We start from the raw sequence: 50,631 nt of genomic DNA on the forward strand, positions 1-50,631 counted from the left end.
CCCCGCCAAGAGGACGACGGACAGAGGACGGCCCACACCATCCCCTCCCGGCACCTCGCCGTCGACGCCCCCTCCACCCACACCCCCCCGCTCTTCCCCCTCCCCCCCCCCCCCCACCCCTTCGACACCTACCGGGCGTACGGGGTGCCGGTCGTCCTGGCCACCGACGACCCCGGAGTCTCCCGCACCGACATCAGCCACGAGTACCAGTACGCCGCCGAGACCTACGGCCTCACGTACCCGGAGCTCAAGGACCTGGCCCGCGCCTCCCTGCAGTACGCCTTCCTTCCCGGCGACAGCCTGTGGCAGGGCAACCCCACCCGGAACGGCTACCGTCCGGTCGCGGCCTGCGCCGGGCAGCTCCCCGGCAGCGGGCGGGCGCCGGGCGCGGAGTGCCGAGCGCTGCTCGGCGCGAGCGCGAAGGCGGCGGTGCAGTGGCGTGAGGAGGCCGCGTCGGTGTCGTTCGAGCGGACGTTCGGCCGGGCCGCGACCTTGAAAGCGGGGGCGCCATAGGCCGAGTGTCGACTGCGGCGCCGTGGGGGCTGGTCGCGCAGTTCCCCGCGCCCCTGACAGGGCGCTGCCGGGCCACGAGCTTGAAAGCAGGGGCGCCATAGGCCGAGTGTCGACTGCGGCGCCGTGGGGGCTGGTCGCGCAGTTCCCCGCGCCCGTGACGGGGCGCTGCCGGGCCGCGAGCTTGAAAGCCGGGGCGCCATAGGCCGAGTGTCGACTGCGGCGCCGTGGGGGCTGGTTGCGCAGTTCCCCGCGCCCGTGACGGGGCGCTGCCGGGCCGCGAGCTTGAAAGCAGGGGCGCCATAGGCCGAGTGTCGACTGCGGCGCCGTGGGGGCTGGTTGCGCAGTTCCCCGCGCCCCTGACGGGGCGCTGCCGGGTCCCCTTAGTCTGCACGGGTGACCGACACCCCCGAGCTCACCCTGCTGTCCCGAGTCGCCTGTCGTGGGCGGGAGATCACCGCGCCGCGGCTGCGCGGGCTGCTGGCGCTGCTGGCGGCGGATCTGCGGACCGGCTGCAGTACCGGGCGGCTGGTGGAGGGGCTGTGGCCGGACGAGCTGCCGGAGCGGCCGGGCAAGGCGGTACAGATCCTGGTGTCGCGGCTGCGGTCGCAGCTGGGTGCCGAGCTGGTCGTGAGCACGCCGACGGGGTACCGGCTGGGACTGGACGAGACGCAGGTCGACAGCTCCACGCTGCTCGTGCACGAGGCGGCGAGCGCCGAGCGGGCACGGGCGGGCGACCAGGAGGGCTCCCTGGCGAAGGCCGCGGCCGGGCTGGCCCTGTGGGACGGCAGCGTGGGCGCCGGGACGGGCGAGGAGCTGCACGACCCGGTCGCGGCGCTGCGGGCGGACCGGCTGCGGGCGTACCGGTCGCTGGTGCGCTCGCACGCCCTCGCGCTCGCCCGGCTGGGCCGCCGGGCCGAGGCGACCGCGCCGCTGACCGAGCTGAACCGGGAGCTGCCGCGGGACGAGGAGGTGCTCGCGGAGCTGCTGCGCTGTGAGGCCGCAGGCGCCGGGAGGGCCGCGGCGCTGGCCCGGTACGACGGCTACCGGCGCCGGCTCCGGGACGAGCTGGGCAGTGATCCGGGGGCCCGGCTCCGGGCCGTGCACCAGGAGTTGCTGAGCGCGGACGCGGCGCCGGTCCGGCACGGGGTGCCGCACGAGCCGAACCCGCTGCTGGGGCGGGACGCCGACGTCGCCGCCGTGGCCGGGCTGCTGCGCGCCGCCCGGGTGGTCACCGTGGTCGGCCCCGGCGGGCTCGGCAAGACCCGGCTCTCGCACGCGGTGAGCCGGGCGGCCGAACAGCCCGTCGTGCACTTCGTCACGCTGGCCGGTGTCACCGGCGACGACGTGGCCGACGAGGTCGCCTCGGCCGTGGGCGGCGGGGAGGGCCGCCAGCTGCCGGGCGGCGGCAAGGACGCGGTGAGCGGGATCGTCGCCGCGCTGGGTCCGGGCCCCGCGCTGCTGGTCCTGGACAACTGCGAGCACGTGCTCGCCGGCGCCTCCGCGCTCGTACGGGAACTGGTGTCGCGGTCGAGGGAGCTGCGCGTCCTGGCTACCAGCCGGGCCCCGCTCGGGCTGACCTCGGAGTCCGTGTACGCCCTGCCGGAGCTGTCCCTGGCGACCTCCGTCGAGCTCTTCGGGCAGCGGGCGCGGGCCGCCCGCCCCGGGGTGGAGCTGCCCGCGGACCGGGTCGCCGAGATCTGCCGGCACCTGGACGGGCTGCCGCTGGCGGTGGAGCTGGCGGCGGCCCGGGTGCGGGTGCTCTCGGTGGCCGACATCGCGCACCGGCTGCGGGACCGTTTCGCGCTGCTGCGCGGCGGCGCCCGGGACGCCCCCGAACGGCACCGCACGCTGCGGGCCGTGGTCGAGTGGAGCTGGAACCTGCTGGAGCCGGAGGGGCGGGCGGCCCTGCGCGCGCTGTCGGTGTTCCCGGGGGGCTTCGCCGCGGACGCGGCGGAGTACGTGCTCGGCGAGACCGAGCCAGGGGCCGGGACAGGGGCCGAGGGCGACGGCCGGGACGCGACGGAGCTGCTGGAGCAGCTGGCCGGCCAGTCCCTGGTCAAGGTGGGCGAGAGCGCCGCCGGGGTGCGGTTCCACATGCTGGAGACGCTGCGGGAGTTCGGTGCCGCCCGACGGGCGGAGGCGGGCGAGGACGAGGCCGTGACGGGCCGGTTCCTCGCCTGGGCCCGGGACTTCGGCCGGGCCCACCACGCCGGGATGTACGGCACCGACGCACCGGCCGCCTTCGACCGCGTCCGGGCCGAGCAGGACAACCTGGTCCTCGCGCTGCGGCACGCCCTGGCCCGCGCCGACGGGCCGGCCACCGCCGCCGTCACCGCCGTACTGGCCTCCCTGTGGTCGGTCGGCAACAGCTACACCCGGTTCGTCACCCTCGCCGCCGAGACCGGCGGGCCGCTGTCCCACTTCCGCCCGGGCCCCGGGCACCCCGAGGACGTGGAGACGGCCCGGAGCGCGGCCGCGGTGTGCGCGGCCGGCCTCTTCATGGGCTACGGCCCGCACGCCGTACGCCAGCTCGTGACCCTGCGCCGTCTGCCGCCCGCCCCGGCGGACACCGTGCCGCGGGCGCTGGCCGCCGTGCTGTGCGCGGTCCCCGACATGCGCCCACCCGGGTACGCGCGGCTTGAGGAGCTGTGCGACGCGGACGAGCCGCTGCTGGCGGGCCTCGCGGCGGGCGTCGCCAGCTACCTGTGGGAATCGGCCTACGAGACGGAACGGGCGCTGCGGTACGCGCGCCGGATGCTCGCCGCGGTGGGGGCGCTCGGCAATCCGGTCATGACGCTGCTCAGCCACGGCCGGATCGGCGAACTGTGCCTCAAGACGGAGCGCGGCACGGAGGCGTACGACCATCTCCGGGCCGCCGACGCGCTCAGCGGGGCCGGTACCTGGTCGGACGCGATCGGCGTCCGCTACGGGCTGGTGTCGGCCTGTCTGCAGCGCGGGGACATCGAGGAGGCGGAGTACTGGCTGGGCCGCGCCGCCCCGGACCGGCAGCCGGACGTCGCGCAGGCCTTCAGTCCCGAACTGCTGCAGGCGCGGGCGGAGATAGCGCTGGCCCGGGGGCTGACCGAGGTCGGCCTCGGCCTGTGGCGGCAGGCGGCGGCCGGGATCCGGGAGGCGAGTGCGCTCGCCGCCGACGACCCCTTCCTGGACTCGTGGTCGCTGCAGGTGCAGGCCGCCGCGCTCGCCGCGCACGCGCAGCACGGCCGCGTCGAGCCGGTGGCCGAGCTCGCCGCGCACCTGCGGCAACGGCTGCTCGGCATGCTGTCCGGCGGCGCTTCCGGCGCCGGGGACCTGCTGGAACTGCCGGTCTACGGCTCGGTGCTGCTCGCGCTCGGCCACGCCGGGGTGGCCGGGGGCGACCCGGCGGCGGTGCGGCTGCTGGCGCTGGCGGAGGTACTGCCGGTGATGCGGGACCTGCCCACGCTCTCCTCGGCCCGGTCCCGTCGGGTGGCCGAGAACGCGGACGGGGCCGCGTACGCCGACGCGAGGTCGGAGTACGCGGCCCTGGGGCGGGATCAGCTGCGGGTGGCGGCCCGGCAGGCGCTGCACGAGGTCACTGCCGGGGCTCGCGGCTGAACCGCGCCCTGGACCACAGGTAGCCGAGCACGCTCAGCCCCACGCCCCAGCCGAGGGCCAGCAGCGCGTTCTTCGTGCCGATCTCGCTGCCCAGCAGCAGGCCGCGCAGGGTCTCGATGAAGGGCGAGAACGGCTGGTACTCGGCGAACCAGCGGAACCAGCCCGGCATGGCGTCCACCGGCACGAAGGCGCTGGACAGGAAGGGCAGCATCACCAGCGGGGTGCCGATGTTGCTGGCGCCCTCGGGGTTGGGGCTGATCAGGCCGATGCCGACCGCGAGCCAGGTGAGCGCCAGGCTGACCAGGGCCAGCAGCCCGGCCGCCGCGATCCACTCCACAGGCGACGCGTCGGCCCGGAACCCGATGGCGAACCCGATGCCCAGGACCACGACCAGAGCCGTCATCGTCTGGATCACGCTGCCGACCACGTGGCCGATCAGCACCGAGGCGCGGGAGATCGCCATGGTGCGGAACCGGGCCATGATGCCCTCGGTCATGTCGGTGCACACGGCCACCGCGGTGCCGAGCGAGGTCATGGCCACGGTCAGGAAGAGGATGCCGGGGACGAGGTAGGCGACGTACTCGGACCGGTCGGCGTGGCCGCCGGTGATGCCGGCGCTCATCACGTTGCCGAAGACGTAGACGAACAGGAGCAGCAGGATGACCGGGGTGAGCAGCAGGTTCAGCGTGAGGGAGGGGTAGCGGCGGGCGTGCAGGAGGTTGCGCCGCAGCATGGTCAGGTTGTCGCGGAGGGCGTAGGAGGCGGTGCTCATCGGACGGTCTCCTTGTCGGTCGAAGTGCCGGCCGGGGTGCCGGTCGAGTTGCCGGTCGAAGTGCCGGTCGAGGCAACGGGGTTGCCGGTCAGGGCGAAGAACACGTCGTCCAGGTCGGGGGTGTGCACGGAGAGTTCGTCGGCCTCGATGCCCGCCGCGTCGAGCCAGTCGAGGATGGCGCGCAGCTCGCGCTGGGTACCGCCGCTGGGGATCTGCAGGGCGAGGGCCTCGTCGTCCCGGGTGGTCTCGCGCAGTTCGGTCGCGGCCCGCTCGTAGGCCGCCGGGTCGGAGAACCGCAGCCGTACGTGGCCGCCGGGCACCAGCCGCTTCAGCTCCTCGGCGCTGCCCTCGGCGACGAGCCGGCCGCCGTTGAGCACCGCGATGCGGTCGGCGAGCTGGTCGGCCTCGTCCAGGTACTGGGTGGTGAGGAAGACGGTGGTGCCGCCGGAGACCAGCTCCCGGATGATCTGCCACATGGTGTGGCGGGAGCGCGGGTCCAGTCCGGTGGTCGGCTCGTCGAGGAAGATGATCCGCGGGCGGCCGACCAGGGTCATGGCGATGTCGAGGCGGCGCTTCATGCCGCCGGAGTAGGTGGACGCGGGCTTCTTCGCGGCCTCGGTGAGGTCGAACCGCTCCAGGAGGTCGGCGGTGACCTGCCGTCCCTCCCGCTTGGACAGGTGGTGCAGGTCGGCCATGAGGAGCATGTTCTCCTCGCCGGTGATCAGTCCGTCCACGGCGGAGAACTGGCCGGTGACCCCGATGGCGGCCCGTACCTTCTGGGCCTCGGCGGTCAGGTCGTGCCCGGCGATCCGGGCGGTGCCGCCGTCGGCGGAGATCAGGGTGGACAGGATGTTGACCGCGGTGGTCTTGCCGGCGCCGTTCGGCCCGAGGAGCGAGAAGATGGTCCCGGCGGGCACCCGGATGTCGATGCCGTCGAGGACGGTCTTGTCGCCGTAGGCCTTGCGCAGCCCGGTCGCCGCGATCGCGAGTTCGCGTCCGTCTCGGCGTTCGTGTCCGTCTCGGCGTTCGTGTTCGTCTCGGCGTTCGTGTTCGTCTCGGCGTTCGTGTTCGTCTCGGCGTTCGTGTTCGTTCGTCGTCATGCCGCAGAGCGTGCCGCCGCGGCGGTTCAGCACGGCTTCAGCCGGGTTTCAGCGGTGCCCGACGCGGTTCCATACCTGTCCCATAGGAATGGTGGTTAAGGTCCGCCCCATGGATGCCACCCTTCCGATCGTCGTCGCGGGCGCCCTGGTCGGCTTCGCCGTGGGGCTCACCGGCATGGGCGGCGGGGCGCTCATGACGCCGATCATGGTGATGGTGTTCGGGGTGAATCCCACCGCGGCCATCGGCAGCGACCTGGCCGCGTCCGTGTTCATGAAGCCGTTCGGCGCGCTGGTCCACCAGCGGGCCGGGACCGTGCGCTGGGACCTCGTGCGCTGGCTGCTGCCGACCGCCGTACCGGCCGCCTTCGGCGGGGTGTTCCTGCTCCGGGCGCTCGGCGACGGCGACGGCCTGGAGCAGCGCGTCAAGTACGTCGTCGGTACGGCGCTGATGCTCGCCGTCGCCGGCATGCTCGCCCGCATGTGGCTCGACCGCCGCCGCACCGCCGCGTCCGGGGGCGCCGGGGAGGCCGGGGAGGACGCCGAGGTCCCCGTGCGGCCCGTGGCCACCCTGCTCATCGGGCTGGTGGGCGGGGTGATCGTCGGGATGACCTCGGTCGGCTCGGGCTCCCTGATCATCGTGATGCTGATGCTGGCGCACCCGCGGCTCAGGGCCAACCATCTCGTCGGCACGGACCTGGTGCAGGCCATCCCCATGGTGGCCGCGGCCGCCCTCGGCCACCTGCTCGTCGGCGACGCCGACCTGGGGCTCGCGGCGACGCTCCTGATCGGTGCCGTCCCCGGGGTCGTCGCCGGCTCCCTGGTCTCCAGCCGGGTCTCGGGCTCCGCGGTGCGCTGGGCGCTGGTCGTGCTGCTCACCGGCTCCGGCCTTTCGATGCTGAAGGCGTCGTCCACCGTCATCCTGCTCGGCTGCCTGGCCATGACCCTGCTCGGCACGCTCACCGCCGTACGCGACCGGCGCCCGGTACGCTCCGCGGCCGCGGAGACGGCGGACACGGTGGAACTGGCGGGCGCCCCGGGCCCCAGGTGACCGGGGGCTCCCGACTCGCGGGCCTCACCGCTCCCGCGCGACCATGGGCAGGAGCCGAGTCGCCCCCCAAGGAGCGGGCATGAGACGGAACCGACTGTTCACCCCGGCCGCGGTACTGGGCGCGGCCGTCGCCCTGGGCCCGGCACTGCCGCACACCGCGGCGGCCACCCCCGGCCAGACCTGCTCGTACGTGACATCGGGCTACCAGCCCACGCTCGGGTACGGCGCCACCGGAGCCGCGGTCCGTCAGGTGCAGTGCCTGAGCAACGCGTGGGGCGGGCAGCCGCCCCGGCTCGCGACCGACGGGGTCTACGGCACGGCCACGCAGCGGAAGATCGAGTGGATCCAGACCTGCCACGGCCTGCCGGCCAGCGGAGTCGTCGAGGGCCGCACCTGGCACGTGCTGTACCACCCGGCCCTGGACTGCTACGTCCCCTACCCGTCCTGAGCCGCCCCCGCCCGTCTCTCCGGCTCCCCCGTTAGGGTGTTGTTAAAGAAAGCGCAAAAACCCAGCGGGACGAGACGACGAGACCGGGGAGACAGCCTTGGGGGCTCCACGCCTGAGCAGGACGCCGTTGCCGGGAATCGGGGTGCGGTACGACCTCGCCACACGCGAGCAGGACCGGGTGTCCGTGGTCGCGCACCGGGACGGTTCGCGGATCCTGAGCGCCTACCGCCGGGACGATCCCGACGCCTGCGCCCTGTCGCTCAGGCTGTCCTCGGGGGAGACGGCGGCGCTCATCGACGCGCTGATGCCGACGCACCACAGCCCGAACCTGCTCTCCACCACCGACCTGGGGCTGGTGGCCGAGCGGATCGAGCTGTCCGCCACCTCGTACTGGAACGGCCGGCTCCTCGGCGAGACGCGGATGCGGACCGAGACCGGGGTGTCCATCGTCGCGGTGCTGCGCCGCGCCGAGGCGGTGCCCTCCCCCACGCCCGGCTTCCGCCTCGCGGGCGGCGACACGCTCATCGTCATCGGCACCCGCGAGGGCGTCGACGCGGCCGCCTCCATACTCGGGCGGGAGTGAGTCGCCGTGCACGACTCCTCCGTGTTCCTGATCGAGTTCGGTGCGATCATCCTCGGCCTCGGCCTGCTGGGCCGGCTCGCCGGGCGCCTCCGCTTCTCGCCCATCCCCCTCTACCTGCTGGCCGGGCTCGCCTTCGGCGAGGGCGGGCTCTACCCGCTCGGCACCAGCGAGGAGTTCGTCGCGATCGGCGCCGAGATCGGCGTCGTCCTCCTGCTCCTCATGCTCGGCCTGGAGTACACCGCCAGCGATCTCGTCTCCAACCTCAAGACCCAGTACCCGGCGGGTCTGGTGGATGCCGCGCTGAACGCGCTGCCCGGCGCCGCGATGGCGCTGCTGCTCGGCTGGGGCCCGGTGGCGGCCGTGGTGCTGGCCGGTGTCACCTGGATCTCCTCGTCCGGGGTGATCGCGAAGGTGCTCGGGGACCTGGGCCGGCTCGGCAACCGGGAGACGCCGGTGATACTGAGCATCCTGGTCCTGGAGGACCTCTCCATGGCCGTCTACCTGCCGATCATCACCGCGCTGCTGGCCGGCGTGGGCCTCGCGGCGGGCAGCCTCACGCTGGCGGTCGCGCTCGGGGTCGCCGGACTGGTCCTGCTGATCGCCGTCCGCTACGGCAGGCACCTCTCCCGTTTCGTCTCCAGCGACGACTCGGAGAAGCTGCTCCTGGTGGTCCTCGGCCTGACCCTGCTGGTCGCGGGCATCGCGCAGAAGCTGCAGGTCTCCGCCGCGGTGGGCGCCTTCCTGGTGGGCATCGCCCTCTCCGGCGAGGTGGCCGAGGGCGCCCACCACCTCCTGGCTCCCCTCCGCGACCTGTTCGCCGCCGTCTTCTTCGTCTTCTTCGGCCTGCACACCGACCCGTCGAGCATCCCGCCGGTGCTGCTGCCCGCGCTCGCCCTGGCGTTCGTCACCACGCTGACGAAGATCGCCACCGGTTACTGGGCCGCGAAGCGCGCCGGGATCTCGGCCAGGGGCCGCTGGCGGGCCGGCGGCACCCTGGTCGCCCGCGGCGAGTTCTCCATCGTCATCGCGGGCCTCGCCGTCACCGCCGGCATCGAACCCTCCCTGGGCCCCCTGGCCACGGCCTACGTCCTGATCCTCGTCATCGTCGGCCCCCTCACCGCCCGCTACACCGAACCCCTCGCCCGACGCGTCACCCGCCGCTCCCGTCCCGAACAGCCCCTCGCCCTGCCGGCCCGGGCCACCCCGGTCGACGACCAGGACACGGTCGGCCGGACGTGAACTCCAGCGGAGCGCCTACATCGACGCGCCGGTCACTATCCCCAGCAGGGTGAGCGTGAAGAAGGTCGTGCCCCAGGCCAGCGCCAGGCGTATGCAGCGGTACTTGGTCCAGGTGATCCGGGACAGGGCGGCCAGTTGGGTCAGGTCCCGGGCGAGGGGGTCGGTGCGGCGGACGGTGTGTTCCAGCTGGGCCGCCGACCTCGCCAGCCGCACGTCGCCGAAGTAGTGCGTGCGGGTGCGGCGGGGGCTTCCCAGCCGTGGCGCCACGGCCAGGCCCAGCAGCACGAGGGCCGGTACGCAGGCGGCGGAGCCCACCCAGATGAGCAGTTGGGGGACGACCGGGTAGAGGCGGGGGGCGATGATCCCGCTGCCGATCGCCCCCAGCAGGGCGGTCAGGGCGGCGCCCAGGGACGCCAGCAGCAGGCCCGCCTTGTTGTCGGCGCGGACGAGTTCCTCCCGTGCCTCGGACAGCAGGACCCTGGCGAGTGCCGCGCCGCGGTCGGTGGGCGCGGTGCCGGTGCCCGGGTCCGGGCCGGTACCGCCTGCGGATGTGGTCATGGTCCCCCTGGTCCCCTTCCGTTCCGTCGGTTCTGGCCGTCGGTTCTGTGCCGTCGGTTCCGTTGTGCCGGCTCTGTCCCGCCGCCTCTGTCCCGCCGGTTCTGGTGTGTCGGTTCTGGTGTGTCGGTGCCGGACGGCCGCCCCGGGGTCCGGGGCGGCCGTGGTGACGTGTGGCTGACGCGATTGCGTCAGACCGTCGACGAGCGGCGGATCTCGTCCTCCAGCGCGTTCACCGCCTGGCGGACCCGGATGTTCATCGCCGCCGTGTGTTCCCGGAAGGACGCCTCCGACTCGGCGCGGTGGCGCCGGACCTCCTGCTCGATGGTGTCCTGTGCGATCTCCAGGTCCGCGAGTGCCCGGCGCTCGGCGAGCCGCACCTGTTCACCGTGAATTTTGACCGCGCTGTTGCTCTCGCCGGTGAGCATCCGGTCGTACGCGGTCTCGCCGGTCAGGTACTTCACCAGCACCGGAAGCACGTCGATGAGGACGAACAGCAGGCGGACCAGCCAGATGCCCACGAACAGCACCGGGTTCCCGCTCGCGAGCTCGTCGAGCGCCCGGATGCGTTCGAGGACGCCGATCTCCTTCTGCTTGGCGCGTTCCTCGGCCAGCCGCTGCGCGATGCCGTGGTCCCGTGCCTTGAGGAACGCGCCCCGGGACGAGGTCAGTTCGCCCTCGATCTTCGAGATGCGGGTGTTCATTCCGGCGAGCCGCCGCTCGTTCTGGGCGGTGCGGTGGGTGCTCCGGTAGTCCCGCGCCTTGTCGCGCAGCCGCAGGCATTCGGACGTCCGCTGGTACAGGCCGGTCGCGGCGATCCGGACCAGCCGCCGGCACTCGTCCCGCACCTCGGAGTCGATGGCCTCCAGCCTGGTGGTGTCCTGGTCCACCCGCTTCTGCAGGGTGTCCGCGTCCGAGCGCAGGGCGGTCAGTTCGTCGACCCGGTCGCCGGGTGTGGCGCTGAAGGAGAGGACGTACCTCGTGTCACAGCCCGCGGGGGCGACGGTGCGCGTCGTGGCCGGCACGGGGTTGCAGCGCACCAGGTTCGTGCGCAACGCGTCGACGGTGTCGGTGCGTTCGTCCTGGACGCGTTCCTCGATGGCCGTCTGGAAGATGCGCAGCACCAGTGGTTCGGCGATCACCGCGCCGAGCATCAGGGCGACGAGCAGCCGGGTGAGGAGGGGGCCGAGCCGGCGCCGTGCGTTCGGCTGCGGTGTGACCAGCCAGCGGTCCAGGTTGAGCACGAACAGCATCCAGATGACCGTCGGCAGCAGGGCCACCACGGAGATCCGGCCGAGCGCCTCGGTCGCGAAGTTCCACATGGAGAACGCCGCGATGACGGAGGTGCCGAGCACCACCCCGCCCAGCGCCGTGTACTTGCTCCGCTCGTACCGGACCCTGGACAGCAGCTCCTCGTCGACGCCGGTCAGGGTGCGCAGCCCGCGTGCGGCGTCGAGGCCGATGCGGTGTCCCGGGAAGTCAGTCAACGAGATCGTCCTCGTCCTTGACGAAACCCCCCTGCGGGTCGTGCTCCCGGCCCGCCGCCGGGCGGCCGGGGCGGGCCTGGCCCGACTCGACCATGCGGGCGGTGTCCGCGTCGGCCCCGAGGCCGGGTGCGGACTGGCCGCCCAGCTCCCGCAGGACCTGGTCCAGCATCTGGTGGTAGTCGACGTACTCGCTGCCGGCCGCCTGCCGCAGCAGGGTCAGCAGCATCTCGCGGCGGAGCTGCGCGTCCGTCGTCTCCAGCAACCGGGCGTGGGCACGCTCCTCCGTCTCGGCCTGGTGGCGGCGGGCCGACTCCTCCGCGGTGGCCCGGTGGATGCGGGCGGCCGCCGCCGTGACGTCGATCTCCTGGCGGGCGATGCCGAAGGCGTCCACGTGGTCGGATCCCTGCGCGAGCAGCTCCGCGATCCGGCGGGCGTCCTGCGTCTCGAAGTCCCGCTGTCCCTTGCGCAGTTCCCAGGAGCGCCGCTCGTCGCGGAGCTTCTGCTCCCAGTTCCGCAGGTCGTCCGAGGCGTACACCTCGGCGTTGACGAACTCGACGCTCATGCCGGCGACCCGCGGCGGCACGATCGCGCTGTAGGCGGTCATCCGGTGGCCGGCCTCGGTGCGCACCGCGTTGATCTCCTCCACGCGGTGTCCTGCGCTGACTCTCGGCAGGTCGCTGTCGCCCATCAGGTAGGCGCGCAGCGGGACGGTGACGTCGATGATGCCCTGCCGGGCGATGACGGTCGGGTCGGTCACCTGGCAGGTGAAGGACGCCCGCATCGTGAAGTTGTCCGCCTCGCTGACCGAGGGCAGCGGGCGCTCCACGTCGACCAGGCGGGCCCGGGTGTCGACGATGCTGACGGAGGAGGCGTCGAGCACGTCCGGGTGGGACGGGTCGAAGACCATGCCCTCGGGGAAGGTGCGGTAGTTCCCGCCGACCCTGAAGACGTGAACCGCGCCCGGCGGCAGCGGCGGCACGTCGTCACGGCGGCGGCGCCGAGACCACCAGGTGCCCTGGACCGTGGCCAGGATGTGCTCGGCTATGACCGGGTAGTTCACTTGCTTCGGCCTCCTTGAGCGGAAGTGAAGGGACGGGTGGAGGTGAGGGGCGCGGTAGCGCGCCGGGGGTCGCCCGGTGCCCGGCCGCGCAGTGAGCCGATGAGGACCTGCGCCAGCTGGTGGGCACCGGGGATCGCGTAGTCGGGGTGGCGCAGCGCGATGGACAGGTGGCGGCCCAGTGCCGCCCACTGCCGCGCGGTCATGGCGTTCCGCATGACCTCGCCGAGTTCGCGTACGGCGCCGGTGACGGACGGGTCGTCCCGCAGCTGCACCAGGGTCCGGCACAGCGCGGTGACGGCCCGGCTCCGGTTGCTGCTGTGCAGGACGTCCGCCCACAGCGATCCGAGGTGCCGGACGCTGTCCGGGACGGTGCGCAGCAGTGCCGCGGTGACGGGCTCGTCGGCCTCCAGCCGGCTCGCCTCCAGGAGCTGGACGGCGGCCCTGAGGGCGATCGACCGTTCCCGGGAGCCCGGACCCGACTTCGCGATGACGGTGCGTACGAACCGGAGGATCAGCAGGGCCCGCTCGGGGTCGGCTTCGGCGGTCTGCAGCAGCAGGACCAGGGAGCGGCGGGCCGAGAACGCGACCCGTTCGCCGCGGTTGGCCAGGAACCACAGCGTCTTGAGCGCCTCCAGGCGGTAGAGCGAGCCGAGCCTGCCGGTGAGCGCCATGGCCGCGGTCACCGCACGGCCGGCGCCCCGGTTGTCCACCCAGCTGATGACGGTGCTCAGGGCCTGCGGGGCGAGGTGCTCGACGTCGCACATGAACTGGAGGGTCAGCGCCGCTGTCACCCGCTGGCTGGTGATGCCGTCGGACCACACCGTCAGCAGGTTCTCGTCGACCTCGACCAGGGCGTACCGGGCGAGCAGGGCCACGCCCCGGGCCACCTCGGTCCGGGTGTCCAGGTCGCCGTGCAGGGCCAGGTCGCCCAGCCACTGGCGCAGCGGGTACCAGAGTTCGTAGCCGTAGAGGTCGTACAGCTCCGCGATGACGAGTTCGCGGATCCGCGGCGAGGCGAAGACCAGACATCGCTCGCCGCGACCGGCGCCCCGGCCCGGCCTGACCCGGTACTCGGTGGTCACGAGCTCCACCGCGCGTTCCCGCCAGCGGGCGCGGGACTGCCGGGCCACCGTACCGGTGAGCGGCGCGGCGGCCGGGCCGGCCGGTTCGGCGGCCGGTGTCTCGCCGCTCTGCTCCCAGTTGCGCACATGGGCGGCGAGCGCGGCGCACTCCTTCTCCAGCGTCCGTTCCGGAATGCCCTCCAGGAACGCCAGGGCCGCGAGCGCGAGCAGGTCGTCGGCGTCCGGCCGCCTGCCGAACCACTCCCGGACCTGCTCCCGGTGTCGGTCACGCAGGATGTCCAGCGCCACCTCGGCGCCGTCCCGGGACAGGGCCACGGCCGCCGCGACGACGTCGGCCGGGCGGCGCTGTTCGCCGACCCGCTCCAGCAGCTCCCGCTCGGTGTCCGGCGCGAGGCCGGCGTGCGGCAGCCGTGCCCTGCAGTGCTCGAACAGCTCCCCGGGGTCGGGAGCCTGCCACGGCACGCAGTGGTCCCGCAGCGCCAGCCGCCGGCTTGCCGCGTCACCGGCCGTGATCACCAGGTACGAGCCCTTGCGGCCGAGTTCCTCGCTCAGCCGCCCGACCTCGTACGACTGCACGGCCTCGGGGCGCAGCTCGCCCACGTAGTCGAGGATGACGTACCCCTGCCCCGGCCTGAGCTCGCGTGAAGCGGCCAGTTCGGCGAGGGCGTTGGCGGGCGACAGGCTGCGCAGCGCGGCCTCCTCGCCGAGGACCGTCCGGAGCAGGGCGAGGGCGCCCGCGCCGCGGCCGCAGTTGTCCTGGCCGGTCAGCACGACGAGGGCGTTCTCGCGCAGGGTGCGCAGCGCGTCGTCGAAACAGGGCCGCGGCGGGACGTAGAACCGCAGGGCCCGGTCGGCCTCGGCGGGCTCGATGGTGCCGGGCGAGAGGCCCGGCGACGAGGCGGCGCCGAAGCCGAACGCGGCCCCCGTGGCCTCGACGACGCCGTAGAAGTTGTTGTTGACGAGCTGCTGGACGCGGCGCAGATCGTCGTAGCCACGGCCGTCCTCGTCCCGCTCGTCCCGCTCGTCCCGCTCCTTGCGCCGCTCGGCGGCGTCCCCGCCGGAGTCGGGGCCGAGCACCGGCTCCGCCGCCTCGGCCGCCTCCGGCCCCGGGCCGCCCGCGCCGTCCTCGTCGGCGGGTGGCGGTACGGCGGGCCCGTCGTCCGGGCCCGACAGGTCAGCCATCGGTGCTCCCGAAGCCGAAGACGGCGCCCCGGGCGTCCACCGAGCCGGTCACGTTGGTGACGTTGACCTGGTGGGCCCGGTACTCGTGGCTGACGCCGGCGCCCGCCGTGCCCGCGGCGGCCGGACGGGGCCGGTCCGCCGCGGGCTCCCCCGGCACCGGAGCCGCGGGCTTCCCCTTACCCGCGGTTCCGGGTTCCTGTGCGGCGGTGGTGGCCGGGGTGCCCGGCGTGGGCACCCGCAGCCATGCCGCGGCCTCGTACTCCTTCACCCGTACGGTGACCCGGGTGAAGTCCGCCGTGGTCAGGGAGGTGTGACCGCCCATCACCAGGGACCGGTGGACGTCGTCGGAGAGCAGCACCGCCAGGTCCGCCTCCGGGTGCGCGGCCAGGGCGTCGTAGAGCGGGCGCGCGGTCAGCAGGCGGGCCGTGGCCACCACGGCCGAACCCGCGAAGCCGTTTTCGGCCAGCTCCACCAGCCCCTGGTGGATCACCGCGCGCAGCCGCAGCCGGGCCTCGGGCACCCGCTGCGCGTTGTGGTGGCGCAGCTCGGCGACGAGATGGCGGACGTAGTCGTCGACCAGGCGCGGCTCACTGCCGTCCTGGGGGCACACCGCGAGCTGCTCGTCGCCGGTGCGCTGGATCTGCCACCCGGAGCGGTCCAGGCCCGCGCGGGTCGCGGCGCGGTCCAGGAGCCGGGGCAGGTCGTGCTGGAGTTCGGACTGGTTGCGATCGTTCCTGCTGCCGTAGGCCTGTGCGTCGACGGCTATACAGGTGCAGGGACGGAACCCGGGCCACTCAGCCACCCGATCATTTCCTCTCTGGGCAGGACATGGGCGGACACTGCCCACGAAGTGCTGTCCGAGAGGCTAGGAGAGAGCGCGCGAGGTGATCCCGTATCACTACGGGTTGTCGGCAACGACTTTGGCGAATTCAAGCAGTTTCGGAACGTCACAGATGGTTATGTTGCGGTAACTGCGCTCCACCAGTCCCATGGCCGTCAGAGTTGCCAGATTCTTTTCGGCCGTGGTGAGCCGCAGGCCCGCCAGTGACGCGAGTTCCGTCTGGGTGAGCGTCACCCCGAGGTCGCACCGTTTTCCGTCGCCGTCCGGCGTGGGCTGTGCGTAGGCCCGGCTCAGCTCGGCCAGTACCCGGGCCAGCCGGGTCAGGGAGTCGTAGGCCTGGAAGTCGATGCGGCGCCCGTTGGCCCAGCGCAGCCGGGCGCAGAGCATGTGCAGGATCGCCCGCATGGCGTCCGGGTGCCGGGTGAGGAAGGTCTCCAGCGTCCCCACCTGGACGATGTGCGCGCTCACGTCGCTGCAGGCGATCACGGTGCCGGACCGGGGGCGCTCCTCGAAGGCCGCCATCTCGCCGACCAGGTCACCCGCTATGCGGACGGCGAGCAGCATGTCGTACCCGCTCTCCGCGCTGGCGACGACCTTCACGACACCGCTCGTGATCAGCAGCACGTGCCGGCTCTCGTCGCCCTGCTGCAGCAGGGTGCGGTGGGCCGGGTAGGTGATGGGGGTGCCCTGCGCGAGCAGTTCCGCGCGTGTCGTGTTCCGTAACCGGCCGAGAAATGTGGACGGCGCCCACGCGTGATTCACCAACAACCCCCGACGATCCCGACCCGTGCCGCGGCGCCCCGTTCAAGCGCCCGACCATGCTGCCGTCGAGGGATGGTGCGGCCGACGGGCATGACGGCATGTGGCCTGTTTTTCTCGCTTCACAGCCGGAATTGACCGAATGGGTACCACTTAAAGACGAGCTGTGGTCGACCACTGCAGCAGAAAGCGCAGGGCCTCCTGGGACGGAGAGCCGGGGGCTGGGGTGTAGGCGATGAGTTGCTGGTCGGGGTGGGTGTCCACGGAGAACTGGTGGACGTCGAGGGTGAGGGGGCCCGCAAGCGGGTGCAGGTAGGTCTTGGTCAGTTACCGGGGGCCGCGAACCTGGTGGGTGGACCACCAGGTGCGGAAGTCCTCGTCGTGGATGGTCAGTTCGGCGACGAGGGCGGTCAGGGCGGGGTCGCGGGGTGAGCGGCCCGCCTCCATGCGCAGGACCGCCACGCATTCACGGGCCGCGCGCGGCCAGTCCGCGTAGAGCGCGCGGACGTCCTGGTCCGGGAACGTGAGGCGGATGAGGTTGCGGGCGGCCGGCGGCAGCGCCGCGAGGTCGAGGAGTTCACCTGGGACAGCGTCGGCCGCATCGTCGGCTTCGACGCCTTCCACGCCCTCGAATTGCTTGCCCCACGCCCGCTGTTGATGATCGCCGGACGGGAGGCGGTGACCTCCTGGATGAGCCTGGCCGCGTTCCACCGGGTGACCGGCCCCAGGGAACTGTTCTGGATCGACGGCGCGACACACGTCGGCCTCTACGACCGGGACGAGTACGTCACCCCGGCCGTCGCGAAGCTGGCCGCGTTCTTCGGGGAGCGGTAGGCGGGAGGGCGGTCCTGCGGGCGTCAGTTGTTCCAGGTCTCGTCGTACGGGTCCGCCGGGGTCGGGATCGGCTTGGCCTCGGTGACCCGGAGGTACGGGATCGGGCCGTTGTTCACCGGGTCACGTGTCTCGCGGGTGGTGTACGTGCCCGTCACCTGGAGCCAGCCGTCCGGCCGGAGCACCGGCGGGATCTTCCCGGTCAGGGTCACCTTCACCGGCTGGGCGTCCGCCGCGCAGCAGTTCAGCGCCATCCGGACGAGATACGGGGTGCCGGCCGAGTCGACGGCCACGAAGCCGGCGATCCGGACCCGGTGGCCCGCCAGCGAACGCCCGTGGTCGTAGACGGCGCGTCCCGCGTAGTCGACCAGGTTCAGCGGTATCGGGTCGGACGTGGGCAACGTGTTGTAGCCGTAGGGCTGTTGCAGGGCCGTACCGGTGCGCATCGCGCTGTACGAGCCGAGCGCGGGCGGCGCGATGAGGATCAGGGCGAGGAGCGGGAGGACCAGCAGCCAGGAGATGCGGGGTTCGCGGTGGACGTGCCCCTCGGGCCCGGTCTCCGCTACGGCTTCCCCTACGGCGTCGGGTACGGCTTCCGGTACGCCCTCCTGCGCGGCTTCCTTGTGCCTGCGGGCGCGCCGCCACTCGTACCACGCCGTCGCCAGCGCCGAGACGATCAGGACCGCGCCCGCCGCCAGCAGCAACGGCTGCAGCCCCGCCTTGACGTACCGGAGATAGAGGCCGGTCGTGCCCGCGTGCAGCAGGGCCGCGCCGACCAGGAACATCACCGCCGCCTGCGCCTGCCGGTTCACAGCAGCACCGCCCCGGTCAGGACCGCCCCCGCGATCGCCGCCGCGAAGGTGGCCGGGGCGAAGCGCAGGGCGAAGCCGCGGCCGAAGGTGCCGGCCTGCATCGCGAAGAGCTTGAGGTCGATCATCGGGCCCACGATCAGGAAGGCCAGCTTCGCGGTGAGCGAGAACTGGGTGAGGGAGGCCGCCACGAACGCGTCCGCCTCGGAGCAGATGGACAGGAGGACGGCCAGGACCGACAGGGCGAGGATCGCGACCACCGGGTTGGCGGCCGCCGTGCGCAGCCACTCCGCCGGGGCCACCGCCTTCAGCGTCGCCGCCGCCATCGCGCCGAGGACGAGGAAGCCACCCGCCTGCATGGTGTCGTGCCGGACCGAGGACCAGAACGCCTCGCCCTTGGTCTCGCCATCGTGGTGCGCGTGGGCCGGCAGGCGCAGCCAGTCGGTGCGGCCGAGCCGCTGCCACAGCCAGCCCATCGCGCACGCCACCAGCAGGCTGCCGGCGAACCGGCCCACCACCATCTCGGGGTTGCGCGGGAACGCGACCGCCGTCGCCGTCAGCACGATGGGGTTGATCGCGGGCGCGGAGAGCAGGAAAGCGATGGCCGCGGCCGGGGTGACGCCCCGGCGGACCAGGGCGCCGGCCACCGGCACCGAGGCGCACTCGCAGCCCGGGAGCACGACACCGGCCAGCCCGGCGACCGGTACCGCGAGGGCCGGGTGGCCGGGCAGGGCGCGGGCGAAGAAGGAGGGCGGGACGAAGACAGCGATCGCCGCGGAGAGCAGCACGCCGAGGACCAGGAACGGGAGCGCCTGGACGACCACCGCCACGAACACCGTCATCCAGCTCTGCATCACCGGCTTCGACAGCGCGCCGCGCACCGGGCCCTGGAACATGACGACCAGGAGGAGGAGCAGGGTCAGGGCCAGCGGGGAGTTGAGGTGCCAGCCCTTCCGGCCGGCCGGCCTGCCGCCGGCGTCGGCGCCGGGCTTCCCGCCCTCGGGCGCGGCGCCGGGCGGGGCGGCTTTCTCGGTGATGGCCACGGGTCGGATACCTCCGGCACTTCGGTCAGATCCAGGATTGTGCTCCCTCCCCTTCCCTACGGGCGGTCAGGGGTGGCTGTTCACTTCGTTGCTGGAACCATGCGTTGCGTTGAGGCAGTCTTTCCCCTCGTGGCGAGCGTTCCGTATCAGGGTGGTGGGGTCCAGGCGCCCATGGTGGTGTGCGGGGACGACGGGCTCGCGCACCGGCTGGCCGCCGAGTTGCGCACGGTCTACGGCGAACAGGTCACCCTCGTCGTACCACCCGACGTGCGCATCGCCCGGCCGCCGGTCGTCGGACGCGCCCGGGCCGCCTCAGCGGCGCTGTTCGACCGGGTGGTCAGCGCGACCGTGGGACGGACCGGCGGGAACGGCGGCGGTGGCAGTGGCGGTGGTGCCGCCGGCGGTGCCGGCTCGGTCTCCGGTGCGGGTGAGGGGCCGCGCGGGGAGCGGGTGCTGGAGGCCGCCGAGGCCGGTGAGGCGGTGCTCGCGGAGGCGGGGGTGGAACGGGCCGCCGCGCTCGCCCTCGTGTACGACGACGACGAGACCAACATCCGGGCCGCCCTCACCGCCCGCCGGCTGAATCCGCGGCTGCGGCTCGTCCTGCGGCTCTACAACCGGCGGTTGGGGCAGCACATCGAGGAACTCCTCGACCAGGCGGCCGCGCTGGCGGTCGGGGACCCGGACGGCACCGGCGGCACGGTGGGGGACGCCTCCACGATCGTGCTGTCCGACGCCGACACCGCCGCGCCCGCGCTCGCCGCCACCGCGCTCGCCGGGCGCGGCAAGGTCATCCACACGGACGGTCTGGTGCTGCGGGCGGTGGACCTGCCGCCGGGCGCGGGCGCGGGTCAGGACGCGGTCGAACAGGGGCTGTTCCCGCTGGCGCTGCTCTCCCCGAACGGCACCGGCCCCGAACCGGCCGAGGGCGGCCGGGAGCGGGGGCCGCGGCTGCTGCCGGACGACGCGCAGGTACGGGCCGCGGGCGAGCGCGGCGTGATGGTGCTGGAGCAGGTGTCGTCGTCGGCGGGCACGGTCGAGCCGGCCGGGCGCGGGGTCGGGGTGGTACCGCCGCTCGCCTCGCTGTTCTCGCGGCGGCTCAGGTGGTCGCTGTTCGGGATCGTGGGGTGCGTGGTCGCGCTCGCGGTCGCGTTGTCGGTGGTGACGCACATCCATCCGGTACGGGCCTTCTACTACACGCTCCTCGACCTGTTCGCCATCGACAATCCCGCGATCGGGGCACCGGTGGGCCGGCAGATCCTGCAACTCCTGTCGGGGCTGGTCGGGTTGCTGCTGCTGCCGGTGCTGCTGGCGGCGGTCCTGGAGGCGCTCGGGACCTTCCGCACCGCATCCGCGCTGCGCAAGCCGCCTCGGGGGCTGGGTGGTCATGTGGTGCTCCTCGGGCTGGGGAAGATCGGTACGCGCGTGCTGACGCGGCTGCGGGAGCTGCACGTGCCGGTGGTGTGCGTCGAGGCCGATCCCGAGGCGCGCGGGCTGGCGGTGGCGCGGCGGCTGCGGGTGCCGGTGGTGCTCGGGGACGTCACCCAGGAGGGGGTCCTGGAGGCAGCCAAGATCCATCGGGCGCAGGCGCTGCTCGCGGTGACCAGCGCGGACACCACGAATCTGGAGGCCGTGCTGTACGCGCGGTCCGTGCGGCCCGATCTGACGGCGGTGCTGCGGCTGTACGACGACGACTTCGCGACGGCCGTGTACCGGACGCTGCGGGCGGCGCATCCGCACGCGGTCACCCGGAGCCGGAGTGTGTCGTACCTGGCCGCGCCGTCCTTCGCGGGGGCGATGCTGGGACGGCAGATCCTCGGGGCGATCCCGGTGGAGCGGAAGGTGCTGCTGGTGGCGGCGGTGGGGGTCGGCGGGCATCCGCAGTTGGAGGGGCGGACGGTGGCGGGGGCGTTTCGGGCGGGGGCGTGGCGGGTGCTGGCGCTCGAGGGCCGGCAGGGGGTCGCGGACGGGGAGTACGTGTTGCGGGGCGGGGACCGGGTGGTGGTGGTCGCCACCCGCCGGGGTCTGGCGGAACTGTCCGGCCACCGTGCCTCGCCCACCCACCCACCCGACTCGCTCGGCTGAGGGGCGGGGGTGGGTGGGTTGCGGTGACGGGGGCACGCGCGGCCGCACGGGGGCTGAGCGCGCAGTTCCCCGCGCCCCTTTCGGGGCGCTCGAGTGCCGCGTTCTCGACAGGGCCCCGCGCCCTGACCGGGCCCACCGCGCCGCGGTCCGGTGCCGCACCGTCGTGGTTGCCCCCCGCGCAGTTCCCCGCGCCCCTGACGGGGCGCTTCAGTGCCGCCTGCTCGGCAGTGCCCCTTAGCGGGGGCGCGCGGGTGAGGGCCTCGCTTCTCGAGAATCCGAGTCGGGTGGGTGGGTGGGAAAGCGGGGTCAGTCCGTCGGCGCTGTCGCCGTAGGCGTGAGGTGGCGTTCGGCGAATTCCATTTCCAGGCGGAGTTGCTTGATGCGTTCGTCGACCACGAGGGAGCCGTGGCCGGCGTCGTAGCGGTAGACCTCGTGGGGGGCCGAGCGGGCGGCGAGGCGGTTGACGTAGTTGTCGATCTGGCGGATGGGGCAGCGGGGGTCGTTGAGGCCGGCCGAGATGTAGACGGGTGCCTTGACGTCGTCGACGTAGGTGAGCGGGGAGGAGGCGGCGAAGCGGTCGGGGACCTCTTCCGGCGTGCCGCCCAGCAGCGTGCGGTCCATCGCCTTCAGGGCCTCCATCTCGTCGTGGTACGCCGTGACGTAGTCGGCGACCGGGACGACCGCGATGCCCACCGCCCAGGACTCCGGCTGGGTGCCCAGGCCGAGGAGCGTGAGGTAGCCGCCCCAGGACCCGCCGGTCAGGACCAGCCGCTCGGGGTCGGCGAGGCCGGACTCGACCGCCCAGTCCCGCACCGCCGCCACGTCCTCCAGCTCGATCAGGCCCACCCGGTGCTTCAGCGCGTCCGTCCAGGCCCGTCCGTACCCCGTGGAGCCGCGGTAGTTGATGCGGACCACCGCGTACCCGTGGTCGACCCAGGCCGCCGGCCCCGCCGCGAAGCTGTCGCTGTCGTGCCAGGTCGGGCCGCCGTGCAGGTCGAAGACGGTGGGGAGGGGGCCGACGGCGCCGGCCGGCTTCTGGATCAGGGCGTGGATGACGCCGCCGGGGCCCTCCACCCACGCGTCCGAGACCGGGACGGAAGGGGGGCACTTCATGCCCGGAGGGTCCAGGACCACCTCGCCGGTCGTGGAGCGGACCACCGGCGGCTCGGCGGCCGACGACCAGAGGTACTCGACGGTGCCGTCGGGGCGGGCCGTGGCCCCGGAGACGCAGCCCGGCGGAGTCGGGATGCGGGTCAGCTCGCGCGTGGCCAGGTCGTAGCGGAACAGGTCGCTGCGTGCCTTGTGGCTGTGCGCGATGAGCAGCGCACTGCCGTCCGGGTACCACTCCGCGCTCACGTCGCCCGGCAGGTCGAGGGTCAGGTCCGTCTGCGTGCCGGAGACGACGTCCCAGACCAGGGGCTCCCAGCGGCCCCGCCGCTGGTGGCCGATGAGCAGCCGCGGGTCGCCGTCGACGGGGGCGAAGCCCAGCACCTCCAGGCCCAGTTCCTCGGTGCCGCCCCGGGTGTCGTCCAGCTCGGCGACCGTCGAACCGTCCGGGCGTACCACCCGCAGCGCCGAGTGCATGGCGTCGCCGTGCTCGGTGTGCTCGATCGCGATCAGCGAGCCGTCGTGGGAGAAGTCGCCGACGCCCGCGGACTCGGCGTGCCGGTAGATCTCCAGCGGCTCCTCACCCGTTCTGACCAGGTAGATCGTCGTGCCCTCGTCATCCGTGGAGCGGCCCACGACCGCCGTGCGGCCGTCCCGGCCCAGCGCCAGGCCCGAGGGGTACGAGGGCGCCAGGCCCGGCGTCGCCTCCTCGTCCGCGCCGCCGCCGAAGGGCTGGCGGCGCCAGACGCCGAACTCGTCGCCGTCCTTGTCGTCGAACCACCAGATCCACGCGCCGTCCGGGGAGAGCAGCCCGTCCGTCGTGCCGTTCGGCCGGTTCGTCGCCTGGCGCTGCTCTCCGCTCGCGCGGTCCCAGGCGTACAGCTCGTACGTCCCCGTCGCGTTCGACACGAACAGGGAACGGTCGGGGGCGTCCTCCGCCCAGTCCGGCAGGGAGACCCGAGGGGCGCGGAAGCGCTTCTCCCAGTCCGGCATGTCGCTCTCACTCATGGCCGCAGTCATGGCCCCATACTGCCCGTCCCCGCCCACATTGCGTCGCCGGGAGTCCACGGCCTGTGGATAACTTTGCGAACCTCCAGGTGGGCGTCGGGGCCCGCACACCCGACGGCACGCTCCCACCCCGCCCGTAAACCGTCATGAACCGCCCCGTACCGTGGACGGCGTGTACCGCTTTCTGCTGACACCCCGCTGGTGGGGCATCAACGTCTTCGTGCTGCTCGCCATCCCGTTCTGCATCTTCATGGGGTCGTGGCAGCTGAGCCGCTTCGAGGCGCGGGTCCAGGCGCATCGCAGCGCCGACGAGCAGGTCGAGACGGCGAAAACGGAGGCGGCCCGGCCCCTTGCCGACCTGCTGCCCGTCGACCAGTCGACCTCCGGCAAGCGGGCCACGGTCACCGGCCGGTACGACAAGCAGCTGCTGGTGCCCGACCGCCAGGTCGACGGCAAGAACGGCTTCTACGTCCTGACCCTGCTGCGCACCGGCTCCGGCAAGGCCCTGCCCGTCGTACGCGGCTGGCTGCCCGGCAAGGCGGACGCCGCCAAGGTGCCGGCCCCGCCCGCAGGCCAGGTCACCGTCACCGGCGCGCTGCAGGCGTCCGAGACGCCGGGGGACGACGGCGTCAGCAACCAGGGCGGGCTGCCGGCCGGGCAGACGGCGGCGATCAGCGCGGCCTCGCTGGTGAACCTGGTGCCGTACCCGGTGTACGACGCGTGGATCACCCTGGAGAAGGCCGACTCGGGGATGACGGCCGTACCGGCGACCGCGCCGGACAACTCGGGGCTCGACCTGAAGGCGTTCCAGAACCTCGGCTACACCGGTGAGTGGTTCGTGTTCGCGGGGTTCGTTGTGTTCATGTGGTTCCGGCTGCTGCGCCGCGAGGTGGAGTTCGCCCGGGACGCGGCGCTCGGCCTGGTCCCGGACCCGGAAGAGGAAGCCCAGCAGCCGACCGCCGTGTGACGGCGGCCGCCGCCGGTCCCGCCGGTCACTGGGCCGCCAGCACCCCGGTCCAGTAGACCGTTCCCGCGCAGGCGTTGGTCACCGTCGCCGAGCCGGTCGGGGACCCGGCCTGCGGGGTGTACGAGACCGCGACGCTCCCGTCGGCCGTGCCGCCGTCCTCGGTGAGCAGCTGGGTGGTGGTGCCGTCCGACCCGGAGGTGGTCGTACCCGCGCTGCTGCTGGCGCCTTCGGTGGGGCTCGGGGAGGCGGTGGAGCCGCCGGTGCCGCCGGTGTCGGTGGAGCCGCCGGTGCTGGAGCCGCTGGTCGGGCAGGTCTCCAAGGGGACGAAGCCGAACTTCTCCTCGTAGGCGGCGCCGGGCGCCAGGACCAGGCCGGTGAGCTCGCTGGTCGGGTCGGGCAGCCCCGCCGCCGCGTCGCCGGCGACGTGCCGGGCGGCGGAGATCTTGGTGGCGTCGGCCGCTCCCTGCGCGAGGACGCCCACGCTGCCGGGGCCGCCGACGGTACAGCTCGTCGTCGAGACGTTGACGACGCGGAAGGTGCCGTAGACGACGCCCGTCGAGTCCGGGGCGCCGACGGTGGAGGACGGGGTGCCGAGCTGGGCCGAGGTGCAGACGGGGGCGCTGCTGGCGGCGCCGGCGGTGGGGACGACCTTGGTGCCGGAGACGGCTCCGGTGCTCTCGCTCTTGCCGCCGTCCTTGGTGCCGCCGGGGCTCTGGCCGGTGGCCTGGCCGCCGGTGCCGCCCGAGGTACTGGCGCCGCCGTCGGGGTTCTTGCCGCCGGTGGCGCCGCCCTGTGCCTGGGAGGCCTGGCCGGCGATGGAGGTGTTGGGGTCGAGGGCGCCGGAGTTGGAGACGTGCACGAGGGCGGGGACCGCGGTGCCGATGAACAGGGCCGCGGCGGCCATGCCGACAGCGGCCTGCCGCTTGCGGGCCCGGCGGGCGGGCACCGCGCGGCGCAGATGGTCGAGGCTGCCGTCGCGCGGGGCGAGGTCGTCGACCGCGGAGTGCAGGAGCCGGCGCAGGGCCAGCTCGTCCGTGTCGAGCCCGTCCAGGGCTTCAGGGCCGTCGGCATCGGCCCCGAAGCCGGGGCCGAGCCCGCTCCGGAGCCCTTCGGGGCCCTGCTCCAGGCCCTCGGGGCCCTTGTCGTCGGGGCCGTCGTTCACAGTTCCGTTCCCAGCGTGCGATTGCGTGTGCTCTTGCTCGTGGTGCCGTTCCGGTGTCGGCTCGTGCCAGGCGTAGGGCTCGTGGCGATCATGCGAGTCGCCTCCCTGGGGGCTCTCCGTCATGCCGCCGACTCCATCGCCACCCGTAGCGCCGCGATGCCGCGCGAGCCGTACGCCTTCACCGAGCCCAGCGAGATGCCGAGCGTCTCGGCGACCTGGGCCTCGGTCATGTCGGCGAAGTAGCGCAGGACGAGGACCTCGCGCTGGCGGCGCTGCAGGCCCTTCATCGCCTTGATCAGGTCGCGCCGCTCCAGCTGGTCGTAGGCGCCCTCCTCGGCACTGGCCGCGTCCGGCATCGGCTTGGAGAGGAGCTTGAGGCCGAGGATGCGGCGGCGCAGCGCGGAGCGGGAGAGGTTGACGACCGTCTGGCGCAGGTAGGCCAGGGTCTTCTCCGGGTCGCGGACGCGTTTGCGGGCGGAGTGGACGCGGATGAACGCCTCCTGGACGACGTCCTCGCAGGAGGCGGTGTCGTCGAGGAGGAGCGCGGCGAGACCGAGGAGCGAACGGTAGTGCGCCCGGTAGGTCTCGGTGAGGTGGTCGACGGTGGTACCGGCCGCCGCCGTCGCCTCCTCGGCGCCGTCGCGCTGGCTGGGTATGCGGGTGGGCCGCGCTGCGGGCATGGGCGCGATCACCGGCATGCCGCCGGGCGCGCCGGGCGTGCGGGGGCGCAGACCGGCGCGGGGCGGCCGCAGGGCCGTCGCGCCGCGGGGCGCACTGAGTTCGAGTACCTCTGCCACGCAAGTTGGACACGGCTACCCCCGGCGGGGTTGTACGTGCCGGGCATCACTTTTGCGTCGGACGTTCCGGACGGGCGCATGCCGGGGCCGCCGGGTGGGCCGGCCGGCGCGTTCGGTACCGTCCCGCGCGCGTCCGGCAGCACACTCGACGGTGTATCAAATGCCGCCATGCGTCCCGCTCTTCCCTTGTGTCCCATGATGAACGGGCGTCCCCACGCCCCGATCACGGCGTCCCCACGCCAGGATCATGCGTCCCCGCGCCCCCAAGGCCCGGTTGCGTAAGCGCCCGGTAAGTGGGCGACCGCAAAGACGCTCCCCGCCGCCCGCATGGTTGCGGAGGACGGGGAGGAAAATCTTCGAACGCGGACGGGCCCCGGTTCAAGTGGTTTGGACCATGCTTCGTGACACATTTCTTACGCGGATCCTACCCATGGGCCCGCTCCCACCCAGGGCGCCTCCCAGGCCGTTTGCCGTGGTCAGCGGGTGTTTACGCGGAATCCGCCCCACCTGAACGGCCGGTCAGTTCCGCCGCCACCAGCTCGGCGATCTGCGCGGTGTTCAGCGCGGCCCCTTTGCGCAGGTTGTCCCCGCACACGAAGAGTTCCAGCGCGGTCGGGTCGTCGAGTGCCCGCCGCACCCGGCCGACCCAGGTCGGGTCGGTGCCCACCACGTCGGCGGGCGTCGGGAACTCCCCGGCGGCCGGGTTGTCGAAGAGGACGACGCCCGGGGCCGTGTCGAGGATCTCCCGGGCCTTGTCGACGGTGACCTCGCCCTGGAAGCGGGCGTGCACCGTCAGGGAGTGCGTGGTGACCACCGGCACCCGCACGCACGTCACCGCGACCGGCAGCTTCGGCAGCCCGAGGATCTTGCGGGACTCGTCCCGCACCTTCATCTCCTCCGACGACCAGCCGTCCTCCCGCAGCGACCCGGCCCACGGTACGACGTTGAGCGCGACCGGCTCCGGGAACGGCCCCGTCAGGTCCCCGACCGCGCGCCGTACGTCACCGGGCTTGGTGCCCAGCTCGGTACCGGCGACCATGGACAGCTGGGCCCGCAGCGTCTCCACACCGGCCCGCCCGGCCCCGCTCACCGCCTGGTACGACGACACCACCAGCTCGCGCAGCCCGAACTCGGCGTGCAGCGCGCCCAGGGCGACGATCATCGACAGGGTGGTGCAGTTGGGGTTGGCGATGATCCCGCGCGGCCGGTTGCGGGCGCAGTGCGGATTGACCTCGGGGACGACCAGCGGCACCTCCGGGTCCATCCGGAAGGCGCCGGAGTTGTCCACCACGACGACACCCTTGGCGGCGGCGACGGGCGCCCAGCGCGCGGACACCTCGTCGGGCACGTCGAACATCGCGACGTCGATCCCGTCGAAGGCCTCCTCCGAGAGCGCGACGACCTCGACCTCGACCCCGCGCACGGTCAGCTTGCGGCCGGCCGAGCGCGGGGTGGCGACCAGGCGGATCTCGCCCCAGACGTCGGCCCGCTGGGACAGGATCTGGAGCATCACCGTGCCGACGGCCCCGGTCGCACCCACGACCGCGAGCGCCGGCTTGCCGGTCATCGGCCGGTGCCTCCGTAGACCACGGCCTCGTCGGTGTCGGAGTCGAGACCGAAGGCGGTGTGCACGGCGCGCACGGCCTCCGGCACGTCGTCGGCCCGGGTGACGACCGAGATGCGGATCTCCGAGGTCGAGATCAGCTCGATGTTGACCCCGGCGTCGCTGAGCGCCTCGAAGAACGACGCGGTGACCCCCGGGTTGGTCTTCATACCCGCGCCGACCAGCGAGATCTTGCCGATCTGGTCGTCGTAGCGCAGCGAGTCGAAGCCGATGCCCGCCCGGTTGCGCTCCAGCGCGTCGATGGCCTTGCGGCCCTCGGTCTTGGGGAGCGTGAAGGAGATGTCCGTCAGGCCGGTGGCGGCGGCGGACACGTTCTGCACGACCATGTCGATGTTGATCTCGGCATCGGCGATGGTCCGGAAGATGGCGGCGGCCTCGCCCGGCTTGTCGGGCACCCCGACGACCGTGACCTTGGCCTCGGAGGTGTCGTGCGCGACACCGGAGATGATGGCCTGTTCCACCTTCTTGTCCCCAATCGGCTTGCTGCTGACCCACGTGCCCTGCAGTCCGCTGAAGCTGGACCGGACGTGGATCGGGATGTTGTAACGGCGCGCGTACTCCACACAGCGGTGGAGGAGCACCTTGGAACCGGAGGCGGCGAGCTCCAGCATGTCCTCGAAGGAGATCCAGTCGATCTTCCGCGCCTTCTTCACCACGCGCGGGTCGGCGGTGAACACACCGTCGACGTCGGTGTAGATCTCGCAGACCTCGGCGTCCAGCGCGGCGGCGAGGGCCACGGCGGTCGTGTCGGACCCGCCGCGCCCCAGCGTGGTGATGTCCTTCTTGTCCGCGCTGACGCCCTGGAACCCGGCCACGATCGCGATGTTGCCCTCGTCCAGCGCCGTCCTGATCCGCCCCGGCGTGACGTCGATGATCCGGGCTTTGTTGTGGACCGAGTCGGTGATGACGCCTGCCTGGCTGCCGGTGAACGACTGGGCCTCGTGACCCAGGTTTTTGATCGCCATGGCCAGCAGTGCCATGGAGATACGCTCTCCGGCGGTCAGCAGCATGTCGAACTCACGCCCGGCAGGCATCGGGGATACCTGCTCGGCGAGATCGATCAGCTCGTCCGTCGTGTCGCCCATCGCGGAAACGACGACAACCACCTGGTTGCCGTTCTTCTTCGCTTCCACGATTCGCTTGGCGACGCGCTTGATGCCCTCGGCATCGGCAACGGAGGAGCCTCCGTACTTCTGCACGACAAGGCCCACGTGCGCTCCTCGCTCGGTTTGTTGTGTCGGCTCAGTTTAACGAGCGTCCGAATTCCACCGGCCTGCTCCCGCATGGTGAGACCGCGGGACCTCGCCGCTCGCGACCGGAACCTGCCCAGCGGACAGCAGACCACGCGAAAAGTGCCCTGCCTCACATTGACCCTTCTTGTCCCTTCGAACGGGGTGCCAGGAGCCGGACCCGGGTCGTCCACGCGTTCCGGCACCGGGCGGGACGGCCGCCCGGACCGTTGGTGTAGGCAGGTGCACCATGACGGCTCTCATCCTGCTCTCCGGCACCGTGCTGCTGGGCGCGAGCGTGCAGTGGCTGACGGGCATGGGGTTCGCGCTGGTCGCCGTACCGGCCCTGATCCTCCTCCTCGGGCCCGCCGAGGGCGTCGCGCTCGCCAACTGCGCGGCCGGCGCGATCAGTGTGGTGGGCCTGGCGGGCGGCTGGCGCCGGGTCCGCCCGGCCGCGATGGTGCCGCTGTGCGCGGCGGCCGCCTGCACGGTCCCGGCGGGCACCTGGCTGACCCGCCAACTCCCCCCGCCGGCCCTCCTCCTGGCCATGGGCGCCCTGGTCACCGCGGCCGTGCTCCTGGTGATGCGCGGCGCCCGCCTCCCCGCCCTCGGCGGCCGGGGCGGCGCGCTGACGGCCGGCGCGGTGGGCGGCTTCATGAACTCGGCGGCGGGCGTCGGCGGCCCGCCGGTCTCCCTCTACGCCCTCAACGCGGGCTGGACGGTACGGGAGTTCGTCCCGAACGCCCAGTTCTACGGCGTGGTCGTCAACGCCTTCTCGGTGACGGCGAACGGGGTGCCGGGGCTGAGCGGCGCGCAGTGGGCCGCGGTGGCCGCGGCGATGGCGGCCGGCGGGGCCCTGGGCACGGCGGTGGCCGGCCGCATGCCGGAGCACCACGCCCGCCGCCTGGTCCTCGCCCTGGCCCTGACGGGCGGGGTGACGGCAGTCGTGAAGGGGGTGTGGACGCTGTCCTGACGGCGGCGCTGCCCGGCCCCGGGGACCTAGGCGGAGGAGGACCGCGCGCCCAGCGGGCCGCCGATCTCCTGCTGCATGACCTGGCCCGCCTCGAACTCCAGGGTCTCGTCGCCCATGGTGGCCTGGTCGGTGTCGAGGCCGTCCAGTTCCTCCAGGGGCTGGTTGAGGCGGACGTGGATCAGGACGGACTGCAGCGCGCGCAGGACGGCGGAGGCGGTGGGGCCCCAGTTGGAGAAGTAGGAGAACTGCCACCACCACAGGGCCTCCGTGGTGCGGCCCGCGCGGTAGTGGGCCATGCCGTGGCGGAGGTCGGTGATGATGTCGGCCAGGTCGTCCGAGATCCGGGCCGGGACGGGCGCCTTGCGGGGCTCGTACGGGTCGAAGACCTCGGAGTAGACGTCCACGGGGTCGAGGAGGCGTCCGAAGTTCTCGCGGAGCAGGTCGACGTCCGGCTCCGGGCCCAGGTCCGGCTCGTAGCGCTCGTCGGGAACGATGTCCTCGTGCGCGCCGAGACGGCCGCCGGCCAGCAGCAGCTGGGAGACCTCCAGGAGGAGGAAGGGCACCGTCGAGCCAGGCTCGTCGCCCTTGGACACCTCCGTCACGGCCACCAGGAAGCTCTCCACCTGGTCGGCGATCTGGACCGCGAAGTCGTCGGGGTTCTGCGCGGTCGCGTGCAGCGTGGCGTCAGACATCTAGGAGTCGTCTCCCCTCGAAGGCGCGGCCGAGCGTGACCTCGTCCGCGTATTCCAGGTCGCCGCCCACCGGGAGGCCGCTGGCCAGGCGGGTGACCTTCAGGCCCATGGGTTTGATCATGCGGGCGAGGTAGGTGGCGGTCGCCTCGCCCTCCAGGTTCGGGTCCGTGGCGAGGATCAGCTCGGTCACCGTGCCGTCGGCCAGGCGGGCCAGCAGCTCCCTTATCCGCAGGTCGTCGGGGCCGACGCCCTCGATCGGGCTGATCGCGCCGCCGAGCACGTGGTACCGGCCGCGGAACTCACGCGTGCGCTCGATCGCGACGACGTCCTTCGGCTCCTCCACCACACAGATCACCGTCGGGTCGCGGCGGGTGTCGCGGCAGATGTTGCACAGTTCCTCCTGTGCCACGTTGCCGCAGGTCGCGCAGAAGCGGACCTTCGCCTTCACCTCCAGGAGAGCCTGCGCGAGACGCCGTACGTCCGTCGGCTCCGCCTGCAGGATGTGGAAGGCGATCCGCTGCGCGCTCTTCGGACCGACGCCGGGCAACCGCCCCAGCTCGTCGATGAGGTCCTGGACCACGCCTTCGTACAACGGACTGCCCTTCCTGGAGTCTTTCGGTACGTACGGTAGTTGGCTGCCGCCTGTCCTAGGAAGGCGGTACGGGTGACGCGCGGGCGACGAACATCAGAACGGCAGGCCGGGGATGCCGCTGCCGCCGCCCAGGCCCTGCGCCAGCGGGCCGAGCTTCTGCTGCTGGAGCGTCTGGGCGTTCTCGTTGGCCGCCTGGACGGCCGCGACGATCAGGTCGGCGAGGGTGTCGGTGTCCTCCGGGTCCACCGCCTTCGGGTCGATCTTCAGCGCGCGCAGCTCGCCGGAACCGGTCACGGTGGCCCGTACCAGGCCGCCGCCGGCCTGTCCTTCGACCTCCGTGCCCGCCAGCTCCTCCTGGGCCCGTGCCAGGTCCTGCTGCATCTTCTGGGCCTGCTGGAGCAACTGCTGCATGTTGGGCTGGCCACCACCGGGGATCACGATCAGCTCCTGGGTCGGGTCCGGATTTTTCTCTGTTGTGCATGAGCCTACGTGGTTGACGCAGCCATCGCCCCGCCACTCTTTCGAGTGAGATTCCTGGCGGCCCTATACCTGATCAAGGCCCACTTCCGGGCGGAAAAGAGGCGAAAGACAGCCTTCGCCACCCATTGGGCGGTAGGAAGGGTTCCCGTCGTCAGCATCCATTGTCAGGTCCAGCGCCAGGTCGAATGTGGGGACCGGTGGCAGTTCTGGTGTCACGGAACGTGACCGGTCGGGATCGGTTCGGGATCAGTTAGGGAGTGCCGGGTGGGTCAGCCGGAGATGCAGCCCGAGGGACTGCCTCAGGACGGGCGGGGCGGCGAGGGTGCGGCCGGACTGCGGCCGGGCGATCTGGCCGGGCGGGCGTTGCCGCTCGGGGACTGGGGCGAGCCGGCCGAGCGGCTGGACGAGCTGTACCGGTGGGTGGAGCGCGGGGCGCTGGAGACGTCCCGCTGGTATCTGGCGGACCGGATCTGGAAGCGGCGCGGGGCACGGGCATTGCGGTGCGGGGCGGCGGTGGGGGCGACGCTCGGGGCGGCGCTGCCGCTCCTCGACCTCACCGGGGTGGTGGGCGGCGTCGCGCCGTGGGGGTATCTCGCGCTGCTGCTGGCGGTGTCCTGCGTCGGCATCGACCGGTTCTTCGGGGTGACGTCCGGGTGGATAAGGGACATGGCGACCGCGCAGGCCGTGCAGCGTCGGCTGCAGGTGCTGCAGTTCGACTGGGCGTCGGAGAGCGTGCGGGAGGTGCTGGGGCCGGCGGAGGGTACGGCGAGCGAGGCGGCCGAGCGGTGCCTGGCGGTGCTGCGGAGGTTCTCGGAGGACGTGACCGAGCTGGTCCGTACGGAGACGGCCGACTGGATGGTGGAGTTCCGGACAGGGCCGGCGCCGCTGGGCATGCAGGCGACGGTGGCGGCGGGGCCGCGGGCGGACGCCGGTCACCTGAACGGCCGCTTTCCGCTGCCGGGCCCTAACGGGGCACGACCGAACATGCCTCGGCAGCGGCCACCGGAGCCGCGGTGAGCTGGTGCGCGCGGCCGTTCCGGTGCGGCGGCGCGGGGGTGTTCGCGCAGTTCCCCGCGCCCCTGGGCGGGTGGGGGCTTCGCGCCGTGGTTCAGCGCCGCACCGTCTTGGTTGCTCGCGCAGTTCCCCGCGCCCCTGGGCGGGTGGGGGCTCAGCGCCGTGGTTCAGTGTCGGACCGTCGTGGTTGCTCGCGCAGTTCCTCGCGCCCCTAGGGGGGTGGGGGCTTCGCGCCACGGTTCAGTGTCGGACCGTCGTGGTTTCCCGCGCAGTTCCCCGCGCCCCTAGGGGGGTGGGGGGTTCGCGCCGTGGTTCAGTGTCGGACCGTCGTGGTTGCTCGCGTAGTTCCTCGCGCCCCTGGGGGTGGGCCTGTGGCGCCCCGTCAGGGGCGCGGGGAACTGCGCGACAAGCCACGGCGGCGGTGCACCCTGGATTGTCCGGACGCCCGAATGTCTTGACATCTCTGGAAGCGGCGCCGCATCGTGAGCACGCAGGCTATGGACGGTCCAAGGAGGGGCAGCCCCATGGTGCGTACGCTCGGCGTCGCCGTCGTCGGATTCGGCTGGATGGGGCGGGTGCACTCGCAGGCCTATCAGCGGGTGGGACACCACTTCCCGCAGCTGGGCGTGCGGCCCGAGCTGGTGGTCGTGGCCGAGGAGGTGCCGGGGCGGGCCGAGGAGGCCGCGGCGCAGTTCGGGTTCGCGTCGACGACCCGTGACTGGCGCGAGGTCGCCGCCGACCCCCGGGTGGCGGCCGTGAGCATCACCGCGCCGAACTTCCTGCACCGTGAGATCGGCGTCGCCATGGCGGAGGCCGGCAAGCACATATGGATCGAGAAGCCGGTCGGACTGACCGCCGAGGACGCCCGCGCGGTGGCGGAGGCGGTGGCGAAGACCGGCGTGCGGGGAACGGTCGGCTTCAACTACCGCAACGCCCCCGCCGTCGCGTACGCCCGCGAGCTGATCGCCTCCGGTGAGCTGGGGACCGTCACGCACGCCCGGGTGCGGCTGTTCAGCGACTACGCCGCGCACCCCGATGGCGCCCTGACCTGGCGGTACGAGCGGGCGCGCGGCGGCGGGGGCGTCCTCGGCGACCTCGCATCGCACGGCGTCGACCTGGCCCGCTTCCTGCTCGGCGACATCGAGTCGCTGGCCGCCGACACCGCCGTGTTCATCCCGGAGCGCGCCCGTCCCACCGGCGCCACCGCCGGCCACACCCTCGCCACCGGCGGCGAGCTGGGCCCCGTCGAGAACGAGGACTACGTCAACTGCCTGCTCCGCTTCGCCTCGGGCGCCCGCGGTGTCCTGGAGGCCAGCCGGGTCTCGGTCGGCGAGCAGAACAACTACGGCTTCGAGGTGCACGGCACCAAGGGCGCCGTCTTCTGGGACTACCGGCGGATGGGCGAGCTGGGCGTCGGCCACGGCACCTCCTACCAGGACCAGCCCGTCTCCAGGGTCTTCGTCGGCCCCGGCCACGGCGAGTACGGCGCCTTCCAGCCCGGCGCCGCCAACGCCATGGGCTACGACGACCTCAAGGTGATCGAGGCCCGCAACTTCCTGCGGTCCGTCACCGAGGGCACCTCCTACGGCCCGACCCTGGAGGACGCCGTGCACAGCGCCACCGCCCTCGACGCGATGAGCCGCTCGGCCGCGCAGCGGACGTGGGTGAGCCTCGGCTGACCGGCGAAGTGCGGGCGGCGGTTCACTCCTTGCTGTAGGTCAGGCTCTCGTCACCGTTCTTCGTCTCGCGCTTCAGCTTGCCGCCCGGCAGCAGGGTCACCTCGGTGGCCTGTCCGGCGGTGCACGACGACCGGGGCTTGCCCGCCGTGACCGTGGAGGGGCCGATCTCCAGCGGGCCGTCCGAGCCCGGCTTCCCCGCGAGCTTCGCCGCGAACTCACAGTGGTAGCCGGGGCCGTCCGCGACCAGGGTGAGGACCGTGTCGCCCACGGCACCCTGGCGGATGGACAGTTCGCGGGTGTTGTGGCCGGTGTCGTTGTCTATCGAGGTGGCCCAGGAACCGAGGAAGCCGCTCGGGACCGTGCCCTCGGGGGCGGCCGAGGAGGAGGGCGACTCGCTGGGCGTCGGCTCCGCGGCGGTGGTCGGGGCTGTGGCCGCGGGGGCGGAGGTGGTCCCGCCGCCCGCCTTGGCGTCCGTGCCGTCGTCGCCGCCGCTGTTCATGAGCGCATAGACGGAGCCGCCCGCGGCCAGCAGCACGATCAGGGCGACGGTGACGAGGAGCGCGGTGGAGCGGGTGGTGCGGCGGGGCTCGTCGGCGGGGAGGGGGTCGTACAGCGGGGGCGGGGGGACGGGCGGATAGATCTGGGTGGAGTCGGGGGCGGGTTCGGGGGCGGCCTCGCTGTAGGGGTTGTACGGGTTGTACGGCACCGACTGGGGGTGCTGGTGGGGTTGGTTCGGGTAGCCGTAGGCCGGGTGGGCGGGGGCGTGTTCCGGGGACGGCGGGTCGAGCGTCGGCCGCGGGTGGTTCGTGGCCGGTCGCGCAGTTCCCCGCGCCCCCGGGTCTGCCGGCCCTTGCGTCCCGTGACGTGTCACCCCGTGCAGCGCCCCGTGGACCGTCGGGTCCTCCACCTCCAGCAACTCGACGGCGTGGCGGCCGAGTTGGGCCACCAGGGCGCCCGGCAGCCAGGGGTCCCTCGAGCGGCCCTCCCAGACGGTGTCGCCCGCTCCCGTCCGGGCCAGGATCGCGTCGAGGGACGGACGGGCCGCCGGGTCCTTGCGCAGGCAGTCGCGGACCACGTCGGCGATGTCCTCGGGGAGGCCGGAGAGGTCGGGGTCCTCCTGGGCGATCCGGAACATCAGGGCGTGCGCGCCGCCCTCCGTGGCCCCGAAGGGAAGCCGGCCGGTGGCCGCGTAGGCGAGCACCGAGCCGAGGCAGAAGATGTCGCAGGCCGGGGTGATCCGGTCGCCGCGCACCTGCTCGGGGGCCATGAATCCGGGCGAGCCGAGGAGCGAGCCGGTCTGGGTGAGCCGCTCGCCGGGCAGCGTCTCCAGCGCCCGCGCGATGCCGAAGTCGATGACCCGCGGTCCCTCTATCGTGAGCATCACGTTGGACGGCTTGAGGTCCCGGTGCACGATCCCGGCCGCGTGGATGTTGCCCAGCGCGTGCGCGAGCCCGGCGGCGAGGATGCGCACCGACCGCTCGGGCAGCGGCCCGTGGTCGTGCTCGACGACCCGCTGCAGGCTCGGCCCGGCGACATAGCCGGTGGCCACCCAGGGCACGGCGGCCTCGGTGTCGGCGTCGAGTACCGGCGCGGTCCAGAACCCGCCGACCCGCTGCGCGTTGCGGACCTCCTGCCGGAAGCGCGCCCGGAACTCCTCGTGCTCGGCGAGTTCGGACCGCACCAGCTTCACGGCGACGGTACGGCCGCGCTCCGACCGGGCGAGGTACACGTGCCCCATCCCGCCCGCGCCCAGCCGGGCCAGCAGCCGGTAGCTCCCGATGTGCTGCGGATCCCCCGGCCCCAGCTTCTCCATGGCAGATCCGCCCCTCGCTCACACTTGTGATCGAGCCGAGAATAATGCGGCCCTTCCGGGGATCGCGCGACGCCATGTCTACGGTTACGTAACAGGGACCGGCCGCAGGACATGTCCCCAGGCTGTGGACAGTCTGTCGCGGAATCCCCCTGACCACGGAACAGGTCGCCGATACCGCTCCCGTACCGGCCGCTCCTACGCTCCCCCGCATGACCCCTCAGCCCAATCCCCAGGCCGGCGCCGCCGTGAAGGCGGCCGATCGTGCGCATGTCTTCCACTCCTGGTCCGCGCAGGACCTCATCGACCCGCTTGCCGTGGCCGGCGCCGAGGGGTCGTACTTCTGGGACTACGACGGCCGGCGCTACCTGGACTTCACCAGCGGGCTCGTCTTCACCAACGTCGGGTACCAGCACCCGAAGATCGTCGCGGCCATCCAGGAGCAGGCCGCGAAGATGACGACCTTCGCGCCCGCCTTCGCCGTCGAGGCGCGGTCGGAGGCGGCCCGGCTGATCGCCGAGCACACGCCGGGCGATCTCGACAAGATCTTCTTCACCAACGGCGGCGCGGACGCCGTCGAGCACGCGGTGCGCATGGCCCGGCTGCACACGGGCCGTCCGAAGGTGCTGTCCGCCTACCGCTCGTACCACGGCGGCACCCAGCAGGCGATCAACCTCACCGGCGACCCGCGCCGCTGGGCCTCCGACGGTGCCGCCGCCGGGGTCGTGCACTTCTGGGCGCCCTTCCTCTACCGCTCCCGCTTCTACGCGCAGACCGAGGAGCAGGAGACCGCGCGGGCCCTTGAGCACCTGGAGACGACCATCGCCTTCGAGGGGCCGGCGACCGTCGCGGCCATCGTGCTGGAGACCATCCCCGGGACCGCCGGGATCATGGTGCCGCCGGCCGGGTACCTCGCCGGTGTCCGGGAGATCTGCGACAAGTACGGGATCGTCTTCGTCCTGGACGAGGTGATGGCCGGGTTCGGGCGGACCGGCGAGTGGTTCGCCGCCGACCTGTTCGGCGTCGTCCCCGACCTGATGACCTTCGCCAAGGGCGTGAACAGCGGATACGTGCCGCTCGGCGGGGTGGCCATCGGCCAGAAGATCGCCGAGACCTTCGGCAAGCGGCCCTACCCGGGCGGGCTGACCTACTCCGGGCATCCGCTGGCCTGCGCCGCCGCCGTCGCCACCCTCACCGTGATGGCGGAGGAAGGGGTCGTCGAGAACGCGAAGCGGCTGGGGGCCGAGGTCGTCGGACCCGCGCTGGCCGCGCTCGCCGAGCGGCACCCGAGCGTCGGCGAGGTCCGCGGGGTCGGCATGTTCTGGGCGCTCGACCTGGTGCGGAACCGGGAGACCCGGGAGCCGCTGGTGCCGTACAACGCGGCCGGGGAGGCGAACGCGGCGATGGCCGCGTTCGGGGCGGCGGCGAAGGAGCACGGGCTGTGGCCGTTCGTGAACATGAACCGGACGCATGTCGTGCCGCCGTGCAATGTGAGTGAGGCGGAGCTGAAGGAAGGGTTCGCCGCGCTGGACGCTGCGCTGAGCGTGGCCGACGAGTTCACGGTGGCGTGAGGCCGGGTCTCGGGTGCGGGTGGGTGGGGGCTGGGCGCGCAGTTCCTCCCCCCAGCCTTCGGCTGGGGGTACCCCCAGCGCCCCTGACGGGGCGCTGAAGCACAGGCAGCCCACAGGAGCCGTAGAAAAGACCCACGGGTAGCTTCGCGGACACGGAAGGAGTACTCGCGGAACCCGAACGCGTAAGGTGGCGTGCTCGTACATGTACGTGTAAGCGAGCACGTCACCCGAACGCGTGAGGAGAGGCACCCCACGATGCCCGGCAACGGCGCTGTGACCCGCAGTACCCTGCGCCAGCAGATCGCGGACGCGCTCCGTGACGAGGTGCTCGCCGGGCGGCTCCAGCCGGGCCGGGAGTTCACGGTCAAGGAGATCGCCGAGCAGTACGGGGTCTCCGCCACGCCGGTCCGCGAGGCGCTGGTCGACCTGTCCGCACAGGGCATCCTCGACGCCGACCAGCACCGCGGCTTCCGGGTGCCGGAGTACACGCTCGCCGACTACCGGGGCATGATCGAGGCCCGCAGTCTGGTCACCGACGGCATGTTCCATGCCCTCGCCGACGGCCTGCACCCCGCCTTCAAGGATCCCGAGGAGCCCCGGGTCGCCGCCGCCCTGGCCGCGGTCCGGCGGCGCGGCGAGGAGGCGCAGCGCGCCGCGGCCGCCGGTGACCTGACCGTCCTCATCGGCTACGACCTCCGCTTCTGGCGGGAGCTGTCCGCCCTCTTCGGCAACCCCTACCTCGCCGACTTCCTGCACCGCCTGCGCGTGCAGTCCTGGGTGTGCGCCGTGCGGCATCTGCGTCGGCTGCCCGATCTACGCGGGTATCTGTGGTCCCGGCACACCGAGTTGGTCGACGCGCTGTCCCGCCGCGACACCGAGGCGGCGCGGGGGGTCGTCGCCGCGTACAACACGCACTCCCTCGCCCTGATCGAGCGACTGGCGGAGAAGAACGGATGACCGCGCCCACGGAGAGCTGTGCGGACGAGGACAGGGAGACCGTCGACCTCTCCGTCGTCATCCCGGCGTACAACGAGGAGGAGCGGCTCGGCCCGACCCTCGACGCCGTCACCCGCTACCTCGCCGACAACGAGAGCCGCTTCGGTTCCTGGGAAGTGATCGTCTCCGACGACGGCTCGACGGACGGGACCCGCGAGGTCGCGGCCTTACGGCATCCGCGCGTCCGGCTGGTCGCCGCCGGCCGCAACCGGGGCAAGGGCAGCGCCCTGCGCCTGGGCGTGGCCGCGTCCGCCGGCAGCCGCGTGCTGGTCACCGACGCCGACCTCGCGGCGCCGATCGAGGAGCTGGAACGGCTGGACAAGGCGCTCAGCGAGGGCGGCGCGGCGGCGATCGGTTCGCGGGCGGTGCCGGGCGCGGAGATAGCCGCCCACCAGCACCGGCTGCGCGAGCTGCTGGGCCGCGCCGGGAACCTCCTGATACGCGCCACCGCCGTGCCGGGTCTCAGGGACACCCAGTGCGGGTTCAAGCTCTTCGACGGCGATCTCGCCCGCGAGGCCTTCGCCGGTTCCCGGCTCGACGGCTGGGGCATCGACGTGGAGGTGCTCCAGCACCTGCACCGCGCCGGCCACCCGGTCAGCGAGGTCCCGGTCCGCTGGAGCCACCAGCCCGGCTCGAAGGTGGGCCCGCTGGACTACCCCAAGGTCCTCGCCGACCTCGCCCGGCTGCGGCTGCGCCGCCTCCGCCCGGCCGACCTCCTGGTCACGTTCCTCTTCCTTGTCCTCTCCGTCGCCCTGTACTCGGGCCGCTTCTTCGACCCGGACCACCGCTACCTCACCGACTCCATCCAGGACCAGAACCAGTGGGAGTGGTTCTTCGCGGTGACCGCGGACAACCTCGCGCATCTGCGCAACCCGCTCTTCTCCGACTTCCAGAACTTCCCCGACGGCGTCAACCTCATGGCCAACACGGTCATGCTGGGCCTGTCGGTCCCGTTCGCCCCGCTGACCCTCATGGCCGGACCGGCCGTCTCGCTCTCCGTCTGCATGGCACTGGGGCTCGCCGCGACCGCGGTCGCCTGGTACTGGCTGATCGTGAAGCGGGCGGTGCGGCACCGGGGTGCCGCCTTCGTCGGAGCGGCCCTCGCGGCCTTCGCGCCGCCGATGGTCAGCCACGCCAACGCGCACCCCAACTTCGTGATCCTGTTCATGATCCCGCTGATCATCGACCGCGCCCTGCGCCTCGTGACCGGCGCCCGGGTGCGGCGGGACGGGATCGTGCTCGGCCTGATGGCGGCGTACCAGGTCTTCCTGGGCGAGGAGCCGTTCCTGCTGGCGGCCCTGGGCATGACGCTGTTCGCCCTCGCCTACGCCGTCGCACGTCCGCGGGTGGCGAGGCAGGCCTGGCGCCCGCTGGGCAAGGGCCTGCTCATCGCCGGGACGGTCTGCCTCCCCCTGGTCGCGTTCCCGCTGTACTGGCAGTTCACGGGCCCGCAGAGCTACCACAGCGTCCTGCACGGCGACAACGCCGGAAACAGCCCCCTCTCCCTGCTCGCCTTCGCCGAACGCTCGCTGCTCTACGGCGACGCGGCCCGCGCCAACGAGCTGTCCCTCAACCCCACCGAGCAGAACGCCTTCTACGGCTGGCCGCTGGTCCTGGTCGCGTTCGGGATCGTCGTACGGCTGTGGGAGCGGCCGCTGGTCAAGGCGCTGGCGTTCACCTCCGTCGCCGCGGCCGTGCTGTCCATGGGCCCGCAGATCCGCATCCCGCTGACGGAGACGGTGTATCCGGGCCCCTGGGCGCTGGTCCGCAAGTTCCCGCTCTTCGAGTCCGTCATCGAGGGCCGGGTGGCGATGATCTGCGCCCCCGCGCTGGGCATCCTGCTCGCGCTCGCCCTGGAGAAGATCCTCGCCACCCACCGCGTCGGCGCCCAGTACTTCGGCCTGCTCGCCGTCGCCGTGGCCCTGCTCCCGATCGTCCCGGCCCCGCTCAAGTCCGAGCAGCGGGAGGCGGTCCCGGAGTTCATCAGCAGCGGCATGTGGAAGTCGTACGTCGGCAAGGGCGAGTCCCTCGTCCCCCTCCCGCTCCCGGATCCCGGCTACGCGGAGGCCCTGCACTGGCAGACCAGCGCCCACCTCGGCTTCAAGCTCCCCGGCGGCTACTTCAACGGCCCGTACGGCGCCGACCGCGCCGGCATCTACGGCGCCGTCCCGCGCTACACGTCCAGCATGCTGCGGGACGTTCGCTACGGCGGGAAGGTCCCGGTGATCGGCAAGAACTGGCGGGCACAGGCCAGGAAGGACTTCGCCTACTGGAAGGCGGGGGTCCTGGTGGTCGCCCCGCAACCCAATGACGAGAAACTACGACAGGCGGTGGAGGCCCTGACCGGAAAACCCGGTAAGTGGACCGGTGGGGTCTGGGTATGGGACCTGCACGGGGGGAGCTGACCGGCGCCGCACGGACTACTCTTCCCTGACCACCTAGCTGAGCACTTGCTGTGAACGCCCTGATATGAGGAGCCCTCTTTGGCCTGTGACCTCTGGCTGGTACCGCTCGTCGACGTGTTGTGCCACACCCCCGACAATCCGTTCGCCGAGGAACTCGCGCAATACAACAAGGTGCTCGCCGAGGCCGGGCTGCCCCCGGTGCCGGTGTACCAGTACATGCCGGGCCTGTCCGGCGAGGTCGCACCCGTGGCCGGCTTCGACTACGACGCCCTGCATTTCCTCCGCCGCGCCTACCTCCTCCAGGTCTGCGGTCTGCCCGTCTCCCCCGTCGACGACCTCGGCGGCGACTACGAGCAGCTCCTGGAGATGTTCGAGTCGACGGCCCAGCAGTCGCACCTGGTCTGGCACTACGACCACGCGGGCGCCTACGTCCCGGTCGACTTCCCGAACCCGCTCTCCAGCGATGAACTCCTCGCCAGCGGCGGCCCGCTGGGCTCCTCCCACGCCCTGCTGCGCGAGCTGGAGTACGTCGCCCCGTCGATCGGCATCGACCCGGCGAACCCCCCGGCCCCGCCGCAACCCCCGGCCGCCCCCACCGACTTGGAGGAACCGGCGGTCCCCGCCCCCTACGACCCGAGCCCGTTCGCGCGGGAACGGCACGTGTGGCTTGGCCTGCACGCGGCGGCGACCCGCAGCCTGGCCCAGGGGTCGATGATCGTCTTCAGCTGACGGCGGGGCATCCTGACGACCGGTCACCCTGACGCCGAGTCACACTGACGGAAAGTCACCCGGATGCCGTGTCCCCGTATGGCTCCTCCGAAGAGCGCGGTGCGAGATGTCGATCTAGGCTCCGAAATGAGCGCTTATCAGATCGTATGACCGACGCGCTCCCATTCAGCTCAAGGAGGAGAACATGCGCAAGCTCCACAAGGCAGCCGCCGTGATCGCCATCATCGGTGGCGTCGGCTTCATGGGTACCGTTCCGGCCACCGCCCTGCCGGCGCAGCAGCACGCGTACGGCGGTCACGGTGGCTGCCGGTCCCACGACCTGGACCTCGACGTCCTCGGCGAGGTGGGCATCCTCAACGGGCTCGCCGCCAACCTCATCAACGGTGAGGGCAGCCCGGGTGCGCAGTTCACCGACATCGGTTCCGACTGCGGTTGGGGCGGCGGCCGGTAGCCCGGCACGCACCACTTAGGCGGCCGTGAGCCGCGTATTCATCTCTGTGTGAGTGAAAAAGGCTCCGGACCTTCCTGGGTCCGGAGCCTTGGGGTGTGCCTTCGGGCCGGCGGTCAGCCCTGCTCGACGATCCGGATGGTACGGATGCTCGTGCCCCGATACCGCATCGGCGTCCTGGTCAGCACCGGACGGCCGCGCGGCACCTGATCGCGATCGCCCGGCAACACGGCTGTGCAGCGATTGCGGTGGAGAATCTCGGCTTTGACGATGCACGCGCCATCGGCCGGGAGACCATGGGCCGCGGGCGCCGAGGCAAAGCTTTCCGCCGCACAGTGTCCGGGATTCCTACAGCACGCTTCCGAGAACGGCTGCGTGGCATGGCCTACCACCAAGGTTTACTCGTCATTGCCGTGGACCCCGCCACCGGGCACGGCGTCGGCCAGGTGTGACCACCCACCACCAGCGGATGGTGCTGCGGAGAGCTACCGGCCAGGCCGTACCCGCCCCGAGGACGCGCGGAACCGCGAGCCCGCCCAGGACAGCGAGCACGCCCCATGCGGGTGGCAAGACTCGACTGCACCCAGGCGACCAGCTCGCGCTGTTCCCCGACCCTCAAGACCATTCGGAGGGCAACCGGATCGCCGATCCGGTTCGCGGAGGTCCGGCCACACGGCCCGACGTCGCCAGGAATGGTGTTGGCGCATTGCGGGGGCTGACGTCGCAGTCGCACAAAGCGACCTACGCACGCTGAAATTCACTTCCTCGGCCGCTTAGTCACATAATTCATTCCGGCGAGTGAAGCGCGGAGCGCAGCAGTCGCGTGTGTACGAAACGGTCGGGGCAGGTCGGCCGGTAACGCCACGACAACGGCCACGTCATGTCGTCCAGCGCGGGAATCGGGATGTACGACACCCGGGCCGGAACGGCGGTCAGTCGCGTCACCTCCGCAGGCCAGGGCAGGTGGTCCGTACTCCCGGCCGGCACCAGGAAGTACACACACCGCCGCCCACTGGCGACCTCGATGACGGGCCCGGGGTCACCCCCGGTCATCTCCGCGAGCCGATCGGCGAGCCGCCGCCCCCACTCCCCGTCGTCCACCCGCACGGCGTCGAACTGGACCCCGGCTTTGCGGAGTTGAACGCCAGATGCGGGGAGCCAGCCGAAGTTTAAGGGGTCACTTTGAGTGTTCATGGGACCAGTTTCGGCAGGTGGGGCTACCGTCGCCATAACTCCGAGTCAACCACCGAATACGGTCGGAATTCGGGGCGGGTTGGTTGTGACCGGTTGAGTTCGGTTGAGTTCGGGGGTGACCGCTAATGGCGCGGGCTGAGAACAAAGAGGAAGCGGGCGGTACGGCACAGATGGTGGCCGCCCTGGCGAAAGCCCTACGAGAACAACAGGAGCTCACCCAGGAGGAGTTGGGTCGGCGTACCGGCTACACGGCGTCCGCGATCAGCGCCATGGAGACGTGTGCACAACCCGCCAGCGACAAGATGCTGGTGGCACTGGAGGAGGCCATCGGCAACGGGATGGGGCTCTTCGAGAAGGCCCGCAAGTGGATGCTGCTGGAGAAGTACCCGGCGCGGTTCCGGGGCTTCTCGGAGCTGGAGGCCGGGGCGGTCACGATCTCGTCGTACGGAACGCTCGTGATCGACGGCCTGTTCCAGACCGAGGACTACGCACGGGCGCTGATCGGAGGCGGCTTTCCGCCGGTCTCCGAGCAGAAGCGGGAGGAGCTGGTCGAGGCGCGGCTGGCCCGCCGGGCGCTGTTCAAGCGGGAGCCCGCGCCGATGATCGAGCTGATCCTCGAAGAGAGCGTGCTGCGGCGGCCGTTCGGCTCCTGGGAAGTGCTCCGGGGACAACTGCTCTCGCTCGTCGAGGACGCGCAGCGCGACAATGTGTGCCTGCAAGTGCTGCCGATGGAGCGGGGGCTGCGGGGGACGTACGCCGGTGATCGTGGCCCCATGAAGATGGTGGTGACCGCGGAGCACGAACACGTCGTCTACATGGAGATCGAGGACCAGGGCATCCTGGTCAGCGAACCGGAGGAAGTGTCCCAACTCGCCCACCGCTATGCGAAGATCCGCGCACAGGCCCTGAGTACCGACGACTCGGTGAGCCTCATCGAACGGTTGGCAGGAGAGAAGCGATGACCCGCACCGGAACCCTGCGATGGTTCAAGTCCAGCTACAGCGACAGCGGGGGCGGCGACTGCGTCGAGGCCGCCTACACCTGGCGCAAGTCCTCCTACAGCGACAGCGGCGGCGGGAACTGCCTCGAAATATCCCCCTGCCCCCACACCATCCACATCCGCGACTCCAAGATCGCCCCCGACGGCCCCCGCCTCGCCCTCTCCCCCGCCGCCTGGGCCGGTTTCCTCACGCACCTCGCGAAGTGACCGTCGGGCCGCTCGCTTCTCGGCCAGTGTCGTGCTTCCGCGAGGTGCGTCAAGGGCGCTTCGCGTCGGCTCCGCCGATGGCCCTCCGGGCCACCCTTGACACACCTCGCTCCAGCACGGGGAAGAAGCGAGCGAGCGGCCGGAAGGAAGCGGGGGGCCCTGACCGGGGTTCGCGTCAACCGTCGGCCGAGCCCGCATCGCCCGACGACGGGCGCGAACGGTCTTCGGGGGCACGCCGGGCCGCCCAAGCGGCGAACGACCAACGGTGGTGCGCCTACAACCACACCACCCACGGCGGGAGAGTGATTGGCGTATGTGTGCCACGGCTGAGGCCCGTCCTCCTTGACCGCGCAGGCTCGACGTCCCTCGGCCGAGGCACACATCCACCACTCGCACGCTGTCGACCTCACCGGTCCCCTACCGCCCTCTCTCGGCTCCACCGGGCGCAAGCCGCCGAGCGCACGGGCGCGGGCGCGGGCGCGGCGGGAGCGCGCCCGTTGGCGGGGGGTGCGGGTTCGGCCGACGGTTGGCGCCAACCCCGGCCGGGACCCCGCCTTTCCGGGCCGTTCGCTCGCTTCTTGCCCGTGCTGGAGCGGGTCGTGTCAAGGGTGACCCGAAGGGGCATCGGCGGAGCCGACGCGAAGCGCCCTTGACTCGGGCCGCGGAAGCACGACACTGCCGAGAAGCGGGCGGCCCCGACGGTCACCTCGCGAGGTACGTGAGGAAACCGGCCCAGGCGGCGGAACCGTCAGGCGAAGACGGTGAACAGGGCGAGCGCGGGGCCGGCGGCGTAGACGAGTAGGCCCAGAGCCAGGGCGGTCCACGGTCGCCGGGCCCGGACCGTTCCGAGCACGACCGTGACCGCGGCGGCGGCCAGCGCGACCGTCGGCCCGAACATCGCCACGAGCATCCAGACGCCGGAGTCGTCGCAGAACCGCGCTGTTCCGGCCGAGGTGCCGCAGCTGTCACCGGCGAAGGCCATGCCGAGGAACAGCAGCCCGTTGACGGCGACGGCGACCGCGAGCAGCAGTACGGCCACGACGGTGAAGACCGCCTTGAGGGGCCCGCCCTGCGAAGGGCGCGACGGTGGAGGGCTCATGCTCCTAATCTCGTCCCCGCCCGGGTGTCCCCGCCTGAGTAGGGCTACTCAACCGGGATGAGTTCGTGTCCCGAGGTGAGTCACCAGGGCACCTCGCCGTCGTCGTCGAAGAAGCGGCCGGTCGGGCCGTCGTCGGGCAGGGTGGCGAGGCGGATCGCGGTCGCCGCGCCCTGTTGCGGGGTGCGGTGACCCTGGAAGCCGTTGAGGTCGGTGGCGCAGTAGCCGGGGCAGGCGAGGTTGATCAGGATGTTCGTGCCCTGGAGTTCCCTGGCGTACTGGACGGTGACGCCGTTGAGGAACGTCTTGGACGGTGAGTAGGCGACGGCGATCGGGCCCATCTCGGCGCCCGGCGCCGTCTGCCGGGTGAGGGAGCCGACGCTGCTGGAGACGTTGACGATCCGCGGGGACGGCGAGCGGCGCAGCAGCGGCAGCATCGCGTTGGTGACACGGATGACGCCGATGACGTTGGTCTCGACGGCCTGCCGCACCGTCTCGATGTCTGCGGTGGTCGGCGTCTGGGCCATTCCGCCGGTGATGCCGGCGTTGTTGACGAGTGCGTCGAGGTGTCCGGCGCGGTCCTCGACCAACGCGGCGGCGGCCTGCACGCTCGCGTCGTCGGTGACGTCGAGCGGCACGCCGAACGCGTCGACGCCCGCCGCCCGCAGCTTCGCCACGGCGGTCTCCCGGCGCTCCGCGTCGCGCGCGCCGACGCCGACGCGCCAGCCGAGGGCGCCGAGGCCGGCCGCGATCTCGTGTCCGATGCCCTTGTTCGCGCCGGTGACCAGCGCGGTCTTCTGCTGTTCGGTCATGCTTCGATCCTGTCCGGGACCGGGGTGGGGCGGCCAACACCGATCGGGTAGGCATCGATACCGCACGGGTATCGATACCGGCCGGGTCAGTAAAATGGGGGCGTGGAGACGCGGGAGTTGCGGTACTTCGTGGCCGTCGCCGAGGAGCTGCACTTCGGGCGGGCGGCCCAGCGACTCGGGATGGCGCAGCCCCCGCTGTCGCGGGCGATCAGCCAGCTGGAACGGCGGCTCGGGGCGACCCTGCTGGAACGCACAAGCCGTGCGGTCACCCTGACCGAGGCCGGGTCGGTGCTGCTGCAGGAGGCCCGGGCGGCGCTGGACGCGGTGGCGGCCGCCGAGCAGCGCACCCGGCGCGCGGCGCTCGCCGCGTCCGGCCGGCCGGGCGTGGTGCTGGCCACGAAGGCGGGTGCGTCCGGCGAACTGCTGGCGAAGCTGCTCGACGCCTATGCCGCCGAACCGGACGCGGTCGCGGTCGATCTGCTGCTGTGCGGGGTCGGTGAGCAGGAGCGGATGCTGCGTGACGGACGGGCGGACGTGGCGCTGCTGCACCTGCCGTTCGACTCAACGGCGGGCTTCGACAGTGAGGAACTGTCGACGGAGGGCCAGGTGCTGGTGGTGCCGGCCGGGCACCACCTCGCCGTCCGCGAACAGGTGTGGACGGCCGAGGTCGCCGAGCAGGCCGGGCTGCCCCGGGCGCGGTGGCGGGGCCGCGACGGCAGGTACCCGGAGGGGCCCGGTCCGGAGGTCCGGGACCAGGCCCAGCTCTACCAGTTGGTCGCGCTGGGCCGCGCCTGCTGTGTCGTGCCGGAGTCCGTCCGGTCCCAGCTGCGCGAGGACCTGGCCGCCGTACCGGTGGTGGACGCGCCGCCGGTCACCACCGTGATCGCGTGGCCGCCGCACAGCCGCTCCCGGGCCGTCGCCGGACTGGTCCGCACCGCCACGCAGCTCTGAGCCCGGGGAAGGGCCGGGCCCCCGCAGGCTCACGACCGGTCCGGGGCCGCACGCCATCGGGCAGGCCGTCGGGGCGGCCTGAGCCCGTCCGGCGGGGCGCTGCGCATGCGGGTGGCGAGGGTCCACCCCGTGCTGGTGAGCGCGGCCAGTGTCAGGACGATCAGCAGCAGCGTGGTGTGGGAGCCGGCGCTGTCGGCCGCGCGGGCGACGGGGTTGGGCAGGCCGAGGCGGTCGGCCAGCCAGCCGAGGGCCGCGATGCCGGTGAGCACCGCACCGGTCAGCCGGAGCACGGGCTGGAGGCGGAGGCGGGCCAGGAGCAGGAGCAGGAGCGAGGGCAGGGTGAGGCAGACCAGCAGCAGTTGGACCAGTTCGATGCCGAGGTTGAAGCCGAGGAGGCTGGTGACCAGCTGGCCGGTGGACAGGTGCATTTCGGCGAGGACGAACGAGAACGCCATGCCGTGGCCGAGGCCGAAGACGCCGGCCACCACCGCTTCCCGCCCGGGGAACAGGGGGCGGATCGCGTGGATCGCGCCGACCAGGATGCTGGCTGCGATGAACGCCTCCACCGGCCAGGAGGGGATGTCGAGCCGCCCCAGGGAGCTCGCGGCCAGGGCCACCGAGTGGCCGGCCGTGAAGGCGAGGGTGATACCGCCGATGCGGGTCAGTGCCGTGCGGGGGCCCACCAGGCCGGTCCACCGGCCGCCGCTCGCCGCCAGGGGGGCCGGCAGGAGCAGGATCAGCAGGAAGAGCAGGTGATCGGTGCCGGTGAGGATGTGGTTGCCGCCGAGTTCGAGCATCGCGACGAAACCGCGCCAGGCGCTGCCGGGGCCGAGGTCGACCTTGAGGGCCGGGACCTTCATGTGCCGGACGTCGAGTTCGATCGTGCCGACCTGGGTGGTGCCCTTGCCGTCGACCTGGCCGTTCGCCCAGTCCTGGCGGACCGTCACGAGGGTCACGTGGGTGACGACCTGGTGGACGATCACGTCGTAGTGGAAGGTGAAGTGGCGTACGTCGGCCCCTGCGGGCGGGGTGAGGACCGCGGCGACGGTCAGTTCCCGGTACGGGCCGGTGGACGTCTGCTGGGTGGCGCTCAGGTGCATCGCACCGATGCCGACCTGCCAGGCCGTACCTCCGGTCGTGGTCGGGCGGATGTGCTCGGCGAGGTAGGCGCGGATCGCCTTGGCCCGCCCGGCCGGTACGGCCTTGCCGCCGACGTCGTCGAGTTCGATGCCGCTGGCCCGGGAGAAGTCGGAGACGGGCAGTTCCAGCCGGGCGGACACCGAGGACCGGTACACGTCCAGCTGCACCACCGAGTGCGGCATCGGATGCGCGGCGGCCGGCGACGCCCCGAGCAGGAGCGCCGCCGGCACCACGATCGCGATCCCGGCCACCAGGCGTGTCAGGGCGTTGGCCAGCCAGTTTCGCGGTTTGGTCATGAGAAGGAGAACTCGTTCCCGTAGTCGCGGGTGTGGTCGCGGTAGACGGTGTGGTAGTGGACCTGGTTCTGGAACACGACACCGTTCTGGCAGACGAACTCGACCCACACGCTGGGACCGTCGATGCGTACGTAGTCGCCCTGGGTGTCCAGGCCGGTCCCGCCGGAGTAGGCGACGTAGGTCTGGTCGAGTTCCTTCGCGTACGTCTTCATCAGCTGGGCGGCGGTGGCGTCGTCCACGTCCGCGACCCACGGGTGGATCGCCGCCAGGACCAGCTTCTTCTGCTTCGGCGACAGCTCGCTGACCTTGATGCCCTCCTTGGTCTCCGGGAAGTCGCCGTCCTTGCCGGGGCCGAGCAGCACGTCACTGAACGACTCCGACAGCTTGGCCTCGGCCAGCTGCGAGGTGCTCAGGCTGCCGGTCAGCTTCAGCAGGCCGTCGCGGAACTTCGCCAGCGGCGCGTAGGTGGTGCCGTCGTCCGCGGTCCAGCTGGTCGGCTCGACGCCGGTGAAGAAGGGGCTGGCGCCGGAGACCTTGCCGTCCTTGTACGTGATGTTCACGGCGAGGTGGTGGCCGCCGAAGTGCAGCTGCCAGGTGCCGGTCTTGGACGGGGTGCCGAGGAACGCCAGGTAGTAGTAGCCGCTGCCGTACGAGAAGCCGCCCCCGCCGCCGGTGCCCCCGGAGGGCGGGGCGCCGGTCGGGGCGCCGGTCGGGGCGGCGGCGGACGCCGAGTCGGTCGGCGTGGCCGAGGGGTCGGCCGACGCGGAGTCGGTGGCCGTCGCCGTGGGTGCGTCGGTCGGGCCGGCGGAGGCGGAGCTGGTGCTCTCGGCCGAGGCGAGCACGTCGTCGGCCTTGAGGGTCTGCAGGACGTGCTCGTAGCCGGTGTCCTTGCCGCTCCCCAGCGCCAGCTTCAGCACGTGCTCGGCGGCGGCCAGCTGGTCGTCCGACAGCGTGCTGAACTGGATGCCGGGGCGGCAGGTCCCGCCGCAGGGCAGGTTCGACCAGGCGGTCGCGTTCGCCTGCGTGAGGTCCAGCAGCGTCGAGGCCTGCTGGTCCGAGGTCAGGGTGTTCAGGAAGGCGTTGGCGGCGCTGACCACGGCCGCGGTGCCGGTCGCGTGCTTGTCGACCGGTCGCTGCACGCCCACGGCCGATTTCTCACTGCCTGCCGTGGACGCATTTGCCACGGCGAATCCACCACCGGCAAGAACCAGGGCGGTGGCGGCTCCCAGCACGGCCCTTCGAGTCCGCCTGGAACGGACGAGACGGGTTCTCTCTTTGCTCACGAACTACTCCTTCGGCATGCCGAACTAGCCATACGGGCACACCCGTTGGCATGGTCGGAAGATCAGGGGAACGCATCGCGGACGCTACCAACAACATTCTTGACACTCAATGAGAAAACTCGACCGCGGAGCAATTTCGGAGGGGATTCCGGGCAAGATTTTCAGGATTCACAGAAACAATGAAATCCACAAATGAAATCGACAGGTCGCTCCTGTCCGGGAAAAAGAAAAAGTGGTGGGGGGGAAAGGAAGGAGGGGGGGGGCAAAAAGGCCAGCCAGGGGGCCGGTGACCCCAAGGGGCGCGCCGGGTTCTCTGCTGTCCTGTCTTCCTTGGGCGCGAG

The 50,631-nt window shown here is 72.3% G+C and carries 43 protein-coding genes and 2 pseudogenes; 20 read left to right on the forward strand and 25 right to left on the reverse strand.

Annotated elements, in window-relative coordinates:
- A pseudogene (locus ACZ63F_RS25975) lies at positions 1-513 on the forward strand (adenosine deaminase); the annotation flags it as partial.
- A 393-nt stretch (positions 514-906) separates the two neighbouring features.
- A complete protein-coding gene (locus ACZ63F_RS25980) occupies positions 907-4,107 on the forward strand; it encodes an ATP-binding protein (RefSeq protein ID WP_469714069.1) in 3,201 nt (1,066 codons plus the stop codon).
- On the opposite strand, the gene ACZ63F_RS25985 is transcribed toward ACZ63F_RS25980, so the two are convergent.
- Both ACZ63F_RS25985 and ACZ63F_RS25990 read right to left on the reverse strand, forming a co-directional pair.
- Entirely contained in the window at positions 4,085-4,879 is a 795-nt protein-coding gene (locus ACZ63F_RS25985) for an ABC transporter permease (protein ID WP_352361253.1), read from the reverse strand. The genes ACZ63F_RS25980 and ACZ63F_RS25985 overlap by 23 nt on opposite strands.
- The gene (locus ACZ63F_RS25990; RefSeq protein WP_469714071.1) at positions 4,876-5,979 is read right to left on the reverse strand and encodes an ATP-binding cassette domain-containing protein; all 1,104 of its coding nucleotides are present in this window, start codon (positions 5,977-5,979) and stop codon (positions 4,876-4,878) included. Before ACZ63F_RS25990 ends, ACZ63F_RS25985 begins: the two co-directional genes overlap by 4 nt.
- A gap of 109 nt (positions 5,980-6,088) precedes the next feature.
- Here ACZ63F_RS25990 and ACZ63F_RS25995 point away from each other — a divergent pair, with 109 nt between their 5' ends.
- The 4 genes from ACZ63F_RS25995 to ACZ63F_RS26010 all read left to right on the forward strand — a co-directional run bounded on the left by ACZ63F_RS25995 (position 6,089) and on the right by ACZ63F_RS26010 (position 9,297).
- Entirely contained in the window at positions 6,089-7,027 is a 939-nt protein-coding gene (locus ACZ63F_RS25995) for a sulfite exporter TauE/SafE family protein (RefSeq protein ID WP_469714073.1), read from the forward strand.
- A gap of 79 nt (positions 7,028-7,106) precedes the next feature.
- Entirely contained in the window at positions 7,107-7,475 is a 369-nt protein-coding gene (locus tag ACZ63F_RS26000) for a peptidoglycan-binding domain-containing protein (protein WP_469714075.1), read from the forward strand.
- A 97-nt stretch (positions 7,476-7,572) separates the two neighbouring features.
- Positions 7,573-8,058 (forward strand): cation:proton antiporter regulatory subunit, encoded by a 486-nt coding sequence (locus ACZ63F_RS26005; protein ID WP_351956467.1) that lies wholly within the window; start codon positions 7,573-7,575, stop codon positions 8,056-8,058.
- A 6-nt stretch (positions 8,059-8,064) separates the two neighbouring features.
- On the forward strand, positions 8,065-9,297 hold the full coding sequence (locus ACZ63F_RS26010; RefSeq protein ID WP_469714077.1) for a cation:proton antiporter: 1,233 nt from the start codon (positions 8,065-8,067) through the stop codon (positions 9,295-9,297).
- Between the two features lie 15 nt (positions 9,298-9,312).
- Here the strand turns inward: ACZ63F_RS26010 and ACZ63F_RS26015 are convergent, their stop codons facing one another.
- The 7 genes and pseudogenes from ACZ63F_RS26015 to ACZ63F_RS26045 form a co-directional block, all read right to left on the reverse strand.
- A complete protein-coding gene (locus tag ACZ63F_RS26015; RefSeq protein ID WP_351956469.1) occupies positions 9,313-9,855 on the reverse strand; it encodes a Pycsar system effector family protein in 543 nt (180 codons plus the stop codon).
- A gap of 188 nt (positions 9,856-10,043) precedes the next feature.
- Positions 10,044-11,339, reverse strand: a complete 1,296-nt coding sequence (locus ACZ63F_RS26020) for a DUF4407 domain-containing protein (RefSeq protein WP_469714079.1) — start codon at positions 11,337-11,339, stop codon at positions 10,044-10,046.
- A complete protein-coding gene (locus tag ACZ63F_RS26025; protein WP_469714081.1) occupies positions 11,332-12,399 on the reverse strand; it encodes a hypothetical protein in 1,068 nt (355 codons plus the stop codon). Before ACZ63F_RS26025 ends, ACZ63F_RS26020 begins: the two co-directional genes overlap by 8 nt.
- On the reverse strand, positions 12,396-14,663 hold the full coding sequence (locus ACZ63F_RS26030) for a hypothetical protein (RefSeq protein WP_469714083.1): 2,268 nt from the start codon (positions 14,661-14,663) through the stop codon (positions 12,396-12,398). Before ACZ63F_RS26030 ends, ACZ63F_RS26025 begins: the two co-directional genes overlap by 4 nt.
- A complete protein-coding gene (locus ACZ63F_RS26035) occupies positions 14,656-15,465 on the reverse strand; it encodes a hypothetical protein (RefSeq protein WP_469714085.1) in 810 nt (269 codons plus the stop codon). The genes ACZ63F_RS26030 and ACZ63F_RS26035 overlap by 8 nt, the downstream gene beginning before the upstream one ends.
- Before the next feature lie 96 nt (positions 15,466-15,561).
- Positions 15,562-16,266 carry a Crp/Fnr family transcriptional regulator gene (locus ACZ63F_RS26040; RefSeq protein ID WP_469714547.1) on the reverse strand — a complete coding sequence of 235 codons (705 nt, stop codon included), beginning with the start codon at positions 16,264-16,266 and terminating at the stop codon, positions 15,562-15,564.
- A gap of 150 nt (positions 16,267-16,416) precedes the next feature.
- Positions 16,417-16,974: pseudogene (locus ACZ63F_RS26045) on the reverse strand (MmyB family transcriptional regulator).
- Here ACZ63F_RS26045 and ACZ63F_RS26050 point away from each other — a divergent pair.
- Entirely contained in the window at positions 16,921-17,097 is a 177-nt protein-coding gene (locus ACZ63F_RS26050; protein WP_469714566.1) for a hypothetical protein, read from the forward strand. The pseudogene ACZ63F_RS26045 and the gene ACZ63F_RS26050 sit on opposite strands and share 54 nt — an antisense overlap.
- Before the next feature lie 23 nt (positions 17,098-17,120).
- Here the strand turns inward: ACZ63F_RS26050 and ACZ63F_RS26055 are convergent, their stop codons facing one another.
- Positions 17,121-17,906 (reverse strand): TIGR03943 family putative permease subunit, encoded by a 786-nt coding sequence (locus ACZ63F_RS26055; RefSeq protein WP_469714087.1) that lies wholly within the window; start codon positions 17,904-17,906, stop codon positions 17,121-17,123.
- Positions 17,903-18,946, reverse strand: coding sequence for a permease (locus ACZ63F_RS26060; protein ID WP_469714089.1), 1,044 nt, complete (start codon positions 18,944-18,946; stop codon positions 17,903-17,905). The genes ACZ63F_RS26055 and ACZ63F_RS26060 overlap by 4 nt, the downstream gene beginning before the upstream one ends.
- A gap of 171 nt (positions 18,947-19,117) precedes the next feature.
- Between ACZ63F_RS26060 and ACZ63F_RS26065 the strand changes: the two genes are divergently transcribed.
- Positions 19,118-21,028, forward strand: coding sequence for an NAD-binding protein (locus ACZ63F_RS26065; RefSeq protein ID WP_469714549.1), 1,911 nt, complete (start codon positions 19,118-19,120; stop codon positions 21,026-21,028).
- 306 nt (positions 21,029-21,334) lie between these two features.
- Here the strand turns inward: ACZ63F_RS26065 and ACZ63F_RS26070 are convergent, their stop codons facing one another.
- Positions 21,335-23,143 (reverse strand): S9 family peptidase, encoded by a 1,809-nt coding sequence (locus ACZ63F_RS26070; protein ID WP_469714091.1) that lies wholly within the window; start codon positions 23,141-23,143, stop codon positions 21,335-21,337.
- A gap of 172 nt (positions 23,144-23,315) precedes the next feature.
- Here ACZ63F_RS26070 and ACZ63F_RS26075 point away from each other — a divergent pair, with 172 nt between their 5' ends.
- The gene (locus tag ACZ63F_RS26075) at positions 23,316-24,110 is read left to right on the forward strand and encodes an SURF1 family protein (protein WP_469714093.1); all 795 of its coding nucleotides are present in this window, start codon (positions 23,316-23,318) and stop codon (positions 24,108-24,110) included.
- A gap of 25 nt (positions 24,111-24,135) precedes the next feature.
- Here ACZ63F_RS26075 and ACZ63F_RS26080 read toward each other — a convergent pair whose 3' ends face one another.
- The 4 genes from ACZ63F_RS26080 to ACZ63F_RS26095 form a co-directional block, all read right to left on the reverse strand.
- The gene (locus ACZ63F_RS26080; protein ID WP_469714095.1) at positions 24,136-25,272 is read right to left on the reverse strand and encodes a hypothetical protein; all 1,137 of its coding nucleotides are present in this window, start codon (positions 25,270-25,272) and stop codon (positions 24,136-24,138) included.
- A 119-nt stretch (positions 25,273-25,391) separates the two neighbouring features.
- Positions 25,392-26,069 (reverse strand): SigE family RNA polymerase sigma factor, encoded by a 678-nt coding sequence (locus tag ACZ63F_RS26085; RefSeq protein ID WP_469714097.1) that lies wholly within the window; start codon positions 26,067-26,069, stop codon positions 25,392-25,394.
- Between the two features lie 487 nt (positions 26,070-26,556).
- Entirely contained in the window at positions 26,557-27,636 is a 1,080-nt protein-coding gene (locus ACZ63F_RS26090; protein ID WP_469714099.1) for an aspartate-semialdehyde dehydrogenase, read from the reverse strand.
- Positions 27,633-28,904 carry an aspartate kinase gene (locus ACZ63F_RS26095; RefSeq protein ID WP_352361221.1) on the reverse strand — a complete coding sequence of 424 codons (1,272 nt, stop codon included), beginning with the start codon at positions 28,902-28,904 and terminating at the stop codon, positions 27,633-27,635. The genes ACZ63F_RS26090 and ACZ63F_RS26095 overlap by 4 nt, the downstream gene beginning before the upstream one ends.
- Positions 28,905-29,172: 268 nt before the next feature.
- On the opposite strand from ACZ63F_RS26095, the gene ACZ63F_RS26100 reads away from it, so the two are divergent.
- Positions 29,173-29,895 (forward strand): TSUP family transporter, encoded by a 723-nt coding sequence (locus tag ACZ63F_RS26100; protein WP_469714101.1) that lies wholly within the window; start codon positions 29,173-29,175, stop codon positions 29,893-29,895.
- A 26-nt stretch (positions 29,896-29,921) separates the two neighbouring features.
- Here ACZ63F_RS26100 and ACZ63F_RS26105 read toward each other — a convergent pair whose 3' ends face one another.
- The 3 genes from ACZ63F_RS26105 to ACZ63F_RS26115 all read right to left on the reverse strand — a co-directional run bounded on the left by ACZ63F_RS26105 (position 29,922) and on the right by ACZ63F_RS26115 (position 31,617).
- Entirely contained in the window at positions 29,922-30,587 is a 666-nt protein-coding gene (locus ACZ63F_RS26105) for a DUF5063 domain-containing protein (protein WP_469714103.1), read from the reverse strand.
- A complete protein-coding gene (gene recR, locus ACZ63F_RS26110) occupies positions 30,580-31,179 on the reverse strand; it encodes a recombination mediator RecR (RefSeq protein ID WP_093500254.1) in 600 nt (199 codons plus the stop codon). The genes ACZ63F_RS26105 and recR overlap by 8 nt, the downstream gene beginning before the upstream one ends.
- A 93-nt stretch (positions 31,180-31,272) precedes the next feature.
- Positions 31,273-31,617, reverse strand: coding sequence for a YbaB/EbfC family nucleoid-associated protein (locus tag ACZ63F_RS26115; protein WP_352361332.1), 345 nt, complete (start codon positions 31,615-31,617; stop codon positions 31,273-31,275).
- Positions 31,618-31,923: 306 nt separating this feature from the next.
- Between ACZ63F_RS26115 and ACZ63F_RS26120 the strand changes: the two genes are divergently transcribed.
- Entirely contained in the window at positions 31,924-32,676 is a 753-nt protein-coding gene (locus ACZ63F_RS26120) for an SLATT domain-containing protein (RefSeq protein WP_469714107.1), read from the forward strand.
- Positions 32,677-33,197: 521 nt separating this feature from the next.
- Positions 33,198-34,352, forward strand: coding sequence for a Gfo/Idh/MocA family protein (locus tag ACZ63F_RS26125; protein ID WP_469714110.1), 1,155 nt, complete (start codon positions 33,198-33,200; stop codon positions 34,350-34,352).
- Positions 34,353-34,374: 22 nt separating this feature from the next.
- Here ACZ63F_RS26125 and ACZ63F_RS26130 read toward each other — a convergent pair whose 3' ends face one another.
- Positions 34,375-36,165, reverse strand: a complete 1,791-nt coding sequence (locus ACZ63F_RS26130; protein WP_469714112.1) for a serine/threonine-protein kinase — start codon at positions 36,163-36,165, stop codon at positions 34,375-34,377.
- A gap of 209 nt (positions 36,166-36,374) precedes the next feature.
- Here ACZ63F_RS26130 and ACZ63F_RS26135 point away from each other — a divergent pair, with 209 nt between their 5' ends.
- The 5 genes from ACZ63F_RS26135 to ACZ63F_RS26155 all read left to right on the forward strand — a co-directional run bounded on the left by ACZ63F_RS26135 (position 36,375) and on the right by ACZ63F_RS26155 (position 42,314).
- On the forward strand, positions 36,375-37,733 hold the full coding sequence (locus tag ACZ63F_RS26135) for an aminotransferase class III-fold pyridoxal phosphate-dependent enzyme (protein WP_469714114.1): 1,359 nt from the start codon (positions 36,375-36,377) through the stop codon (positions 37,731-37,733).
- A 255-nt stretch (positions 37,734-37,988) separates the two neighbouring features.
- Positions 37,989-38,690 carry a GntR family transcriptional regulator gene (locus ACZ63F_RS26140; protein WP_469714116.1) on the forward strand — a complete coding sequence of 234 codons (702 nt, stop codon included), beginning with the start codon at positions 37,989-37,991 and terminating at the stop codon, positions 38,688-38,690.
- Positions 38,687-41,134 (forward strand): dolichyl-phosphate beta-glucosyltransferase, encoded by a 2,448-nt coding sequence (locus ACZ63F_RS26145; RefSeq protein ID WP_469714118.1) that lies wholly within the window; start codon positions 38,687-38,689, stop codon positions 41,132-41,134. The genes ACZ63F_RS26140 and ACZ63F_RS26145 overlap by 4 nt, the downstream gene beginning before the upstream one ends.
- Before the next feature lie 78 nt (positions 41,135-41,212).
- Entirely contained in the window at positions 41,213-41,863 is a 651-nt protein-coding gene (locus ACZ63F_RS26150) for a hypothetical protein (RefSeq protein WP_351956489.1), read from the forward strand.
- A 184-nt stretch (positions 41,864-42,047) separates the two neighbouring features.
- Positions 42,048-42,314 (forward strand): hypothetical protein, encoded by a 267-nt coding sequence (locus ACZ63F_RS26155; protein ID WP_469714121.1) that lies wholly within the window; start codon positions 42,048-42,050, stop codon positions 42,312-42,314.
- Positions 42,315-43,097: 783 nt separating this feature from the next.
- On the opposite strand, the gene ACZ63F_RS26160 is transcribed toward ACZ63F_RS26155, so the two are convergent.
- Positions 43,098-43,505, reverse strand: a complete 408-nt coding sequence (locus ACZ63F_RS26160) for a hypothetical protein (protein ID WP_469714123.1) — start codon at positions 43,503-43,505, stop codon at positions 43,098-43,100.
- Positions 43,506-43,630: 125 nt separating this feature from the next.
- Between ACZ63F_RS26160 and ACZ63F_RS26165 the strand changes: the two genes are divergently transcribed.
- Complete coding sequence (locus ACZ63F_RS26165) at positions 43,631-44,467, forward strand: helix-turn-helix domain-containing protein (RefSeq protein ID WP_469714125.1); 837 nt, start codon at positions 43,631-43,633, stop codon at positions 44,465-44,467.
- Positions 44,464-44,712 (forward strand): DUF397 domain-containing protein, encoded by a 249-nt coding sequence (locus ACZ63F_RS26170; protein WP_469714127.1) that lies wholly within the window; start codon positions 44,464-44,466, stop codon positions 44,710-44,712. Before ACZ63F_RS26165 ends, ACZ63F_RS26170 begins: the two co-directional genes overlap by 4 nt.
- Before the next feature lie 748 nt (positions 44,713-45,460).
- Here the strand turns inward: ACZ63F_RS26170 and ACZ63F_RS26175 are convergent.
- Both ACZ63F_RS26175 and ACZ63F_RS26180 read right to left on the reverse strand, forming a co-directional pair.
- Positions 45,461-45,811, reverse strand: coding sequence for a hypothetical protein (locus ACZ63F_RS26175; protein WP_469714129.1), 351 nt, complete (start codon positions 45,809-45,811; stop codon positions 45,461-45,463).
- 80 nt (positions 45,812-45,891) lie between these two features.
- Entirely contained in the window at positions 45,892-46,620 is a 729-nt protein-coding gene (locus ACZ63F_RS26180; RefSeq protein WP_469714131.1) for an SDR family oxidoreductase, read from the reverse strand.
- 102 nt (positions 46,621-46,722) lie between these two features.
- Between ACZ63F_RS26180 and ACZ63F_RS26185 the strand changes: the two genes are divergently transcribed.
- The gene (locus ACZ63F_RS26185; protein ID WP_469714133.1) at positions 46,723-47,571 is read left to right on the forward strand and encodes a LysR family transcriptional regulator; all 849 of its coding nucleotides are present in this window, start codon (positions 46,723-46,725) and stop codon (positions 47,569-47,571) included.
- Between the two features lie 29 nt (positions 47,572-47,600).
- Here ACZ63F_RS26185 and ACZ63F_RS26190 read toward each other — a convergent pair whose 3' ends face one another.
- Both ACZ63F_RS26190 and ACZ63F_RS26195 read right to left on the reverse strand, forming a co-directional pair.
- Positions 47,601-49,007 (reverse strand): HupE/UreJ family protein, encoded by a 1,407-nt coding sequence (locus ACZ63F_RS26190; protein WP_469714135.1) that lies wholly within the window; start codon positions 49,005-49,007, stop codon positions 47,601-47,603.
- Positions 49,004-50,152, reverse strand: coding sequence for a DUF3500 domain-containing protein (locus tag ACZ63F_RS26195; RefSeq protein ID WP_469714137.1), 1,149 nt, complete (start codon positions 50,150-50,152; stop codon positions 49,004-49,006). The genes ACZ63F_RS26190 and ACZ63F_RS26195 overlap by 4 nt, the downstream gene beginning before the upstream one ends.
- Positions 50,153-50,631: the final 479 nt, after the last annotated feature.

The sequence above is a fragment of the Streptomyces sp. NPDC104761 genome (genome assembly GCF_055583445.1).

Excerpts from the sequence above, each read along its gene's own strand:
- ACZ63F_RS25985 (WP_352361253.1), bottom strand. The coding sequence starts at position 4,879 with ATGAGCACCGCCTCCTACGCCCTCCGCGACAACCTGACCATGCTGCGG.
- ACZ63F_RS25990 (WP_469714071.1), bottom strand. The coding sequence starts at position 5,979 with ATGACGACGAACGAACACGAACGCCGAGACGAACACGAACGCCGAGAC.
- ACZ63F_RS25995 (WP_469714073.1), top strand. The coding sequence starts at position 6,089 with ATGGATGCCACCCTTCCGATCGTCGTCGCGGGCGCCCTGGTCGGCTTC.
- ACZ63F_RS26000 (WP_469714075.1), top strand. The coding sequence starts at position 7,107 with ATGAGACGGAACCGACTGTTCACCCCGGCCGCGGTACTGGGCGCGGCC.
- ACZ63F_RS26015 (WP_351956469.1), bottom strand. The coding sequence starts at position 9,855 with ATGACCACATCCGCAGGCGGTACCGGCCCGGACCCGGGCACCGGCACC.
- ACZ63F_RS26030 (WP_469714083.1), bottom strand. The coding sequence starts at position 14,663 with ATGGCTGACCTGTCGGGCCCGGACGACGGGCCCGCCGTACCGCCACCC.
- ACZ63F_RS26050 (WP_469714566.1), top strand. The coding sequence starts at position 16,921 with ATGATCGCCGGACGGGAGGCGGTGACCTCCTGGATGAGCCTGGCCGCG.
- ACZ63F_RS26065 (WP_469714549.1), top strand. The coding sequence starts at position 19,118 with ATGGTGGTGTGCGGGGACGACGGGCTCGCGCACCGGCTGGCCGCCGAG.
- ACZ63F_RS26070 (WP_469714091.1), bottom strand. The coding sequence starts at position 23,143 with ATGAGTGAGAGCGACATGCCGGACTGGGAGAAGCGCTTCCGCGCCCCT.
- ACZ63F_RS26090 (WP_469714099.1), bottom strand. The coding sequence starts at position 27,636 with ATGACCGGCAAGCCGGCGCTCGCGGTCGTGGGTGCGACCGGGGCCGTC.
- ACZ63F_RS26100 (WP_469714101.1), top strand. The coding sequence starts at position 29,173 with ATGACGGCTCTCATCCTGCTCTCCGGCACCGTGCTGCTGGGCGCGAGC.
- ACZ63F_RS26105 (WP_469714103.1), bottom strand. The coding sequence starts at position 30,587 with ATGTCTGACGCCACGCTGCACGCGACCGCGCAGAACCCCGACGACTTC.
- ACZ63F_RS26125 (WP_469714110.1), top strand. The coding sequence starts at position 33,198 with ATGGTGCGTACGCTCGGCGTCGCCGTCGTCGGATTCGGCTGGATGGGG.
- ACZ63F_RS26130 (WP_469714112.1), bottom strand. The coding sequence starts at position 36,165 with ATGGAGAAGCTGGGGCCGGGGGATCCGCAGCACATCGGGAGCTACCGG.
- ACZ63F_RS26135 (WP_469714114.1), top strand. The coding sequence starts at position 36,375 with ATGACCCCTCAGCCCAATCCCCAGGCCGGCGCCGCCGTGAAGGCGGCC.
- ACZ63F_RS26140 (WP_469714116.1), top strand. The coding sequence starts at position 37,989 with ATGCCCGGCAACGGCGCTGTGACCCGCAGTACCCTGCGCCAGCAGATC.
- ACZ63F_RS26145 (WP_469714118.1), top strand. The coding sequence starts at position 38,687 with ATGACCGCGCCCACGGAGAGCTGTGCGGACGAGGACAGGGAGACCGTC.
- ACZ63F_RS26155 (WP_469714121.1), top strand. The coding sequence starts at position 42,048 with ATGCGCAAGCTCCACAAGGCAGCCGCCGTGATCGCCATCATCGGTGGC.
- ACZ63F_RS26160 (WP_469714123.1), bottom strand. The coding sequence starts at position 43,505 with ATGAACACTCAAAGTGACCCCTTAAACTTCGGCTGGCTCCCCGCATCT.
- ACZ63F_RS26165 (WP_469714125.1), top strand. The coding sequence starts at position 43,631 with ATGGCGCGGGCTGAGAACAAAGAGGAAGCGGGCGGTACGGCACAGATG.
- ACZ63F_RS26170 (WP_469714127.1), top strand. The coding sequence starts at position 44,464 with ATGACCCGCACCGGAACCCTGCGATGGTTCAAGTCCAGCTACAGCGAC.
- ACZ63F_RS26175 (WP_469714129.1), bottom strand. The coding sequence starts at position 45,811 with ATGAGCCCTCCACCGTCGCGCCCTTCGCAGGGCGGGCCCCTCAAGGCG.
- ACZ63F_RS26180 (WP_469714131.1), bottom strand. The coding sequence starts at position 46,620 with ATGACCGAACAGCAGAAGACCGCGCTGGTCACCGGCGCGAACAAGGGC.
- ACZ63F_RS26190 (WP_469714135.1), bottom strand. The coding sequence starts at position 49,007 with ATGACCAAACCGCGAAACTGGCTGGCCAACGCCCTGACACGCCTGGTG.